53 protein-coding genes and 2 pseudogenes (1 of these 55 cut by a window edge) are annotated in these 57671 nt (G+C 70.6%); 20 read left to right on the forward strand and 35 right to left on the reverse strand.

Annotation, left to right across the window (positions count from 1 at the left end; genetic code table 11):
- The 3 genes in view from ON30_RS42300 to ON30_RS19515 are tightly spaced (at most 51 nt apart) and all read right to left on the reverse strand, a layout consistent with a single transcriptional unit that may run on beyond the window.
- On the reverse strand, positions 1-1381 hold the 5' portion of the coding sequence (locus tag ON30_RS42300) for a protein kinase domain-containing protein (RefSeq protein WP_051029544.1). 1148 nt of this gene lie to the left of the window's left edge; 1381 of the gene's 2529 nt are visible here — the first part of the coding sequence; the start codon lies at positions 1379-1381; the stop codon falls past the left edge of the window.
- 51 nt (positions 1382-1432) lie between these two features.
- Entirely contained in the window at positions 1433-2086 is a 654-nt protein-coding gene (locus tag ON30_RS19510) for a response regulator transcription factor (RefSeq protein ID WP_040709237.1), read from the reverse strand.
- Between the two features lie 29 nt (positions 2087-2115).
- Positions 2116-3444: a sensor histidine kinase gene (locus ON30_RS19515; protein ID WP_040708939.1), complete on the reverse strand. Its 1329-nt coding sequence runs from the start codon at positions 3442-3444 to the stop codon at positions 2116-2118.
- A 205-nt stretch (positions 3445-3649) separates the two neighbouring features.
- Between ON30_RS19515 and ON30_RS19520 the strand changes: the two genes are divergently transcribed.
- Genes ON30_RS19520 through ON30_RS19530 form a run of 3 tightly spaced genes read left to right on the forward strand, consistent with a single transcriptional unit; the run spans position 3650 to position 7211 of the window.
- Positions 3650-3967, forward strand: coding sequence for a hypothetical protein (locus ON30_RS19520; protein ID WP_040708940.1), 318 nt, complete (start codon positions 3650-3652; stop codon positions 3965-3967).
- A gap of 32 nt (positions 3968-3999) precedes the next feature.
- Positions 4000-4722, forward strand: coding sequence for an ABC transporter ATP-binding protein (locus ON30_RS19525; RefSeq protein WP_245554121.1), 723 nt, complete (start codon positions 4000-4002; stop codon positions 4720-4722).
- Positions 4719-7211 (forward strand): ABC transporter permease, encoded by a 2493-nt coding sequence (locus tag ON30_RS19530; protein ID WP_040708942.1) that lies wholly within the window; start codon positions 4719-4721, stop codon positions 7209-7211. The genes ON30_RS19525 and ON30_RS19530 overlap by 4 nt, the downstream gene beginning before the upstream one ends.
- A 10-nt stretch (positions 7212-7221) precedes the next feature.
- Here ON30_RS19530 and ON30_RS40145 read toward each other — a convergent pair whose 3' ends face one another.
- On the reverse strand, positions 7222-7911 hold the full coding sequence (locus ON30_RS40145; RefSeq protein WP_169334927.1) for a hypothetical protein: 690 nt from the start codon (positions 7909-7911) through the stop codon (positions 7222-7224).
- 2187 nt (positions 7912-10098) lie between these two features.
- Positions 10099-10647 (reverse strand): annotated as a pseudogene (locus ON30_RS37620) (serine/threonine-protein kinase); the annotation flags it as partial.
- Positions 10648-10918: 271 nt separating this feature from the next.
- On the opposite strand from ON30_RS37620, the gene ON30_RS19555 reads away from it, so the two are divergent.
- A complete protein-coding gene (locus ON30_RS19555) occupies positions 10919-11809 on the forward strand; it encodes a serine hydrolase (RefSeq protein WP_245554122.1) in 891 nt (296 codons plus the stop codon).
- Positions 11810-11822: 13 nt separating this feature from the next.
- Here the strand turns inward: ON30_RS19555 and ON30_RS19560 are convergent, their stop codons facing one another.
- The 4 genes from ON30_RS19560 to ON30_RS19570 form a co-directional block, all read right to left on the reverse strand.
- Complete coding sequence (locus tag ON30_RS19560; protein ID WP_040708948.1) at positions 11823-12488, reverse strand: response regulator; 666 nt, start codon at positions 12486-12488, stop codon at positions 11823-11825.
- A 181-nt stretch (positions 12489-12669) separates the two neighbouring features.
- Entirely contained in the window at positions 12670-13245 is a 576-nt protein-coding gene (locus tag ON30_RS19565; RefSeq protein WP_040708949.1) for a hypothetical protein, read from the reverse strand.
- Between the two features lie 22 nt (positions 13246-13267).
- Complete coding sequence (locus ON30_RS39265) at positions 13268-13672, reverse strand: hypothetical protein (protein WP_157183780.1); 405 nt, start codon at positions 13670-13672, stop codon at positions 13268-13270.
- 242 nt (positions 13673-13914) lie between these two features.
- Positions 13915-15183 (reverse strand): sensor histidine kinase, encoded by a 1269-nt coding sequence (locus tag ON30_RS19570; protein ID WP_063719911.1) that lies wholly within the window; start codon positions 15181-15183, stop codon positions 13915-13917.
- A gap of 168 nt (positions 15184-15351) precedes the next feature.
- On the opposite strand from ON30_RS19570, the gene ON30_RS41175 reads away from it, so the two are divergent.
- From ON30_RS41175 to ON30_RS41180, 5 genes are all read left to right on the forward strand, one after another.
- The gene (locus tag ON30_RS41175) at positions 15352-16308 is read left to right on the forward strand and encodes a hypothetical protein (protein WP_245554123.1); all 957 of its coding nucleotides are present in this window, start codon (positions 15352-15354) and stop codon (positions 16306-16308) included.
- A gap of 242 nt (positions 16309-16550) precedes the next feature.
- Positions 16551-17819 (forward strand): alpha/beta-hydrolase family protein, encoded by a 1269-nt coding sequence (locus tag ON30_RS19580; RefSeq protein WP_245554124.1) that lies wholly within the window; start codon positions 16551-16553, stop codon positions 17817-17819.
- 39 nt (positions 17820-17858) lie between these two features.
- The gene (locus tag ON30_RS19585; protein ID WP_040708950.1) at positions 17859-18305 is read left to right on the forward strand and encodes an SRPBCC domain-containing protein; all 447 of its coding nucleotides are present in this window, start codon (positions 17859-17861) and stop codon (positions 18303-18305) included.
- Positions 18306-18365: 60 nt separating this feature from the next.
- Positions 18366-19046, forward strand: a complete 681-nt coding sequence (locus ON30_RS19590; protein ID WP_174387531.1) for a chymotrypsin family serine protease — start codon at positions 18366-18368, stop codon at positions 19044-19046.
- A gap of 136 nt (positions 19047-19182) precedes the next feature.
- On the forward strand, positions 19183-20877 hold the full coding sequence (locus tag ON30_RS41180; RefSeq protein WP_245554125.1) for an anti-sigma factor RsbA family regulatory protein: 1695 nt from the start codon (positions 19183-19185) through the stop codon (positions 20875-20877).
- 4 nt (positions 20878-20881) lie between these two features.
- On the opposite strand, the gene ON30_RS19600 is transcribed toward ON30_RS41180, so the two are convergent.
- Complete coding sequence (locus ON30_RS19600; protein WP_040708951.1) at positions 20882-21697, reverse strand: RNA polymerase sigma factor SigF; 816 nt, start codon at positions 21695-21697, stop codon at positions 20882-20884.
- Entirely contained in the window at positions 21687-22112 is a 426-nt protein-coding gene (locus ON30_RS19605) for an ATP-binding protein (RefSeq protein ID WP_040708952.1), read from the reverse strand. The genes ON30_RS19600 and ON30_RS19605 overlap by 11 nt, the downstream gene beginning before the upstream one ends.
- A 252-nt stretch (positions 22113-22364) precedes the next feature.
- Between ON30_RS19605 and ON30_RS19610 the strand changes: the two genes are divergently transcribed.
- Positions 22365-22715, forward strand: coding sequence for an STAS domain-containing protein (locus ON30_RS19610; RefSeq protein WP_040708953.1), 351 nt, complete (start codon positions 22365-22367; stop codon positions 22713-22715).
- 26 nt (positions 22716-22741) lie between these two features.
- Here ON30_RS19610 and ON30_RS19615 read toward each other — a convergent pair whose 3' ends face one another.
- From ON30_RS19615 to ON30_RS41765, 4 genes are all read right to left on the reverse strand, one after another.
- Complete coding sequence (locus ON30_RS19615; RefSeq protein ID WP_040708954.1) at positions 22742-23182, reverse strand: response regulator; 441 nt, start codon at positions 23180-23182, stop codon at positions 22742-22744.
- Positions 23179-24741, reverse strand: coding sequence for a sensor histidine kinase (locus tag ON30_RS19620; RefSeq protein WP_083911554.1), 1563 nt, complete (start codon positions 24739-24741; stop codon positions 23179-23181). Before ON30_RS19620 ends, ON30_RS19615 begins: the two co-directional genes overlap by 4 nt.
- A gap of 104 nt (positions 24742-24845) precedes the next feature.
- Positions 24846-26060, reverse strand: a complete 1215-nt coding sequence (locus tag ON30_RS19625) for a PP2C family protein-serine/threonine phosphatase (protein WP_245554143.1) — start codon at positions 26058-26060, stop codon at positions 24846-24848.
- Between the two features lie 215 nt (positions 26061-26275).
- Complete coding sequence (locus tag ON30_RS41765; protein ID WP_281004735.1) at positions 26276-26404, reverse strand: hypothetical protein; 129 nt, start codon at positions 26402-26404, stop codon at positions 26276-26278.
- Between the two features lie 174 nt (positions 26405-26578).
- On the opposite strand from ON30_RS41765, the gene ON30_RS19630 reads away from it, so the two are divergent.
- Positions 26579-27268, forward strand: a complete 690-nt coding sequence (locus tag ON30_RS19630; protein WP_245554126.1) for a PAS and ANTAR domain-containing protein — start codon at positions 26579-26581, stop codon at positions 27266-27268.
- Between the two features lie 36 nt (positions 27269-27304).
- On the opposite strand, the gene gatA is transcribed toward ON30_RS19630, so the two are convergent.
- Together gatA and gatC are read right to left on the reverse strand one after the other, a co-directional pair.
- On the reverse strand, positions 27305-28777 hold the full coding sequence (gene gatA / locus ON30_RS19635) for an Asp-tRNA(Asn)/Glu-tRNA(Gln) amidotransferase subunit GatA (RefSeq protein WP_040708955.1): 1473 nt from the start codon (positions 28775-28777) through the stop codon (positions 27305-27307).
- Complete coding sequence (gene gatC, locus ON30_RS19640; RefSeq protein WP_040709247.1) at positions 28774-29073, reverse strand: Asp-tRNA(Asn)/Glu-tRNA(Gln) amidotransferase subunit GatC; 300 nt, start codon at positions 29071-29073, stop codon at positions 28774-28776. The genes gatA and gatC overlap by 4 nt, the downstream gene beginning before the upstream one ends.
- 270 nt (positions 29074-29343) lie before the next feature.
- Between gatC and ON30_RS19645 the strand changes: the two genes are divergently transcribed.
- Entirely contained in the window at positions 29344-29994 is a 651-nt protein-coding gene (locus tag ON30_RS19645) for an ACT domain-containing protein (protein ID WP_040708956.1), read from the forward strand.
- On the opposite strand, the gene ON30_RS19650 is transcribed toward ON30_RS19645, so the two are convergent.
- The 3 genes from ON30_RS19650 to ON30_RS19660 all read right to left on the reverse strand — a co-directional run bounded on the left by ON30_RS19650 (position 29991) and on the right by ON30_RS19660 (position 32205).
- Positions 29991-30512: a GNAT family N-acetyltransferase gene (locus tag ON30_RS19650; protein ID WP_040709249.1), complete on the reverse strand. Its 522-nt coding sequence runs from the start codon at positions 30510-30512 to the stop codon at positions 29991-29993. The two genes, ON30_RS19645 and ON30_RS19650, sit on opposite strands and share 4 nt — an antisense overlap.
- 74 nt (positions 30513-30586) lie before the next feature.
- Entirely contained in the window at positions 30587-30946 is a 360-nt protein-coding gene (locus ON30_RS19655; protein ID WP_051029632.1) for a hypothetical protein, read from the reverse strand.
- Between the two features lie 44 nt (positions 30947-30990).
- On the reverse strand, positions 30991-32205 hold the full coding sequence (locus ON30_RS19660; RefSeq protein WP_245554127.1) for an AAA family ATPase: 1215 nt from the start codon (positions 32203-32205) through the stop codon (positions 30991-30993).
- A 174-nt stretch (positions 32206-32379) separates the two neighbouring features.
- Here ON30_RS19660 and ON30_RS19665 point away from each other — a divergent pair, with 174 nt between their 5' ends.
- On the forward strand, positions 32380-32730 hold the full coding sequence (locus tag ON30_RS19665) for a hypothetical protein (RefSeq protein ID WP_040708958.1): 351 nt from the start codon (positions 32380-32382) through the stop codon (positions 32728-32730).
- Between the two features lie 88 nt (positions 32731-32818).
- Here ON30_RS19665 and ligA read toward each other — a convergent pair whose 3' ends face one another.
- The 4 genes from ligA to ON30_RS19685 form a co-directional block, all read right to left on the reverse strand.
- On the reverse strand, positions 32819-34924 hold the full coding sequence (gene ligA, locus ON30_RS19670) for an NAD-dependent DNA ligase LigA (RefSeq protein ID WP_040708959.1): 2106 nt from the start codon (positions 34922-34924) through the stop codon (positions 32819-32821).
- A 114-nt stretch (positions 34925-35038) separates the two neighbouring features.
- Entirely contained in the window at positions 35039-36091 is a 1053-nt protein-coding gene (locus tag ON30_RS19675) for a methionine synthase (protein WP_051029546.1), read from the reverse strand.
- A gap of 78 nt (positions 36092-36169) precedes the next feature.
- Complete coding sequence (mnmA, locus tag ON30_RS19680) at positions 36170-37285, reverse strand: tRNA 2-thiouridine(34) synthase MnmA (RefSeq protein ID WP_040708960.1); 1116 nt, start codon at positions 37283-37285, stop codon at positions 36170-36172.
- Entirely contained in the window at positions 37285-38508 is a 1224-nt protein-coding gene (locus ON30_RS19685) for a cysteine desulfurase family protein (RefSeq protein WP_040708961.1), read from the reverse strand. The genes mnmA and ON30_RS19685 overlap by 1 nt, the downstream gene beginning before the upstream one ends.
- A 201-nt stretch (positions 38509-38709) precedes the next feature.
- Here ON30_RS19685 and ON30_RS36240 point away from each other — a divergent pair, with 201 nt between their 5' ends.
- Positions 38710-39477 (forward strand): MspA family porin, encoded by a 768-nt coding sequence (locus ON30_RS36240; RefSeq protein ID WP_051029547.1) that lies wholly within the window; start codon positions 38710-38712, stop codon positions 39475-39477.
- A gap of 31 nt (positions 39478-39508) precedes the next feature.
- Here the strand turns inward: ON30_RS36240 and ON30_RS19700 are convergent, their stop codons facing one another.
- The 3 genes and pseudogenes from ON30_RS19700 to ON30_RS19710 form a co-directional block, all read right to left on the reverse strand.
- Entirely contained in the window at positions 39509-40567 is a 1059-nt protein-coding gene (locus ON30_RS19700; RefSeq protein ID WP_245554144.1) for a lysophospholipid acyltransferase family protein, read from the reverse strand.
- A gap of 5 nt (positions 40568-40572) precedes the next feature.
- Positions 40573-41400: a GNAT family N-acetyltransferase gene (locus ON30_RS19705; RefSeq protein WP_040709255.1), complete on the reverse strand. Its 828-nt coding sequence runs from the start codon at positions 41398-41400 to the stop codon at positions 40573-40575.
- Positions 41401-41565: 165 nt separating this feature from the next.
- Positions 41566-42839 (reverse strand): annotated as a pseudogene (locus ON30_RS19710) (NAD(P)/FAD-dependent oxidoreductase).
- Positions 42840-43015: 176 nt separating this feature from the next.
- On the opposite strand from ON30_RS19710, the gene ON30_RS19715 reads away from it, so the two are divergent.
- On the forward strand, positions 43016-43873 hold the full coding sequence (locus tag ON30_RS19715; RefSeq protein WP_040708963.1) for a LysR family transcriptional regulator: 858 nt from the start codon (positions 43016-43018) through the stop codon (positions 43871-43873).
- 58 nt (positions 43874-43931) lie between these two features.
- On the opposite strand, the gene ON30_RS19720 is transcribed toward ON30_RS19715, so the two are convergent.
- The gene (locus tag ON30_RS19720) at positions 43932-44888 is read right to left on the reverse strand and encodes an electron transfer flavoprotein subunit alpha/FixB family protein (protein WP_040708964.1); all 957 of its coding nucleotides are present in this window, start codon (positions 44886-44888) and stop codon (positions 43932-43934) included.
- Positions 44889-44923: 35 nt separating this feature from the next.
- Positions 44924-45709, reverse strand: a complete 786-nt coding sequence (locus tag ON30_RS19725; protein WP_040708965.1) for an electron transfer flavoprotein subunit beta/FixA family protein — start codon at positions 45707-45709, stop codon at positions 44924-44926.
- 236 nt (positions 45710-45945) lie between these two features.
- Between ON30_RS19725 and ON30_RS19730 the strand changes: the two genes are divergently transcribed.
- Genes ON30_RS19730 through ON30_RS19740 form a run of 3 tightly spaced genes read left to right on the forward strand, consistent with a single transcriptional unit; the run spans position 45946 to position 49573 of the window.
- Complete coding sequence (locus ON30_RS19730; protein WP_063719913.1) at positions 45946-46722, forward strand: class I SAM-dependent methyltransferase; 777 nt, start codon at positions 45946-45948, stop codon at positions 46720-46722.
- Positions 46719-48314, forward strand: a complete 1596-nt coding sequence (locus ON30_RS19735; protein WP_083911530.1) for a 1,4-alpha-glucan branching protein domain-containing protein — start codon at positions 46719-46721, stop codon at positions 48312-48314. The genes ON30_RS19730 and ON30_RS19735 overlap by 4 nt, the downstream gene beginning before the upstream one ends.
- Positions 48311-49573 carry a glycosyltransferase family 4 protein gene (locus tag ON30_RS19740; RefSeq protein WP_040708967.1) on the forward strand — a complete coding sequence of 421 codons (1263 nt, stop codon included), beginning with the start codon at positions 48311-48313 and terminating at the stop codon, positions 49571-49573. Before ON30_RS19735 ends, ON30_RS19740 begins: the two co-directional genes overlap by 4 nt.
- Positions 49574-49577: 4 nt before the next feature.
- Here ON30_RS19740 and ON30_RS19745 read toward each other — a convergent pair whose 3' ends face one another.
- Entirely contained in the window at positions 49578-50909 is a 1332-nt protein-coding gene (locus ON30_RS19745) for an outer membrane protein assembly factor BamB family protein (RefSeq protein ID WP_245554128.1), read from the reverse strand.
- 458 nt (positions 50910-51367) lie between these two features.
- On the opposite strand from ON30_RS19745, the gene ON30_RS19750 reads away from it, so the two are divergent.
- Both ON30_RS19750 and ON30_RS19755 read left to right on the forward strand, forming a co-directional pair.
- Positions 51368-52117 (forward strand): acyltransferase, encoded by a 750-nt coding sequence (locus ON30_RS19750; protein ID WP_040708968.1) that lies wholly within the window; start codon positions 51368-51370, stop codon positions 52115-52117.
- Positions 52118-52166: 49 nt separating this feature from the next.
- A complete protein-coding gene (locus ON30_RS19755) occupies positions 52167-52706 on the forward strand; it encodes a DUF1697 domain-containing protein (RefSeq protein WP_040708969.1) in 540 nt (179 codons plus the stop codon).
- A gap of 4 nt (positions 52707-52710) precedes the next feature.
- Here ON30_RS19755 and ON30_RS19760 read toward each other — a convergent pair whose 3' ends face one another.
- From ON30_RS19760 to ON30_RS19780, 5 genes are all read right to left on the reverse strand, one after another.
- The gene (locus tag ON30_RS19760) at positions 52711-53883 is read right to left on the reverse strand and encodes a THUMP-like domain-containing protein (protein WP_040708970.1); all 1173 of its coding nucleotides are present in this window, start codon (positions 53881-53883) and stop codon (positions 52711-52713) included.
- Complete coding sequence (locus ON30_RS19765) at positions 53884-54861, reverse strand: class I SAM-dependent methyltransferase (RefSeq protein WP_040708971.1); 978 nt, start codon at positions 54859-54861, stop codon at positions 53884-53886.
- Positions 54862-54993: 132 nt separating this feature from the next.
- Complete coding sequence (locus ON30_RS19770; protein WP_040708973.1) at positions 54994-55776, reverse strand: enoyl-CoA hydratase-related protein; 783 nt, start codon at positions 55774-55776, stop codon at positions 54994-54996.
- 57 nt (positions 55777-55833) lie between these two features.
- The gene (locus ON30_RS19775) at positions 55834-56604 is read right to left on the reverse strand and encodes an NUDIX hydrolase (protein ID WP_169334931.1); all 771 of its coding nucleotides are present in this window, start codon (positions 56602-56604) and stop codon (positions 55834-55836) included.
- A gap of 94 nt (positions 56605-56698) precedes the next feature.
- Positions 56699-57532: an ABC transporter ATP-binding protein gene (locus ON30_RS19780; protein WP_040709259.1), complete on the reverse strand. Its 834-nt coding sequence runs from the start codon at positions 57530-57532 to the stop codon at positions 56699-56701.
- Positions 57533-57671 lie beyond the last annotated feature (139 nt).

Genomic DNA, 57671 nt, shown 5'->3' on the forward strand with positions numbered 1-57671 from the left:
CGGCGTAGCCGGCCTCCGCGTAACCGGCGCTCTCGTCGCGACCAGCGCTCTCCGGATAACCGGCCGACTCGGCATAACCGGGACTCTCGGCACGGCCGGCGGCCTCGGCATACCCCGCATAGCCGGCCGACTCGGGTCGACCGGTCGCCTCGGAATACCCGCCTCGGTAGTCCGGGGTGGGCGGCGCGACCTCGGCGAACGGCGTACTCGACGGTGCGGGGTAGGGCCCCGACAGGCTCGGGGACGCCTCGTAGCGCTGTGTCGCGGGCGCGGGTTGGGCGGCGTCGGGCAGTCGCTGGTCCTCCGCGTAGAGGTGGGCGTCGGGGAAGGGACGCACCGGAACCGACGGGGCCACGGGGATCTTGGGCGCGGCGGTGGGCAGCGGACTGAACTGGATCTCGGTGGGGTGCACCGCGGTGGCCGCCGTGGGGCGGATGATCGAGATCTCGCCGGTCGACTCCGGTGGGATCAGCGAACTCGCCGGGGCCTGTTCGCCGCCGTGCCCGAAACGCGACGGGTCGGGGGTGCGCACGACGAAGGTCGGCGTGGCGGGCGCGGACAGCGCCGCGCGTGCGGCGCGGGCCAGTTCGGCGGCGCTGCCGTACCGCTCGGCGGGCGCCTTGGCCATGCCCTTGGCGATCACGGCGTCGAGCGCGGGCGGGATGCCCGGCCGCCGCTGACTCGGCCGCGGTGGCGGTTCGTTCAGGTGCGACTGGATCAGCACGTTCATGCTCGCCGCCGGGAACGGCGTGGTGCCCGTGAGGCATTCGTGCAGGACGCAGGTCAGCGAGTAGATGTCCGAGCGCGCGGTGGCCTGCCCGTCGAAGCGTTCGGGGGCCATGTAGATGTAGGAGCCGACCGCCATGCCGACCTGGGTGACCGCGCTGTCGCCCTCGGTGTGGGCGATGCCGAAATCGGCGAGGTAGGCGAAATCGGCGTCGGTGACCAGGACGTTGCCCGGCTTGACGTCGCGGTGCACCAGGCCGTCGGCGTGCGCGGCGTCCAGGGCGGCGGCGATCTGGTCGACGATGCCCATCGACCGGTCGGGGCTCAGCGGCCCCTGGGTGCGCAGGATGGTGCGCAGGTCGACGCCGGGCACCAATCGCATGTCGATGAACAGGACGCCCTCGATCACGCCCCAGTCGTGGATCGGGATGATGTGCGGTTCGGCCAATCGGGCCGCCGCCTGCGATTCCCGCCGGAAACGCACTTGGTACACCGGGTCCTTGGCGAACTGCTCGGGCAGCAGCTTGACCGCGACCACGCGGTCCTTGACGGTGTCGTAGGCCTCGTAGACCTCGCCCATGCCGCCCCTGCCCAGCAGCGAGCGCAGCTCGTAGGGCCCGAACCGGCTACCGACCCTCCATCCAGGTCCGTCCACCCCGTGAAACCTCCGTTTCCCGGGCGGCGGCATCGATCGCGTGCCTACCCGTCAACTGAGGGATTCTCCCGGTGCCACTACCCCGTGGTCAAACGCAAAGACGATCGCGGCCGCGCGGTCCCGCAGGTCCAACTTGCCGAAGATGTGCCCGACATGGCTTTTCACGGTCACCTCGGAGATGCCGAGGCGCGCGGCGATCTCGGTGTTGCTGCGTCCGCGCCCGATCAGTTCCAGGACCTCGTATTCGCGGGCGGTGAGTTCCGACAGTCGCGATCCGCTGTTCGCGGCGACGGGCCGGACGCTGCGGTAGGCGGTGAGCACCCGTCCGGTCACCGAGGGGTCCAGCCACGCACCGCCGTCGGCGACGGTGCGGACCGCGCGGATCAGGTCCTCGGCGGGCGAATCCTTGAGCAGGAAACCGGCCGCGCCCGCGCGCAACGCACCCGACAGCAGTTGGTCGTCGTCGAAAGTGGTGAGTACCAGCACCGGCGGCGCGCCGTCGCGGGAGCGCAGCGCGCGGGTGGCGTCGATGCCGCCGACGCGTTTCATCCGCAGGTCCATCAGGACCACGTCGGGCCGGTTCGCGGCGACGGCGGCGGCCACCTCGTCGCCGTCGGCGCATTCGCTGACCAGGAAACCGTCCCGGCGGCGCAGGATGCGTCGCAGACCACCGCGCACCAGTTCCTGATCATCGACCACGAGCACCGCGACCGCGGCCTCCCCGGACGAGGCCGTCACATACCCTCCCGTATCGGATCCACCATTCGGGTGGGGAACAACCCCACCGGACATCCCGTCCCGCGCGCGCCCGCGATCGGGAATTCCGCGCGCACCGACCACCCGTCGTCGTAGGGGCCCGCCGTGAGCGCACCACCGAGCAGTTCGGCCCGCGTGCGCATCCCGGACAACCCCATCCCCGCCCCGCGTTCCCGATACGGGCCGGACGGCAGGGTATTGCGCACCGTCAACCGCACGGCGTGCGCGTCGATCTCGAGGTGCACGCGCACCGTCGCGTGCGGCGCGTGCTTGACCACGTTCGCCAGCGATTCCTGCCCGATCCGGTACAGCGCGAGCCCGACCGCGGCCGACACCACCGCGGTCTCGCCCTGCTTGCTGCTGCGCACCTCCAAGCCCGCGCGGACGAAATCGGCGATCAGATCGTCCAGGTCGCCGAGGCCCGGTTCGGGGGCTGGGTTGGCGGGACCGCCCGCGTCGAGCAGGCCGATGGTGCGGCGGATGTCGGCCATGGCCTGCCTGCCCAGTCGCTCGGCGTCGACCAGGGCCTCCACCGCGTCGTCGACGTCGCGATCGGTTTGCAGCGCGTGTCTGGCCGCCGTCAGGTGCAGCAGAGTGATGCTCAGCGAGTGCGCGATGACGTCGTGCACCTCGCGCGCGATGCGGCGGCGCTCGTCGTCGGCGGCGCGCGTGGCGCGGATCGCCTGACTCTCGCGTTCCTGGTAGAGGAATCTGCGCTGGTAGCGCAGCATCACACCGACCAGCCAACCCAGCAGGATGCCGACGGTGTACATCGGAATGCCTTGCAGGCGTTCGCCGGACACGCTCCAGCTCAGCCGCCCGGCCACGTCGAAGGCGACCAGTTCGGTGACCGCGAGCGCGGCGAACAGCGCGCTCCAGCGTTTGGGGACGATCGCCGAGACCTCGCCGACGACCACCACCAGCACGAACGGCGCGAAATCGGCCTCGACCGGTTGCAGCAACAACAAGGCGGTCGCGGCGAGTCCGGTGCCGGCGAGCAGGGTCGGACGCGGGGTGATCCCGAGCAGGCAGAACGCGGGCACCGAGGCGAACAGCAGCGCGGTCGCCAGCAGCGGCAGCACGGTCGGGAAGTAGGCGTGCCGCTGCACCAGCGCGCCGCCCACGACCACGATCAACGCCAGGTCCGCGCTGATGATCAGCGAGGGCGGATAGTCGAAGGGCAGGTCGTCGAGGTAGCCGCGCATCACCGCGACCGGACTCCGGGTGAAGGCCACCAGCCGCTCACGCACGGTCCCACGCTGCCGTGGCGGCGTCGCGGCCGTGGGGATGGCGTGGGTCACATCCATGTCACCAGGCTAGACCGCCCGGTTCGGTGTCACATCGTGCCGGGAGCGGGGCCCGCCTCCGACCGGGGTAGGACACCGATTCGCGTCTTCGGCACGACGACAGCGCGGCGGCGCGACCGTAGCGTCGAGAGCGTTCCGCAAACACCGTCGCGACACCGCGGCGAGGGCGGACACACCGGCTGCGGACACACAGGAGGGCTGTCCTATGTCCTGGGAAGATCAGCACACCCGATCCGAGATCCTACGAACCGTACTCGCGCGGGCCGCGGTCGATCCCGCGCGTGCGGACCTGTTCACCGGCCTGCCCGAGCTCGACCGACTCTTCGGCGGCGTCACCGGCCTGTTGGCGGCGCTGCGGCACCGCTGGAACAACCATCTGGCCGCGAAACTGGACCAGGCCATGACCGCGGGCCAGACCAGTATCGACGCCTACCTCGAACTCTGCGCCGAACAGCCCGCCCTGCGCGCGCTGCTCGACGCCCATCGCGACCGTCCGGTCACCGCGCCCGCGACCGCGCGCTGACCGGACCCCGGAAAACTGAAGGGGGACACACGATGTCAGAAACGTCGGAACCCATGCTGGAACTGTCGGGCATCACCAGGCGCTACCGGATCGGCGAGCAGAGCGTACGCGCGCTCGACGGGATCGACCTGCGGATCGGCAGCGGTGAATTCACCGCCGTCATCGGGCCGTCCGGATCGGGCAAGAGCACACTGCTGCACCTGCTCGGCGCGCTCGACAGCCCCGACTCCGGCTCGATCCGGTTCCGCGGCACCGAGATCGGCGCGCTCGACGAACACCGCCAATCCGAATTCCGCAGACAGCACGTCGGATTCGTCTTCCAGTTCTTCAACCTGCTGCCGACCCTGACCGCCTGGGAGAACGTCGCGGTGCCGAAACTGCTGGACGGGACGGGATTGCGCAAGGCCGAACCCCGCGCGCGGGAACTGCTGGCCCGCGTCGGACTCGGCGACCGCGCCGAGCACCGACCGGCGGAACTGTCGGGCGGGCAGATGCAGCGCGTCGCGGTGGCGCGCGCCCTGGTGATGGCGCCGCCGCTGATCCTGGCCGACGAACCCACCGGCAACCTCGACACCGCCACCGGGGCCTCGATCCTCGCGCTGCTCGGCGAGATCGCGGGCGAAGGCAGTTCGGTGGTCATGGTCACCCACGACATGTCCGCCGTCGAATACTGCGACCGCGTGATCACCCTGCGCGACGGTCGCATCGGCTCCGACGACCGTGTCGCGCGCGCCGCCGCGGAGGTGCCCGCGTGATCCGCGCCGCCTGGGATCGGTTGCGGCTGTTCACCGTCGGCGAACTGTTGGCCCACCGGGGCCGGACGCTGCTGTCGCTGTGCGTGATGGCGGTGTCGGCGGCGCTGCTGGTCGCGGTGCTGAGCATCTCCGGATCGGTCACCGGTTCGGTGGACAAGCTCGCCCAGGGTCTGGGCGGCCGAGCGCAATTGGAGATCACCGGCGTCACCGACGCGGGCTTCGAGCAGACGCTGCTGCCGCGCGTGGCCGCGACGCCGGGCGTCGAGCGGGCGGTGCCGATGCTGCGCGCCCAGGTCGGCGCGCAGGACGAGCGCACCCTGTTGATCGGGGCGGACGCCAGTATGGCGGCGCTGGGCAGCGAACTGGCCGCGCCGATGTCCGCCGCGACCGCGAAACTGCTCGCCGTGCCCGGCGGCGTCCTGGTCGGCGCGGCGACCGGCCACGCCGAAGGCGAACGTTTCGCCCTCGGCTCCGGCACGGTCACCGTGGCGGCGGTCCTGGACGCCGACACCAGCGCGCGACTCAACGGCGGTCATCTGGTGGCCGCCCCGCTGCCGCTGGCGCAGGCGCTGACCGACCGGGTCGGCCGCCTCGACTCCATCCAGATCGTCCCGGCCGCGGGCGTCGACCTCGACACGCTGCGCGCGGACCTGACCGCCGCCGTCGACGGACGCGCGGTGGTCGCCGACCCGAGTCTGCGCACCGCCCAGGCCAGTGGCGCGATCCAGATCGTGCGGTACTCGACGCTGATGTCGGCGGCCGCGGCGCTGGTGGTGTCGGGCTTCCTGATCTACAACGCCATGAGCATGGCCGTGGCGCAACGCCGTCCGACGCTGTCGATGCTGCGCGCGATCGGCGGGCGACGCGGCCCCATGGTGCGCGACCTGCTCGCCGAGGCCGCGCTGCTCGGCCTGCTCGGCAGTGCGCTGGGCGCGGCGCTGGGCACCGTCATGGGCCGCTTCGCCATCGACACCCTGCCCGCCGCGATCATGCAGTCGGTCGAGGCGCGCACCGAATACCTGGTGCCCTGGTACGCGATTCCGGTCGCGGTCACCGCCTGCGTGACGGCCAGTGTGGCGGCCTCCGCCATCGCCGCGCGGCAGGTCTACAAGGTCGAACCGATCGAAGCGCTGGCCCCCGTCGGCGTCGGCGGCGGGGACACCGGCGGACCGCTGCTGCGCTGGGCTGCCGTCGCGCTCGGACTCGCCCTGCTCGGTGCGGCGATCGGCGTCGCCACCACCGACCTCGGACGGGTGTCGCTGGCCGCGATCTCGCTGTCGTTCACCGCCGCCGTGGTGCTGTGCTTCGCCGCCACCGGGCCGATCACCCGCGCCGCCGCCGTCGTCGCGCGCCTGTTCGGCCCGCCCGGCGCGCTCGGCGCGACCAGCCTGGAACGCGCGCCGCGCCGCGTCTGGGCGACCGCGATGACCGTCCTGATCGGCGTCGCCGCCACCGTCGCGGTGGGCGGGGCCTCGCGCAACATGGTCGACTCGGCCTCGGCGACCTTCGAAGGCTTGGCCAGGACCGACGTCTACGTCAGCCCGGCCGCCATGGACCAGTTCCCCACCGGGCCGCTGCTGCCCGCCGGACTCGCCGACCGCATCGCGGCGCTGCCCGGCGTCACGTCGGTGAACCCCGGACAGATGGCCTTCGCCACCCTTGGCACCGGCCGGGTCATGTTGCAAGGCTTCGTGGGCGGACGCGGGGACGCGATCACCGACGTCGTCGACCCCGCCGTCCTCCCCCGCCTGGTCGACGGAACCGGCGTCATCGTCTCCCGCGACATCGCCCGGGCGCTCGATCTGGACACCGGGTCGCGGGTCGCGCTGCCGACGCCCACCGGCGTGCGCGAAGTCGAAGTGGTGCAGGTGATCCCGTATTTCAGCGCGATCGCGGGCGTCGTCGTGATGGACCTCGACCACCTGCGCGACTGGTATCAGCGGCCCGGCGAGACCGTGCTCGGCATCGACCTCGCGCCCGAGGCGAACCCGGCCGCCGTCCTGCGCGAGATCGAAGCCGCCGTCCCCGCCGGAACACACGTCACCACCGGACGCGACGCGGTCACCGCCACCGGTTCCGGCATGCGGCAAGGCACGGCGCTGAGCACCTCGATCCTGTGGATCGTGGTCGTCGTCGCCACCGTCGCGCTGCTCAACACGCTCATGCTGTCGGTGCTCGAACGCCGCCGCGAACTCGGCGTGCTGCGGGCCATGGGCACCGACCGGCGCTTCCTGCTGCGCTCGGTACTCGCCGAAGCCGCGGGCATCGGCCTCGTCGGCGCCGCGCTCGGACTGGCCGTCGGCGCCGCCGTGCAATACCTGGCGACCCTCGCGATGAGCCACGCCATGACCATCGACATCGACTACCGCCCCGGCTGGTCGATCCTCGGCTATGGCGCCGCCGCCCTCACCCTGGCGCTGCTCGGCTCGATCCCGCCCGCCCTGCGCGCCGCCCGGCTGCCGATCATCGCCGCGCTCGCCGTCGACTGAGCCGGCCCGCTCAGACCGGAGCCCGCGTCCACCAGTCGAAGACCTCGACATCGGCCGCGGGCTTCCCGGCCTCCGGATCACGCGACCTGCCGTGATGACTCACCGTCACCAGATATTCGGCGTGGTCGGCGTCACCGAAGGACACCACCATGTGCGCGGTCGCGAACAACCGCCGCGACGGACCCGACGGGTCCTCCACCATCCACGCGTGCCGCGTATAGGCGATCCCGCTCTTCATCCCCACCCCGTCGACCTCCGAAGGCACCTCGGCCACCGCGGCCGCCGCCTCCAGCGGACTGGCGTAACCGAGCACGACATAGGACAGGTGATCGGCGTCCTCCGCCGCGCGCACGCACTCCCACGCGATCGTCCACTCGGTCGACCGCAGCGCCGCCGTCGGCCGGAACCCGTCGGCCGGACTGTGCGCGGTGCACGCGGCCTTCTGATACCCCACACCCCGCACCCCCGGCCCCTGCGGCAACAGCCACGGAAACGCGCTCTTGCTCGCGGCCAACGCATCCGGCGCGCCCGTCGGCGATACCGAACGCGGACCCGAAGTCCCCGCCTCCTCCTCGACCGGCCCCGCCGCCTCCGGCGTCGCCGCCGACCCGTCCGCGACGTCGTCCTCCCCCACCGCCACCACGAACACCCCCACCGCGGCCACCACCAACGCCACCAACCCCAAGGCGATCAACACCAACGAGCCACATCCCCTGTTGCGCCGCAACGGATTCGGCGCACCCTGCTGGTTCGGCCGGGCGTAGGCGGGGTCGTAGCCGGGCGGTGCCGGACGAGACCCCGGAGCCGCGCCGGGACCGGTCGATTCGGGCGACCCGCCGGCCGCTGCTCCTCCGGGCGACCCGCCACCCGACACATCTACGTACGGTCCGCCGGCCGAGGCCGCGACGAAACTTCCGCCACCCGATGTCTCGACGGATCGCTCACCACCGGATTTCGCTTCGGACGCCCTTTCCCTCGACGCCGAACCGGACTGCTCACCACCTGCCCCCTCCGCGGACTGCTCACCACCCGACGCCACAGCGCTTTTCTCACCCCCCGACGTCGCACCGGACTGCTCGCCACCCGACGCCCGAGCAGATCTATCGCTGCCCGCTGTCGTAGCAGACCTGTCAGCACCCGACGCCGCAGCAGATCTACTGCCATCCGAAGCCACAGCAGACCTTCCCCCATCGGACATCGCGGCAGGGCTGTCGCCACCTGACCTCGGGGCAGATCGATCAGCACTCGACGCCACGGGCGACCTGTCACCGCCCGACGTCACACCGGACTTGTCGCCACCTGCTGTCGCAGCAGACCCGTCAGCATCCGATTCCGAGGCAGACCACTCACCACCCGCTGTCGACGTGGCTCGCCCGCCCTCCGATTCCGCGCCGGGTCTCCTGCCAGCCGATATCCCGGCCGCGCGCGGGTCTCCGACGGTGTCACCGGATGCCCCATCGCTCGTGGCGGTTACGGCGTCGCCCTCGGTCCCGGTGCCTGCGCGGTCGCTTGTTGTCGACGACGCGGTGGCCGTTGCCGCCTCCGATTCCGCAGGCTCGCTCCCAGCGCGCGTGTTCCCCGCACGGACCTCACTCGGCGTGGTGTCGCCGGCGGCACCGTCCGCCGGGGCAGATCCCGACGCCGACCGCTCGGACCTGTCCGACACCGCCCCCGCCGCGGAATCCACTCGCTTCCCGGACCTCCGCGACCCGAACTCCCGCCCCTGCTCCCGCGCCGCCCACGCGGCGACCTGCAACCCCGGCCCCGCCTCCTCGAACCGATCGGTGACAGCGGCGCTCCCCTCGGTCCCGACGCTCCCCGACCGCTTCACCAGATCCACACCGCGTACCGGGGCATCGGACGAACCTTGATGCGACGCCGACGACGCGTGCTCTGCCCCCGACCGCCCTGAATCTCGCTCTTGTCCAGGCGATCCCGGCGAAGCTTGCTCTGTCCCCCGCCACACTGGCGGACCTTGCTCCTGCCGAGGCGAACCCTGCGCTACCGGGGGAGCGTACGGCGAACTCTGCGGTACTTGCTGCGGCGGCGGCGATCCCGGCACACCTTGCACTCCCGGGGGAGCATACGGCGGACCCTGCGCTGCTTGCTGCGGCGGAGCCTGCGGCCCCGGTGGAGCACCGTAGTGCGATGGGTGGCCGGCCTGCGGAACCCCGGAACTCGGATCGGGGAAGGGTTGCGGCTGAGGCACTCCCGGTGGCATCGCGGCTCCGGGAGGCAGAGCCGCCGGCGGTAGTCCGGCACCGGAATGCGGTACCGGCTGCGGGACCGGAACAGGCGGTGAACCTTGCTGTGGCCCTTGCGATCCCGGCGGGGCGGCATAGGACGGCGCGTATCCGGCGGGTGGCATTCCGGAGCCGGGTTCCGGACCGGGAGGCATCGCGGGAGGCGGAGCCGCCGGTGGCAACCCCGCGCCGGAATGGGGAACCGGTTGCGGGAGCGGACCGCCGTGCCTGCCGGGTTGCGGAACCGCTGGTCCGACTTGGCCCGGTTGCGGAACCGGCGATCCGTACGGCCCGACCAGGGCACCGGGTGGACCCGCCTGCGGCGGCATCGCGCCGGGCGGCGCCGACTGCGGTAGCACGCCCGGCGTGGATTGGGGCATGCCCTGGTAGGGCATCTGGGGCGGGGGAAGGCGGGGACCGGACGTCGTGGTGAGTGCGTGGCGGGCGGCGGCGGCGAAATCCGCGCAGGTGGCGTAGCGGTATTCCGGGAGTTTGGCCATGCCCGCCGCGAGGACCGCGTCCAGGGCGGGGTTCAGGCCGGGGCGACGAACGGCCAGCGGCGGAAGGGCCAGGTGCAGGTGGCCCTTGATGATGTCGGCGGGGTTGTCGGCGTCGAACGGGCCGACGCCCGCCAGCAGCCAGTACAGGGCGCAGGCCAGCGCGTATTGGTCGGTGCGCGGGTCGAGGCGGCCGCCGGTCATCTGTTCCGGGGAGGCGTAGGCGAGGGTGGCGGTGAACATGCCGGTCTGGGTGAGGTGGGTGGAGTCCTCGCGGAGCCGCGCGATCCCGAAATCGGTGAGGAACACCCGTTCCTTCTGACCGCCCGAAGCGCGGGCCAACATGATGTTGGCGGGCTTGACGTCGCGGTGCAGCACCCCCATGCCGTGCGCGTAGTCCAACGCGTCGGCGACACCCTCGATGATCTGCACGGCGCGTTCCGGGGGCAGGGTGAGCGGGTTGACCGCCGCCGCGTCGACGCCGTCGATGTACTGCATGGCGATCCACAACTGACCGTGTTCGGACCCGCGGTCGTAGACGGTGACGATGGCGGGATGGTCGAGTTGCGCGACCAGGTCGGCTTCGCGTTCGAACCGGGCGCGGACCTCGGCGTCGGTGAACAACTCCGGGTTGAGCAGTTTCAGCGCGGTCCTGCGGGCGAAACGCGGCTGCCTGGCCAGATAGACCGAGCCCATGCCGCCCTGTCCGAGCAGGCGCTCGACGGTGTATCCGGCGAACACGTCACCGCTGTTCAGCAACGCCGCCCCCTTCCGTGAACCAGCCTCAGCAACGAGCGTAGCGAGTGTGCGCGCAAACCGGCGTCGCCTTGCCCGGGTCGGGCGTGTGCGAGCCCGTGCGGCGAGCTTCTGGTGAGGGGATTTCGAATTCCTCGCGACGATCGGCGAAACTGAACGAGAAGGTTGTAGATGTTTCACCGCCCTCCGGTGGTGGGGGAAAGGCTCGGCGGTGAGATTGACCAGCTCGGTATCCGTTCGTTCGATGCTGCGCCTGGTCGCCGTCTCGACATTGTTCGCCGTGGGTTCGTGCGCGCTGTTGCCCGAACGCGAGGAGCCCGTCTCCGCGCCGACGATCACCATCGGCGTGCGCGACCGCGGCACCGCCACCCCGTCGTCGCTGGCCGCCGACTTCACCCAGTTGCAGCCGCGGCTGGCCGGGGAGGTCGGGATGGCGATCATGCCCGTCGGCGGTGACCGGATGACGGTGTTCGGCGATTGGACCACCGGCATCGCCTGGTCGACGATCAAGGTGCCGCTGGCGATCGCGGCGCTTCGCCACGACCCGGAGGGCGCGTTCGACGCCGCCGAGGCCGCCATCACGGTGTCGGACAACTACGCGGCCGAACTGCTGTGGGAATCGCTGGGCGACGGTCTGGAGGCGGCGCGCGCGGTGCAGGAAGTCCTGGACGAGGCGGGCGATTCCACGACCGGCGTGGCGGGCCCGCGCACCACCCTGGACTACAACTCCTTCGGCTCGACCGAATGGCCGCTGACCGATCAGGTGCGTTTCGCCTCGCGACTACCGTGCCTGCCGGAGACCGACACGGTGACCCGGCTGATGGGTGAGATCACCCCCGAGCAGGGGTGGGGGCTCGGCATCATCGACGGCGCGGAATTCAAGGGCGGCTGGGGGCCCGACGACGACACCGGCGTCTACCTGGTGCGTCAGTTCGGCATCGTGCCGACGGTGTCCGGGCTGGTCGCCGTGGCCTTTGCGGCGCAAGCGGATTCGGGAACCTACGAGGACGGCACCGCCCTGCTGGACCGGTTGGCCCGCCTGCTGGAACGCCACCTGGACGAACTGCGCGGCGGCAAATGCCCGCCGACCATTCCTTCGTGACGCCCCGCACCCGTCAGCCCGGCGTGACCAGCCCGGATTCGTAGGCCAACACCACCGCCTGCGCCCTGTCCCGCAATCCGAGTTTCGAGAACACCTTCGACACATGGGTTTTCACGGTCTGCTCCGCGACGAACAGCGATTCGGCGATCTCGGTGTTGGACATGCCCTTCGCGATGAGTTCGAGCACTTCGCGTTCACGCGGGGTCAGCGCGGCCAATTGCGGGGCGGGCCGGGCGCGGGTCGCGGTGCGGCGGCGGGTGACGTCGGCGATCAGGCGGCGGGTCACCGTCGGCGCGAGCAGCGCCTGACCGTCGGCCACCACCCGCACCGCGCGCACCAGTTCCTCGGCGGGCGCGTCCTTGAGCAGGAACCCGCTCGCGCCAAGACTCAGCGCCTCGTAGACGTAATCGTCGATGTCGAAGGTGGTGAGCATGAGCACCCGCACCGGCGGATCGAAACCGGCCGCGAGGATCTCGCGGGCGGCGTCGAGCCCGTTCATCTGCGGCATCCGCACATCCATCAACACCACGTCCGGCCGCAGCCGCTTGGCCTCGGCCACCGCGATCCTGCCGTCCGGCGCGTCACCCACGACACTGATATCGGATTGCGCGGCCAGCAGCGCGCCGAAGCCCTGCCGCACCATCGCCTGATCGTCGGCGATCAAAACCGTGATTGGCACCCGCTCAGCGTACGACCCCCACCCGACCACCGATATCTCTCACCCGTGCGGAGCAACGCGATGTTGAGATTCTCGCCGGACATCAGCACCCGGCGCTGGGTCGGTCCGGCCGAGTTTCGGGCGTACACCGGCCGCGGAGCCGAGCATGGGACAAGGTAGCTCCCGAAGGCAGTACTCGGCGTCAGTCAGCGACCCGAACCATGGTCGCTTTGCGGAGTTTCCCATGGAAGCTGTCGCCGACCTCGTAGTCGACTCGAACCCCGGGGCTGATCATCGACAGGTCACCGTCGACATCGTGTTCGGAGAACCACACATCGCCGGCCGGGTCCGCGACCGCTCCGATGAACCAGTAGCCCAACCACCACCGGACGACACCCGCGAGGGAGGTGTTCGGTCGATGTGCGGTGCCCGCATGCCCGTAGGGCACCACCACCCCGGGCTCGCTCTCCCGGTACCACCCAGCGTCGCCGGGAACCAGCGGCTGGTCCCCACGCCCACGATCCTCGGGCCAGATCATCCCGGTCCGCGACAGGATGTCGTCCTGGATATGGCTGGCCAGCTGACAGGCAACGGACTCCGGCGTGATTCCGGCGGCGGGGCGAAATCCCATCTCGACTCCCAATTCGGGAATCCGTATGCCGATGGAATCACCGAGCCGGTCGTCGGCCCCGGCGTCGATCAATACCCGGAAACCGAACGCATTCACCAGGTCGTCGGCCACCAGCTGCGCCCCGGCAACAGCGTTGGACTCGATCATTTCTGCGATTTTGCCACACCTGCTAGGGGATCCGGCACCGGTTGAGTGGGGTCACATACAGGTTTCTGCCGCCGGCATGAGCAGCTTCAACATGGAACACGTCACCGGACGCGTACCGATCGACTCCGTCGCGATAGCGGCGAAACGCCGAATGCAGGTTGTCGTCCTTGACATTCCACTGCGGGCCTTCCGGCGCCGCACCGTTGATGTAGACCGTCCAGTCATAGCGCCCTGGAACGTCGGCTCGAACCTCGATGAACCACGCCCAGCTGATGATCCCGATCGGGTCACCGTCGTTGGATGGTCTCGTGTCAACCGTCAACCTGCCCCAACTGGTGGCGACCACATAGTTCCGACAATCCGGAAGGCTCTGCGCCCGTACCGGTGCCGTCTCGAACAGACCTGCGGCAAGAACTCCCAGAACCAACGCACCAGACCGAACGACTCGACCAGCCCGAATCATGTTGTCCCCCTGTACTTCGCACGCATCACGGTTTCCGCGCGTCATAAGGTTCTGACGCGACAGTCCCGAAAATGGCTCCCCCCGAAATCGGTGGTGCCCATCACAGTGAGCTGCGGTTCCGCACAGCAGTCATTCGACCCCGCAGCGGTTCACCTCCGACGGTCGCTGCTCCCGGATTCGATTCTGCGACAGTGGAATCGGCCGGGTCAAGGGGTGGACGGGCGCGATTGGCCCGCCCCTGGAGCACCGCCGTATCCCAGCGGGACCGAAAGGTGTCGTGTACCGGTGTCGACACCCGACTCTCGACCGATGGCGCTCGAGAGGGGGAGGTGGGCTTGGACGGTGAAACCGCCGTCGGGCAGCGGAGTCGCTTCGACGCGGCCGCCGACGGCGAGGGCGCGGGCCTGCATGCCCGCGATGCCGTGGCCGCCGTTGCCGATCGCGCGGATCGGTTGGGCCGCCGCGCTGTTGGTGACGGCCATGTGCAGTTCGGCGCTGCGGGTGATCTCGACGCGCACCGGTGCGCCGGGGGCGTGGCGGGCGGCGTTGGACAGGGATTCCTGGGCGATGCGGTAGAGGGCGAGGCCGGTGGTCTCGGGGACGGCGTGCAGGTCGCCGTGGACGGTCCAGTCGATCGCGACGCCGGCGCGGCGCGCGCCCTCGAACAAGGCGAGGGTGTCGGCGGCGGCGGGTTGGGGCGCGTGTTCGGGCAGTTGGCCGTCACTGCGCAGGATGCCGAGCATGCCGCGGATCTCGTTGAGCGCCTCGCGGGCGGTCGCGCCGATGGAGTCGAACTCCGCGCGCGCCGCCGGGCTGACCTCGGCGACCCGGTAGGGCGCGGTCTGGGCCTGCACCACCACCAGCGACATGTGATGGGCGACGACGTCGTGCAGGTCGCGGGCGATGCGCGCCTTCTCCTCGAGGATCGCGCGGCGCGCGCGCTCGAGTTCGTTCTGCTCCTCCTGACGGTGTAACTGGGCGCGCGAGAACACCAGCCAGCGCACCAGCAGGGCCAGCAGCACCACGGCCGCCATCGCGATCGGCCATCCCCAGGCGGCGTTGATGCCTTGGTCGGCGGTGGTGGTGCCCATGAGCAGCGAGGTCGCGGCCCAGATGACCGCGACGCTGCGCATCGACGCCGTCATGGCCACCGCGAACAGCAGGGTGATCACCGTCAGCAGGTGCACCACCTGGAAGGGCATGTCACTGCCCGGTTGGTGCGGGATGGCCAGCGCGATGACCAGTGCGGCGCCCGCCGCGATCGCCCACCCCAGCGCCGGGTTGATGCGCACCAGCACCACCGGGAACGCGGCGAAGGCGGCGATGAACGGCTGTAGCGCGAGCGGCACCACGTGGGTGACGTGCAGCGTGGGCCACGCGATCGAGTAGAAGATCAGCGCGAGTGCCACCGCGCTCAGATCTGTCCACAGGTGCACGCGGTTGCGCGAGCGGGGTGTGACGGGACTGGGCTGCATGACTACGACACTAGGAACTCCCACCCCATCCGCGCCTCATACCGCCGGGTGAATCCGCGCCCCGTACCCCGGGGTGACACCGCACCCCCGCTCCCCCGACGGCGGGCGCGCGGAACCGGACCGCGGCGGGACGCGGCGGTCGATCTCCGATTCCTAGCGTCGATCGGCATGAGCATCCCGAGCACCGCCCGGTCCCGCGCCGCAGCCTCGGCCCTGGCGGCACGGCGTACCGGCAACCATGCGGACGCCGCCGACGACACCCCTGCGGCCCGACTCTGGAATACCGCACGCTCGGCCGGACTCCCGAAATCCACACACCCAACCGCGCCGCCGCACCCCACCGCCGGCCCTGGCACCGCACGCGCCGTCATCCCGCGCCACCGACGCGGCCTGTCGGTCGGCACGGGCGTGGAATCTGCTCGGCCCGTGCGTCTTTCCCCGATAAGGATTGCCTCCGTCCGGCGTCCGAGCGCGGTGCTGGCGGCCGCGGCGGTGGCGGCGTTCGCCCTGGGCGTGGCGGCCGGACCGGGCGCGGCGGCGGGGCGACCGGTCGCCGAGAACGTCTGGGCCGCACGGGCGGTCACCGAACTGACCGGCGAGCTCACCGGTCCGGTCACGGTGCCACCGGATTTCGAGACGAGTGCCGGGTATCGGCCGGTGACCGTCGACGGCACGGTGCTGAATCCCGACGGGGACTGCTCCTCGCCCGTACCGCTGCCCGCGGAGTTCGACACCGCGTGCAAGGCCCACGACCTGGGCTACGACCTGTTGCGCTACGCCGACCGCGCCGGGCAGCCACTGGGACCGTGGGCGCGCCAGGCGGTCGACGCCGCGTTCGACCGTCGTATGCGGCACGCGTGCGCCGCCCGCGTGGGCGCGGCGGGTCGGGCCGGATGCTTCGCGGCGGCGGAGATCGCGGACACCGTGGTCGACCTGAACTCCCGCCGCCAGGACTACGGAGCGCCGGTCGTGGAGACGCCGATCGCCGCCGGAGTGGTCGCGGCACTGCTGGGTGTCGCGGCGCTGGGCGGGGTGATCCTGCTGCTCACCCGCGCCGCACGCCCGATATCGCCCGTGTCCGCCGCGCGAACGGTGCTCGCCGAGCGAAACGGAGTCCCCGCGTGACGGTCCTCGACACCTCCCCAGCCCCCGCGGACGACACATCCCCCGACGGACGGCCCGAATCCCCACCGACAGCCACCGGTCACCCGACCTCCACACCGACGACTACAGCCCCGCGCGAGCACCCGGACTGCCCCGATCTACATCCCGCGATCCGGCAGCGAATACCACGCCCGAGTGCGTTCTTCCGGCGACCACCGCGCCCCGGCACCACGCTCGCGGTCGCGATCGGGACACTGATCTCCTTGGCCCCCAATCTCCTTCCGCGCACCCCCGGCGCGCAGGCGATCCTGACGGCGTTGCTGGTTCTCCTCGGCCTCGCGGTGGCGGGGGTCTGGCGGTGGGTGTTGGGTCGGCGGATCGACGTGGACGCGCGATTCGCGGCTTGGCGGGTTCCGCTCGCGGTGCTCTCCGTCGCGCTGATCGCGGTGGCGGCGGTGCGGGCGGGGCATTGGCAGAACGGGTTGCGCGAGGCGATGGGGACGCCGCCGATCGGTCCGGGGTACTGGGTGCGCTGGGCGGTGGGGGCGACCGTGGTCGTGGCGGCGTGTCTGGGGGCGGCGCGGGGCGTCGGGTGGGTGGTGCGGGCATTGGGGCGGGTCCGGGCCGGCGCGGTGGGGGTGGCGGCGGCGCTGGCGGTGCACCTGGTGATCGCGCCGGCCGTGGTGGACGGTCGGCGCGCCGCCTATGCCGCCGCGGACGCCGTGATCGATCCTGGGGTCGACGCGCCGTTGTCGTCGTCGCGGTCGGGCAGTGCCGAGTCGGCGGTGCCGTGGGCGACGTTGGGCGCGCAGGGCAGGCGGTTCGTCGCCCAGGCGCCCGCGGGCCCGACGACGGTGTACGTGGGTCTGGGTTCGGCGCCGGACCCGGCGGCGCGGGTGGCCTTGGCGGTGCGGGAACTGGAACGGTCCGGCGGGTTCGAGCGGGCGGCGCTGGTCCTGGCGATCCCGACGGGGTCGGGGTGGATCGACAGCGCGGCGAGCGAGGGGTTGGCGCGGCGGTTCGGGTCGGAGGTGGCGGTGGTGGGGGTGCAGTATTCGGCCGCGCCGAGTTGGGTGAGTTTCGTGTTCGGTCGGGCGGAGGCGATCCGGGTGACGCGCGCGCTGATGGCGGCGGTCGAGCGGGCGTTGGCGGACCGGCCGCACCGGCCGAAACTGTTCGTCTACGGGCAGAGTCTCGGCGCGACGGCGGGGAGCGCGGTCTTCGCCGACGACGCCGATCAGCGGCGGCGGACCTGCGCGGTGCTGTGGGCGGGTCCGCCGGGCGGGGCGGTGCATCGCGGGGGCGCGACGGTGTTGGCGAACAGTTCCGATCCGGTGGTGCGCTGGTCGGTGCCGCTGCTGTGGCGGTCGCCGGATCTGCGCGGGGTCCGTCGGGACGCGCCGGTCCCGGCCTGGCTGCCGGTGGTCGGGTTCGTGCAGACCACCGCCGACCTGGTGGGGGCGCTGGACGCGCCGCGCGGGCACGGTCACCGGTACGGCACGGATCAGGGCACGGCCCTCGGGGACTGCTGAACCTTGCGACAGACATAGAACTTGTTCTAGTTTTTCCGCATGGGATTCATCATCGACGAGACCGTCTACATCGACGCCCCCGCCGAGGTGGTGTGGCAGGTGCTCACCGACCTGCCCAGTTACGGCGAGTGGAATCCCTTCGTCTCGCGCTGCGAGAGCACCCTGGTCCCCGGCGACCCCATCGACATGCACGTCGCGCTGGTCGGCTCGACTCCGCGCAGGCAGCGCGAGTGGATGCGCAGCAACATCCCCGGCCGGGAACTGAGCTATTCGATGAAACCGGTCCCGCTCGGCGCGCTGCACAGCCTGCGCTCGCACACGCTCACCGCGGTGAGCGACACCCGCACCCGCTACGAATCGCATTTCCAGCTCGACGGCTGGCTGCACCCCGTCGTCGCGACCGCGCTCGGCCGACACCTGCGCCGCGGCTTCGACGGGATGACCGCGGGCGTGCAGCGACGGGCCGAGGCGCTGCGCACCGCCTGATCCCCAGGAGATCGCGGAGCCGACCGTTTCGCCGCGAGTCGCTCGGGCATCCGACGACACGTGCAAGCGATCACGAGATTCGAAGCCCTCGGCACTCTGACCTTCGCGGCCGCGCTCCTGGCGACCGGGACAGCCGCGGCGGACTCCGATCCGCCGCACATCGGCGGCGGGTCGGGCATCGTGATCGACGACCAGGTCGGCTGCACGCTCACCACGGTCGGCCACGACGCGGCCGATCGGTTGGTCGGGTTGACCGCGGGCCACTGCGGCGAACCCGGCGCGGCGGTCTCGACCGAGGCCGATCCGAGCCGCGGCACGGTCGGGCGCATCGTGTATTCCGATCACCGATTGGACTACGCCGTCATCGAATTCGCGCCCGGCGCGATCGCGCCCACCGACCGGGTGGGCACCGCCGCCATCGTGGAGATCGGCGCGCCCGTGAACTTCCCCACCGTGGTGTGCAAGAAAGGGAGGACCACCGGGACCACCTGCGGGGTCACCTGGGGTGATCTGGTCGGTCCCGCCTCCGACACCTGGAACCAACTGTGCGTGCTCGAGGGCGACTCGGGAGCGCCCGTGCTGGTGGGCGCGACACTGGTCGGGATGGTCAACGCCTACGCGGGCCCCGGCTGTCTGGGGCCGCAGATCGGCACCGACATCCAGGCGGTCGTCGCCGACCTCGACGCGCGCGCCGACATCGGCGCGGGCTTCCGCCCGATCCGACCCGACGCGGTCCGATGACCCCGGGCGCGAACCCCGTCTCGCGCCCCGGGGCGACAGGGTGCGGTGATTCATCGCGGCGATCCGGATTCGATCGAGAATCCCAGGGTAACCGATCCGACATCAATCCCCGCACAGTCAAGGTGGTGACCACGTAATGCGCTCGCTGTCCGGAACTCTCGCCGACACGACCACCGTGCACGTGCGGCTTCCCGCGCGGCGCGAACAACTCGGTCTGGTCCGCGCGGTCGCCGAAGCCGTCTCGGTCGACGCGGAGTACGCGCCCGAGGACATCGCCGACATCCGCCTGGCCCTCAACGAAGTAGCCACCGCGCTGATCGTCGAGGCGGTGCCGGGCTCGACCCTGGACTGCGCATTCGTCTACGACAGCGACCGGCTCACCGTGGAGGTCACCTCGTCCTCCTGGGCCGAGCACGGCATCGCCCACCGCGATATCGGCTGGCGCATCGTGCAGACGCTGACCACCGCCGCCAGCGCCACCCAGCAACCTTTCGACATCACCGTCTCCGGCTACCCGACCCACGTCGAGTTCGACTGGCGACGACATGCGCCGCGCCCCCACCACCCGGACTTCCCGGAGTTCGTCCCCGACGGGGACGCCCGGGTAGTGCACAGCGGGGCGTCCGACGACGGCGACCACGACGGCGAAACGTCGCGCGAGGCCGTCCGCGATATCCGAGGGGACCGGCTCGAGAGCCGGGACCGCGCACCGCGTACGCATCGCGGTGCGCCGCATCGTCGGCACCGGGGGAATCACGGTGTCGCGTATCGAGCAGAATCGCCCCTCGGGCGGCCCGGCGAGACCCGCCGCGCCCGCGGAGCGCGCCGCCACGGCGGCGCGGCGGCGACCTGCGCCACACCACCCCGAGACGAGGGCCACGGAAGCCGCATGACTGCACTGAGCACCGACACCCCCGGTGAACTGGTCCACCCGGCCCTGTTCTACGACGGTGACGACGAGTACGTGAAGGGTCTGCTCCCGTTCATCCTGGACGGACTCACGCTGGGCGAACCGGTCGCGGTCGCCGCCCCGGAACCGCGACTGCGGGTGCTGCGCGACGCGCTGGGCTCCTCGGCGGCCGACGTGCACATGGTCGACATGGCCCGCGAGGGCCGCAATCCGGGACGGATCATCCCGGCGGTGCTCGGCGCGTTCGTCGAAGCCCACCCCGGCAAGCGGGTGCGGATCGTCGCCGAACCGGTCCGTTCCGGGCGCGAGGATCCGGCCTATCCGGCCTGTGTGCAGCACGAGGCCCTGATCAACACCGTGTTCGCCGGACGGGAGGTGACCATCGTGTGCCCGTACGACGTGTCCGTGGTCGACGAACGATGCCTCGAGGAAGCGGCGGCGACGCATCCGCTGCTGTGGGAGGGCGAACATCGGCGCACCAGCACCGCCTACGACCCGAACAGCATGGTCGAGCGCTACAACCAGCCGATCCCCGAACCGGCCGACGCCGCCGAACTGGTGGTCGCCGAATCCGCCGACATGGCCACCGCGCGCCGCTGGGCCACCGAGCACGCGGGCGCGTGCGGGCTCGACGCGGGCCGGATCGCCGACCTGGAACTGGTCGTCACCGAACTGGCCACCAACGGCCTGTGCCACGGTGTCGGCCCCGCGCGCATCCGCATGTGGCACGACGACGAGCGTCTGTTCTGCGCGGTGCACGATTCAGGTCACATGGCCGATCCGCTGGCCGGACGCAGGCAGCCCGCCGACCCCCGGACACCGGGCGGCCGCGGACTGCTGCTGGTCCATCAACTCTGCGATCTGGTGCGCACGCACACCGGGCCCGAGGGCACTACCCAGTACACGATGATGGATCTGTGAGGCGCTAGTCGCGCATCGCCTGATCGCGCAGCGAGTTCAGCGTCTTGGTGAGGATGCGCGAGACCTGCATCTGCGAGCACCCGAGCCGTTCGGCGATCTCGCTCTGGGTCATCGAGTCGAAGAACCGCCAGATCAGCACTTGGCGCTGCCGCTCGGGCAGCGCCGCGATCAACGGACGCACCGCGAGGTAGTCCTCCACCGAGCGGTAGCTCTCGTCGGGCGCGCCCAGCGTGTCCAGCACCGAGGCGGGCGAGCCGTCCTGATCGTTGTCGGGGGCGGGATCGATCGGCGCGGCCTGGTAGGCGTTGCGGGCGATCAGCGCCTGGGTGACCTCGTTGAGTTCCGCGCCGATCTCCTCGGCGATCTCGCGCGCCCGGGGCATCCGGCCCAGTTCGTGGGTCAGCTTCTCGGTGGCGGGGCCGATGGTCTGCTGGATCTCCTTGAGTCGGCGCGGAACCCGCACCGCCCACGTGTGATCGCGGAAATGCCTGCGGACCTCGCCCATGATGGTGGGCACCGCGAAGGACAGGAACGACGCGCCGTAACTGGGATCGAACCGATCCACCGCCTGCACCATGCCCATGCGGGCGATCTGGAGCAGGTCGTCGAAGTTCTCCCCGCGCCCCGAGAACCGCCGCGCGATATTCGCCGCGAGCGGCAGACACCGCTGGATCAAATCCTGACGCAGCGTGGCACGAGCCGGATCGTCCGGATCGAGTTCGGCCAGCCTGGCGAACTCGGGTTCCAGGTTGTCGTAGGTCTCGTTGCCCGAGTGGCGGCGATTGCCCGATCCGGTGTGCTCGGTGGAGCTATCGGCCATCGGTGCCGCCCCGCACCCACTCGAAGTCGACGACGGTGGGATAGCCGTTGCGGGTGGCGTCGAACTCGGTCTGCGTCGCCGCCACCGAACGGGTCAGCGTCCGCACGATGTGCCAGCCGAAGCTGTCCTGACTCGGCGGGTTCTGCTGGGCCGAGACCGACCGCACGCGCACGTTCATGGACTCGGAGTCGCTGTAGGTGAACTCGCAGTCCAGGGTGGTGTGCTCGGCGGCGTCCAGGATCAGGCCGGTGGCCACCTCGTCGAGCGCCAGACGGATGTCGGTGACCTCGTCGACCGCGAAATCGGCCATGAAAGCGACCGTCTCGACCAGAGCGCGCAGCATGGCCAACTGCTCCAACTGCGCGGGCACCCTCACCTCGATCGTGGTCGGCGCGCCCGTGGTCCACTCTGCCATACCTACCGCCTCGTCGAGATGTAGAGCCCGTCCGGAGCGGCCAGAATAACCCGACCGGTCACAGGGGTGAACCAGGGGCATGTCGGAATGCGAAGTCGGGTAGGTTGACCTCGAAGGCTCATCCTCTGCGCCGCTACCGGATTCGGCAGAGGTTCGACACGCAGCGGAGGTAAAGCACGTGATGGCGACCCCGAGCGCACCGGAAGTGCGCACAGTCACCGACCGCACGGCCCGCGCCGGGGTGGCGGTCCGATGAGCACGGAAGGCAAGAATTTGCTGCTCGATGTCCAGAGCTCCACGGTCGGCTCGACCGCCGTGCTCACCGTCAACGGCGAAGTCGACGTCGCCTCGGCCCCGCAGTTGCAGTCCGCGATCGAGGAGGCGCTGAAAGCGCAGCCGCCGGTGCTGGTGGTGGATCTGTCGGGCGTGGGGTTCTTCGGCTCCGCGGGCCTGAGCGTGCTGCTGGTGGCCAGTGAGGCCGCCCCGGCGGGCGGCCTGCGCGTGGTCGCCTCCGACCAGGTGCGCCGCCCGATCGAGGTGACGGGGCTGGACAAGCTCCTGGCGCTGTTCGACGACGTGGATCGGGCCGTCGAGGCCGAGTGACCGCGGTCGCGGCTGTCGCGGCGGGGTCACCGCTGCGGCAGCCGGACCACCTGGACGAAGAAGTCGTCGATCTGCTTGATGGCCGCGATGAACTGGTCGAGGTCGACCGGTTTGGTCACATACGCGTTGGCGTGCAGTTTGTAGCTGCGCAGGATGTCCTCCTCGGCCGAGGACGTGGTGAGCACCACCACCGGGATGTGGGCCAGATCCGGATCGGATTTGATCTTCTCCAGCACCTGCCTGCCGTCGTATTTGGGCAGGTTCAGGTCGAGCAGGATGAGATCGGGCCTGGGCACGTCGGCGTACCGCCCCTGGCGGTACAGGAATTCCAGGGCCTCCTCGCCGTCGTGGGCGACGTGCAGGGTGTTGCCGATCCGATTGTCCTCGAACGCCTCCCTGGTCATCAGTTCGTCGCCCGGATCGTCCTCGACGAGCAGGATGTCGATGGGTCTGCCGGATACCGTCACGCGGTGAGCTCCTTGTCGGATGGTCGGTCCGAGACGGCGACGGCCGGGTCGGAGGGTTCGGGGTCGAACAGGGTGAAGACGAAACGGGTGCCGCCCGAACCGCCGCCGTCGTAGTCCGCGTCGAGCCGGATACGGCCGCCGTGGTATTCGACGATCTTCTTGCACAGGGCCAACCCGATACCTGTCCCACTGTATTCGTCGCGGCTGTGCAGCCGTTGGAAGATCACGAAGACCTTGTCGGCGAATTCGGGAGCGATGCCGATGCCGTTGTCGCACACCGCGAATCGCCATCCCGGGGTGGGGGCCGGCTCCGGTTCGCATTCGACGCGCACCACCGGCGCGCGATCCGGGTGCCGGAATTTGACGGCGTTGCCGATCAGGTTCTGCCACAGCATGGTCAGCAGGGTCGGGTCGCCGGTGAGTTCGGGCAGGCTCTCGGGACGCTCGATGACCGCGCCGGTCTCCTCGATGCTCGAGGCGAGGTTCTGCACCGCCTTGTCCAGGGTGGCCTCCAGCGCCACCGCCTCGGTGCGGTCGGCCACCCGCCCCACGCGCGAGAAGGTGAGCAGGTCGTTGATCAGCACCTGCATCCGCTTCGCCCCGTCGACGGCGTAGCCGATGTACTGGGAGGCGCGGTCGTCGAGCTGATCGCCGTAGCGCTTCTCCAGCAACTGACAGAACGAGGCCACCTTGCGCAGCGGCTCTTGCAGATCGTGGGAGGCCACGTAGGCGAACTGCTCGAGTTCGGCGTTGGAGCGGCGCAGTTCGATGGTCTGGGCGTCCAGGTTGGCGGCCTGTTTCTCCAAGGTGGCCTCCTGCACGCGCGAGGAGGCCAACTCGGCGACGATCCTGCGTCGCATCCCCTCCACCGCCTCGGCGACGGTGGCCAGATCGGAAGGACCGTGCGCGGTGATCTCGTGCTCGAAATCACCGCCCGCCACCTTCAGCGAGGAATCCTCGAGGTAGGCCAGCGGCCGGGCCACCAGCCGCCGGACCAGCAATGTCAGCACGACGCTGGTGATCAGGAAGGCCACGATCATGCCGGTGAGCACCACGTCGCGGACCAGGCGCACGTGACGCAGTTGGGCGCGATCCTCGGCGGCGGTCGCGGCGAGTTGGTCGTTCTGTTCGACGGAGCGCGCCCGGATCTGGTCGAAGAGCGTCTTGCCGCGCGCCGCGGCGAAATCGTCGGTGGCCGGGATGCCGGGCACGACGTTGCGGGCCAGCGGTTCGGCGTAACCCTCGCGCCAGTTCGCCGCCGCGGTCTCGACCGCTTCCAGGTCCTCGAGCAGCACCGACCGATCGGCGAGCAGACTCCGCAGCCGCGTCACCGCCGCGGCCTCGTCCTGTTTGCCTTGCAGGTAGGGCTCGAGGAACTGCTGATCGGCGGTGATCGCGTAGCCGCGGATGCCGGTCTCCTGGTTGATCAGCGCGGCCTGGAGCCGATACGCCTCGGCGGTGGCGGGCTGCACGTCGTCGATCAAGCGGTCGGCCACCCGATTGCCCTGGGTGATGAGGGTGGCGCCCGCGATCGCGAACACCAGCAGCAGCAGAGCCATGACGCCCAGCACGATCTGGAACCACGCCTGCACGGTGAAGCGGCCCGCGAAATCCGCGCGCCGGTCCGAGATCCGTCGCGAGGACGACGGCTGTTGGGTCGATGTCACCGAAAGCCGCCCCGCTCCGCATCGTTCGTACTCCACCGCAGGTACAGCACCGCGACGTCGTCGGCGAGCCCGCCGTGGTCGGCGGCCAGGGTCTCGGCCCGACCGATCAGTTCGTCGACGAACTCCTCGGGCGCGCGCTCGCACAGCCCGCGGGCCAACCGCAGCAGCCCCGCCTCACCCAACCGCTCGTGCCCCGCGCCGATGTGCCCTTCGAACAGGCCGTCGGTGAACAGCAGCAGGCCCGCGCCCGGCGGCACGGCTAACTCGTGGGCGGGCCAATCGGCCTGTCCGGGAACGAACCCCAGCGCCGGTCCGCCCGGCACCTCGATCATCTCCACTCCGCGCGCGTCGCAGACGAACAAGCCGTGGTGCCCCGCGCGGCGGACCGCGGCGGTGCGGCGCAGCGGGTCCAGGACCAGCGTCGTCACCGTGGCGAAGGTGCGCCGACCGGTCCGTTCGACCCGCAGCACCTCCTCGAGCAGCCGCAACTGCCGCGAATCGGTGATCCCGCTGAGAACCAGTGTGCGCCAGGCCAATCGCAGCGCGACCCCGATCGCGGCCTCGTCCGGACCGTGGCCGGAGATATCGCCGATCAACGCGTGCACGGTGCCGTCGGCGTCCTGCACCACATCGTAGAAATCGCCGCCGAGCAGCGCCTTGACCCGGCCGGGCCGATACCGCGCGACCACATCGATGACGCGTTCCCCGCGCAGCAACGGTGTCGGCAGCAGTCCGCGCTCGAGGCGGGCGTTCTCCTCCGCGCGCATCTGACTGAGCCGCAGCGCCGCCGAGGCCAATTCGGTGTGCTTTCGCTGGATGGCGTAACGGATTGCGCGACCGAACAATTCGGGTTCGACACGCCCCTTCACCAGGTAGTCCTGCGCGCCTGCGGCCACCGCCGCCAAACCCGTCCGCTCCTGGTCCAAGCCCGTCAGCACGACTACCGGAACGTCCTCGGCGAAGGCGTGCACCTGGGCCAACGCGTCCAGACCGTGCGCGTCGGGCAGGTTCAGGTCCAGCAGCACGCAGTCGGGCAACGCCTCGGACATGCGCGCGTAGGCTTCGGCGATCGAACTGGCCAGGATCAACCGGATGCCGGGTGCGCCGTCGGCGATGAGTTCCTCGACGAGCACCGCGTCGGCCTCGTCGTCCTCCACGAGCAGCACGATCGGCTCGGGCCGCGGCCACACTCCGGAACCCACGTGCTCCAGTGTCGCCTCCGTCCCGGCCAGACCGGACAGTTCGGACGACAAACGGCCGATACCGTCACCTCGTCCGGACAGTCTCACACCGATCTCCTTCTCGTCCAGCGATGGGATACTCACCGTCGTGGTACGCGGCAGAGCTCGAGGCGTCGCGAATTCCGTCACCCGACGGATTCACGCACCACGGCCACCCTAGACGACCGCCGACGGAGGCTGTTCGATCACGCACGCGAGCGCGGCGCGGCGGCGACCTCGCGCACACCGAGGGCGAGCGGACACCGCGCGGCGACCGGCGCGAGCACGCTGCCCGGTCCGACCGCCTTCGAAACCGAATCGCTGGTTTCGTTCACCAACACCTGGAGTACCCGGCCTTTCCGGATCAGCGGGGCCCCTCGGAGCTTAGCTCCCGTGAAGGGCTGACGTAGCCTAGCCTGTCCGCGGCACCACCCGCACCACGTACCCCGCGCATCACGAAGCGACCGGACCCACGAACGCGCGTTCGAGGAATTAGGCATACTCGTCCGGTGACCGAAATCAAGGAAGTCGACGACGCCGACGCCACCGAAGCCGCGGACCAGGTGCTCGGCGGCGGTCTGGCGCTGACGGCGGGCCGGTTCGGCTTCCGCTTCGCCGACCAGCGGTGGGAGTGGTCCGACGAGGTGGCGGCCATGCACGGCTACGGGGTCGGCGAAGCCGTTCCCACCACCGAGATGCTGCTCTCGCACAAGCACCCCGACGACCGGGAATGGGTCGCCTCGGTGATCTCCGACTCGGTCGCCAAGTCGCAGCCCTTCTGCAGCAGGCACCGGATCATCGACACCAAGGGCGAGCTCCACGAGGTCATCGTGCTCGCCGACGCCCTGATCGAGGACGACGTGGTGGTCGGCACCACGGGCTACTACATCGACCTGACGGCCGCCTTGGACCAGGAGCGCCGCGACGTCGTCGCCGAGACGCTGCCCGAACTCCAGGAGTCGCGCGCGGCCATCGAACAGGCCAAGGGCGTGCTGCGCTACGTCTACCGCATCAGCCCGGAGCAGGCGTTCGACGTGCTGCGCTGGCGCTCCCAGGAGACCAATACCAAACTGCGCGACCTCGCCGCGCAGATCATCCGCGACCTGGACACCCTGCCCGGTCCGGCCGCGCACACCCAGACCCAGTTCGACCACCTGCTGCTCACCGCGCACCTGCGGCTCACCGCCGAGCAGAACTGACCTTCGCCCCGCCGCTCGCGGGGCGAAGGCACGGGTTCAGGCGATCGGACCGCGCGCGGCCTCGTAGGCCGCGCCCACCCGATACAGACGGTCGTCGGCCAGGGCCGGGGCCATGATCTGCAAGCCGACCGGCAGGTTGTCGTCGCGGCTGAGCCCCGACGGCACCGACATCGCCGGGTGACCGGCCAGGTTGGTGGGCAGAGTGCACAGGTCCGACAGGTACATCGCCAGCGGATCGTCGACCTTCTCGCCCAGCTTCCACGGCGTGAACGGACTGGTCGGCGAGACCAGCACGTCGACCTGTTCGTAGGCGCGGTCGAAATCGCGGGTGATCAGCGTGCGCACCTTGAGCGCCTGACCGTAGTAGGCGTCGTAGTAGCCGGCCGAGAGCGCGTAGGTGCCGATCATGATGCGGCGTTTGACCTCGGGACCGAAACCGGCCGCGCGGGTGGCGGCCATCACCTGTTCGGCGCTGTGGTTGCCGTCGTCGTCCACGCGCAGGCCGTAGCGCATCGCGTCGAAACGGGCCAGGTTGGACGACACCTCACTGGGCATGACCAGGTAGTAGGCCGACAGCGCGTACTCGAAGTTCGGGCAGGACACCTCGACGACCTCGGCGCCGAGTTCCCGCAGCACCGCCACGGCGGCGTCGAAGGATTCGATGACCCCGGGTTGGTAACTGTCGGAATGCAATTCCTTGACCACGCCGACCTTCACACCGCGCAGGTCGCCCGCCGCGCCTTCGCGCGCCGCGGCCACCACCGGTGCGACCGGCACGTCGCGGGAGGTGGAATCGCGCGGGTCGTAGCCGGCGATCACCTCGTGCAGCAGCGCGGTGTCGAGCACGGTGCGACCGCACGGCCCGCCCTGGTCCAGCGAGGACGCGCACGCGACCAGGCCGTAGCGCGACACGGTGCCGTAGGTGGGTTTCGTGCCGACGGTGGCCGTCACCGCGGCGGGCTGCCGGATGGAGCCGCCGGTGTCGGTGCCGATGGCCAGCGGGGCCTGGTAGGAGGCCAGCGCCGCGGCCGAACCGCCGCCGGACCCGCCCGGGATCCGGGAGGTGTCCCACGGGTTGCGGGTGGGGCCGTAGGCCGAGTTCTCGGTGGACGAACCCATCGCGAATTCGTCCATGTTGGTCTTGCCGAGGATCGGGATGCCCGCGGCGCGCAACCGCGCGGTGACCGTCGCGTCGTAGGGCGAGACCCAGCCCTCGAGGATCTTCGACGCGCACGTGGTGGGCGCGTCGACGGTGGTGAACACGTCCTTGAGCGCCAACGGGACGCCGGCCAGCGGCGAAGCGGGCGCGGCCCCCGACCCCAGCGTGGCGTCCACGGCGGCCGCGGCGGCCAGCGCCTGCTCGGCGCCGACGTGCAGGAACGCGTGAATCTCCCCGTCCGCCTGCGCGATCCGGTCCAGATGGGCCTGGGTGACCTCGACGGAGCTGATCTCGCGCGCGTGGATGCGCGCGGCGAGTTCGGCCGCGGTGCTGGTGGTCACATCGCTCATTCGCCTTCTCCCAGGATCTGCGGGACCACGAAACGCTGCTCCTCCACCGCGGGCGCGCCGGACAGCGCCTCGCCGGGGGTCAGACTCGGCCGGACCTCGTCGGGCCTGGTCACGTTCGTCGCCGGATTCGGCGAGGAGGTGGGCGGCACGTCGGCGGCGGCGACCTCGGAGATGGTGCGCACGTGGCTCAGGATCGAGTCGAGCTGACCGGCGAACTGGTCCAGTTCGGCGTCGGACAGCGCGAGCCGGGACAGCCGGGCGAGGTGTGCGACCTCGTCGCGGGAGATGGCGGGCACCGCGGGGACCCCTTTCGGCATGGTCGAGCGTGGTGAGGAATCGGAGAACCCAGCCAGCCTAGCCCCATGGACGACGGCCCCCTCGCGCGCGCCCGGAATGCGACGACACACCCACGGAACTAGTGAGACACGCCGGTCTGGCACGAAATTGCCGCGTGGCGTTGCTCACCCGCGCCTATTCGAGTCGATAACAGACGGTCCGGGGTGTAAGGATTGCCCCACCGGGGTATCCGACGACCACGCTCGGCCGGCAAGAGGAAAGGATCGCGCGTGTCATATCTGCTCCGCGTGCAACTTCCGGATCGCCCGGGAAGCCTCGGCGCACTCGCGCTCGCACTGGGCTCCGTCGGCGCGGACATCCTCTCGCTGGACGTGGTCGAGCGAGGCGCGGGTTTCGCGGTGGACGATCTGGTCGTGGAGGTTCCGCCCAACGCGCTCCCGGACACGCTCATCACCGCCGCGGAATCCATCGGCGACGTCCACGTGGACTCGATCCGCCCCTATTCCGGCGTCCTGGACACCCACCGCGAACTCGAACTCATCGACCAGGTCGCCGGCGCGCGCGACGATCGCATGCAGGTCCTGGTCGACGGCGTGCCCCGGGTGCTGCGGGTCGGCTGGTGCACGATCATCGACGTCGGCCCGCAAGGGGCCTATCGCGTCGTCGGCAGCCAGAGCGCACCCGAGACCCAGGCGGGCTCCGCCCCGTGGATGCCGTTGGACAAGCCCACCGTCCTGGATCCCGACGCCGAATGGGTGCCCGAGATCTGGCAGGACATGGACACCAAACTCGCCGCCGCCCCGCTCGGCGCGAGCGGCCGGGTCCTCATGCTCGGTCGCCCCGGCGGCCCCGACTTCCGCCCCTCCGAGGTCGCGCGCCTGGGCTACCTCGCGGGCATCGTCGCGGGCGTGCTGGGTTAGTTCCCCCGACTCGCGGCCAACTCCAGGCGCAGGACGGTCAGGGGGTCGCCCGCGTCGGTCTGCCAGTCGCGTTCCGGGACGGCCGCGAACCCGAGGCGGTCGTAGATGCGGCGCGCGTCGAGCATCGCGGGCATGGTCGTGAGCACCACCGCGTCGAAATCCTCGGCGCGCGCGATCTCGATCACCTTGTCCACCAAGGCCGTTCCCACGCCGAGCCCGCGCGCCGCCTTCGACACCGCCAGCATCCGGAACTCCAGTTCTCCCGGGCGCGCGATATCGGCGTACGGGCTCGCCGGACGCGCCACCGTCAGCGAACCGAGCACCCGGCCCTCGTGCTCGGCGACCAGGATCTGCGCGTGTTCGGCCCGGTGCGGCGTATCGGCCAACTCCCGCACATACGGGCTGTGGCGGCGGACGTAGCCCTCCCCCACGTACACCTCGAGGGTCAGCTCGCCGACGGCCTCGAAATCCCGCGGACCAGCCGTGCGGATCTCCGGTGCGGTCGCGCTGTCACCCATGTGCGGCATCCTGCCGGCCCCACCGCCCGCCGCGGACCGGCCCGCCCGCGACTGAGAACCACGTCACAGGGCGCTCACTTCCCGAGATCGACACCGCCCTGCCCGTCCGGACGCAGGATCTGCCACCGATCCGGCTTGCCCGAGGGATACACCACCGGGAAATGGTCGCCGATCGACGGCCAGCGGTGCACCTCCCACACGAATCGCCCGTAGACCACCCGCTCGGGCACCGTCGGCCCGCTCAACGTCCCGGTGATCGTCACGAACTGCTCGCCGAGCGCGTCCGGCACGGGACTAACGCCCGTCACGTACAGCGACCCCTGTTCCGGCTGCGCCCCGCCCGCGAACCCGCCGCCGCCCCGCCCCCGCCGGTACAGCACGATCATGGCGACCAACGTCGTGACCATGATGATCAGCATCGCGATTTCCAGCATGAACCCCACTGTATGAGGTGTCGACGAGGGCGCGGGACGGCCCGCTACACGGCGCTCAGCTCGGAGGTGCCCTGCTCGGTGCGCCGCACCCGCCACGCGGCGGCGCCCGCTCCCGGCCGGCGACCGAGGATCTCGGGGTCGGCGGTGGTGAAGATCAGTTGCGCGCCGCGGACATTGGCGTCGGGGCTGCGGAACAGGTCGAGCAAGCGGGTGAGCTGCGCGGCGGACAGGCGGGCGTCGATATCGTCCACGGCCAGCACCCGGCCTTCGTCCAAGGCGTCGTAGACGGTGGGCAGCAGGCGCAGCAGCGCCAGCGCGGAGGCGGATTCGTCGGTGAGATCGAACGGCGCGTCGACACCGGCGTGCACGGTGCGCAGCCCCGCCCCGCGCCGGGCCGTCATCCGCGCGTACATCGCCTCGCGGGCCGCGCGCAACGTCGTGAGCTCGCGTTCGAGCATGAGCGCGGTGACGCCGTGTTCGGCCGCCAGCGCCTCGGCGTGACCGGGTGAACTCGCGCACCGGTCCACCTGCGCGGCGGTGCCCGCGATATCGGCGTCGAGTTCGCGCAGATAGTCGGCGTAGAGCGGATCCGGTTCGGCGAGCAGCACATCGGTGATGCCGAGCCCCGCCTCGCGCACCGCCAGCAGCAGTCGGGCCGCGTTGCGCGAGGAGACCGACAGGTGCGCGCCCAACCGGTGCGCCACGGCCGCGGGCTCCGGCGCGCCCGTGTGCACGTCCAGCAACGCCGAGAACCACCGGTAGGCGGGCACCAGCGCCTCGGCGTACATCTGGCCCGCCAGACTCAGCAGCAGCGCGTTCGGGCGCACCAGCGGCACCAACGCCGCGATCCCGAAACGCGCCGCCTCGAACTGCGGACCGATCCGGATGCCGGACTCGGTGCGCTCGAAGACGATCCGACGCCGCGAACGCGGATGGGTGTGCAGCCATTCGGCGGTCACGTCGGCGTTGTCGAGACGGAAACCATAGGTGTAGGGCACACCTTCGGCGACGAAGCCCGCCTCGAACTCCGTGGGCCGATCCGGGAATCCGAGATGCGGGGTGCGCACCGGACCCGCGTAGGGGTCCCAGCCGGTCACCGAATGCAGGACCGCGTCGCGCATCCGCGCCAGCGCGTCGATCACACTCGTCTTCCCGGCGGCCGTCGCCCCGTGGATCGCGGTCACCGGCACCGCCAGCGGGCCGCTCCCCCGCGAGAGCCGCAACTCCTGGGGTTCGGCCAGCGATCGGTGGTTGGTCACCTGAAAACTCCGCAGCATGGGCGACATACTTCCGGTCCGCCCCCGCGGCACCCCACAGCGGCCCGTCCTCCGCGCGCCGCCGGCGCGGCCCACGGATGCGACGCACGCTGCGACAACGCCCGTGATCGGCGTTAGCATGCAGGGGAATTGTCTTCGACGGATGAGGGTTGCGCGATGGGAAACACGGTGCGTCGTCTGCTGGTTCGCGGGGGCCTCGCCGCGGCGCTCGGCCTCGGTTCGCTGATCGCGCTCGGTCCGCAGGCGGTCGCCGAAGGCTGCCCCGCGGGCACCGCGCGCGTGTTCTTCAGCAACTCCACCAACACCTGCCAGCCCGCGGGCAGCGCCACCTACGCCAACCCGTGGGCCAGTCGCGTGTGCACCACCTCGGGCACCCGGGTCGTCATCGACACCACCGGCAAGCGCAAGGCCGACAAGCGCCACATCGAACTCGAACCGGCCGGCTTCTGCGCCCAACTCGACCTCAACGGCCAGCAGAGCGCCACCATCCAGGTCCTCCCCGAATAGTCGGACGGCGCGGGGCCTGCGCCCTGCCGCGCCTCCGCCGGGCGCACGCGCGCGGCCATTCGGCCCACCGGGTGCGGACGGCCGAGAACTACACCGCCGGATCTTCTTCGGTGTCCTGCCGCACCGCGTCGGGTCCGCCGTCGAGCAGCGCGCGGAACCCGTCCTCGTCCAGGACGCGCACCCCGAGTTCCTCGGCTCTGGCGGCCTTGGCGCCGGGTGAATCCCCGATGACCACGAAGGCCGTCTTCTTCGAGACCGACCCGGAGGCTTTGCCACCGCGGAGCAGGATCGCCTCTTTCGCGCCGTCGCGGGTGAACCCTTCCAGCGACCCGGTGACCACGATGGACAGCCCCTCGAGGGTGCGTTCGACGGATTCGTCGCGTTCGTCGGCCATCCGGACGCCCGCCGCCCGCCACTTGTCGACCACGGCGCGATGCCAGTCGACGGTGAACCATTCGGCGACGGCCGCGGCGATGGTCGGCCCCACGCCGTCGGTGGCCGCCAACTCCTCCACCGTGGCCGCGGCGATGCGCGACATCTCGCCGAATTCGGCGGCCAGCGCCCGCGCCGCCGTCGGCCCGACATGCCGGATCGACAGGCCGACCAGCACCCGCCACAGCGGCCGGTCCTTCGCGGCGTGCAGATTGTCCAGCAGCCGTCGGCCGTTCGCGGACAGCTCGCCTTTCTTGGTCGTGTAGAGCGAGGTGGCCAGCAGACCCGTCTCGTCGAGGTCGAACAGGTCGCCCTCGTCGGCGATCGCGCCCGCCTTCAACAACTCGATCGCGCCCTCGTAGCCGAGCGCCTCGATGTCGAACGCGCCGCGCCCCGCGACGTGGAACACCCGCTCGCGCAACTGCGCCCGGCAGTAGCGCTGGTTCGGGCAGCGGATGTCGGCGTCGCCCTCCTTCGCCGGGGCCAGTTTCGTGCCGCACTCCGGACAGTGCGTGGGCATCACGAAGGGTTTGGCATTGGCGAGCCGCGCGTCGACCACCGGGCCGAGCACCTCCGGGATGACGTCGCCCGCCTTGCGAATGGTCACGGTGTCACCGATCAGCACGCCCTTGCGCACCACCTCGGCGGCGTTGTGCAGCGTCGCCATCGACACCGTCGACCCCGCGATCGTCACCGGTTCCATCACCGCGAACGGCGTGACCCGCCCGGTGCGCCCCACGTTGACCTGGATGTTCAGCAGCGTGGTCGTGGCCTCCTCCGGCGGATACTTGAACGCGATCGCCCAGCGCGGCGCGCGCGAGGTGGCACCGAGCCGCCGTTGCAGCGACGTCTCGTCGATCTTGATCACCTGGCCGTCGATCTCGTGCTCGATGTCGTGCCGGTGCGCGCCCCACCAGGCGACCCGCTCGATCACCGCGTCGATCCCCCGCACCAACCGCGTGTGCTCGGAAACCGGCAACCCCCACGCCGTCAACGCCCGATACGCCTCGTGCTGCGAAGCCGGCGCGTACCCCTCGATGCGGCCGAAGCCGTGGCAGATCATCCGCAGCCTGCGCCGGGCGGTGACCGCCGGATCCTTCTGCCGCAGCGAACCCGCGGCGGTGTTGCGCGGATTCGCGTACGGCGGTTTGCCCTCGGCGACGATGGCGGCGTTGAGCGTCTGGAAGTCCTCGAGCCGGAAATACACCTCGCCGCGCACCTCGAGCAGGGCGGGCACCGGGAATTCGGCGGTGGGGGTGAGTTCGCCGGGGATGTCCTCGATGGTGCGCGCGTTGAGGGTGACGTCCTCGCCGGTGCGGCCGTCGCCGCGGGTTGCCCCGCGCACCAGTCTCCCGTTCTCGTAGACCAGGTTCAGCGCGACGCCGTCGATCTTCACCTCGCACAGATAGTGCGGGTCCGTTCCCGCCTCGGCCTCGACCCGGCTCGCCCACGTGCGCAGACCGTCGTAGTCGAAGACGTTGTCCAGTGACAGCATGCGCTCGAGGTGGTCGACCGGGGTGAAGTCGGTGGCGAATCCGCCACCGACGAGTTGGGTCGGCGAATCCGGGGTGAGCAGATCGGGAAAGCGCTCCTCCATCTCCTGCAACCGGCGCAGCAACGCGTCGAACTCGCCGTCGGAGATGATCGGGGCGTCGCGCACGTAGTAGCGGAACTGGTGTTCACGGACCTCGTCCGCGAGTTGCCGCCACGCCACGCGCTGTTCGGCCGTGGCCGGGTCCGCCGCACTCTCGGTCTCACTCACCCTTGGCACACTAATGCAGGGCGCCGACAACATCACCGCACGTCGAGGCCCGATTCCGGGCCGCTCGGCCCGCGCGTCGACCGCCACCGGCGGATGCCGTGCGGCGGGTCCGACTCAGTCGAAGGTCAGCGCCTGCGGTTCGTCGGCGTAGACCCGGGCGACCTCCCCCGCCAAGGCCAGCGCCCGCCGCGCCCACGACAGCGACGCGTTGCCCAGCCCGCACGCGGGAGACACCGTCACCGACCGCCCCAGCACAGCCCGATCGAAGCCCAGCCGATCCATGAGACGAACACCCGGTTCGGCGATCGTGCGCCAGTCGACGGGGCCCGCGGGTTCGCTCGTGGGCACCAGACCCAGCACCAGATGTTTCCCGGCGTCGAGCAGTTCCCCGACCGAGTCGAGGTCCTTCGTGCCGATCGCGGCGATGTCGAAGCCGATCCCCGCCGCCGCCGTGCCGCGCAGGAAATCCAAGGCGGGCGGTTCCGCGCAACAGTGCACCAGCACGGGAACGGACTGCGCGGTGATCACCGTGTCCAGCACCGCCTCGGCCTCGGGGGCCGGCAGCGATCGCACCGTGTTCAGCACGCTCACCCCGCGCAGCGCGCCCTCGAGCACCTCGTTCACCGACGGTTCGTCCAGTTGCAGAACCACCCGCGCGCCCAGACGCGCGCGGATCTCGGCGACGTGCCGGTCCAAGCCCTCGGCCAGCGACTCCGACAGGTCGCGCACCGCGCCCCGGTCGGTGAGCGCGCGGTGTCCGCCGGGCAATTCGACCTGCGCCGCCAAGGTCAGCGGCCCGCAGGACTGCACCTTGATCACCCGGTCGGCGCCCGCCGAACCCGACGTCTCCCACACTTCCTCGAGGGCGTCCAGGTCGGCGCGCAGCAGATCGCGGGCTCGCCGCGACAGCGCGCCCGGACGGGCGGCCAACCGGTAGCCGCGCGGCGTCGTGTCGAAACGCATGTCGACCAGCAGCGCCGAGGCGCGCCCCACGGTGTCCGCGCCCGCGCCCCGGGCGGGCAGTTCGACCAGATGCGCCAACTCGGTCAGTTCACCGAGGATCGTCGCGGCGGCCTCGCGCGGATCGACACCGGGCCAGGAGCCCACCCCGGTCGCGACGCCGCCGCGCAACACCGTCTCGCGTTCCTCGGTTCGACTGTCGCTCACCGCGATTCGCCCCTCTCGATCGGACCGCCGCCCCGACGCGACGGCGTCGGACCGGGCCACCGCAGCGGCGCACGCATCCTATTCCGCGACGGCGGCGGCGCTGTCGGTGACCGTGCGCTCGGCATCGGCCGCGCCGATGGTCCCGCTGCCGATCACCTCGTCGCCGACCTCGTCCGGCCGATACAGCACCACGGCCTGACCGCGCGCGACACCCGTCAACGGCTCGCGCAACCGCACCACGAGCCCGGCGCCGACGGCTTCGGCCACCGCGGACGCGGTGCCGCCGTGCGCGCGCACCTGCGCCACACACTCCACCGGCCCCTCGGGCGCGCTGCCCGACGTCCACACCGCGCGGTCGGCCTCGATCGTCCAGACCTGCAGATCCTCCGCCGACCCCACCCGCACCGTGCCCGTCTCCGGGTCGATCGCGGTGACGTAACGCGGCCTGCCGTCCGCGGCGGGACCGGGCAGCCCCAGCCCCTTGCGCTGACCGACCGTGAACCCGTGCACGCCGTCGTGGCGGGCCAGTTCGCGACCGTCGGAATCGACCACCGCACCCGGCCGGACACCGATCTTCGCGCCCAGGAAAGCGCGGGTGTCGCCGGACGGGATGAAGCAGATGTCGTGGGAGTCGGGCTTGTTCGCCACCGCGAGCCCGCGCTCGGCGGCCTCCGCGCGGATCGCAGGCTTCGGGGTGTCCCCGACCGGGAACATCGCGCGGGACAACTGCTGGGCGGTCAGCACCGCCAGCACGTAGGACTGATCCTTGTCGGCGTCGACCGCGCGGCGCAGCACCCCGTCCTCGAGGCGCGCGTAATGGCCGGTGACCACGGCGTCGAAACCGAGCGCCACCGCCCGATCGGCCAGCGCCGAGAACTTGATCTTCTCGTTGCAGCGCAGACACGGATTCGGCGTCTCCCCCGCCGCGTAGGAGGCGACGAAATCGTCGATCACGTCCTCCTTGAAGCGGTCCGCGAAATCCCAGACGTAGAAAGGGATTCCGAGCACGTCGGCGGCGCGCCGGGCGTCACCGGCGTCCTCCTTGGAACAGCAACCGCGCGAACCGGTGCGCAACGTGCCCGGGGTGGCCGAGAGCGCCAGATGCACGCCCACCACCTCGTGACCGGCGTCGACGGCGCGCGCCGCCGCAACGGCCGAATCCACACCACCGCTCATCGCCGCGAGAACCCGCATCACACACCACCTTTCGCACCGGCGAGACCAGCTGCCCTGGCCCGCTCCACCACCTGCGGGAGCACATCGAGCAGGGCGTCCACGTCGGCAGGGGTCGACGTGTGCCCCAGGGAGAAGCGCAGCGAACCCCGCGCTTGCCAGGGCTGCACGCCCATGGCGATCAGAACATGACTGGGCGAGGCCACGCCTGCCGTGCAGGCCGACCCCGTCGAACATTCGATCCCGGCCGCGTCCAGCAGCATCAGCAACGAGTCGCCCTCGCAGCCGGGGAAGGTGAAATGCAGGTTGCCCGGCAGTCGCCGGTCGCCGCGCGCGCCGTTGAGCACCGCCTCGGGCACCGCGTCGAGAATCCGCGCGATCATCTGCTCGCGCAGCGCGCGCAGGTCCGCCGAACGCTCGGGCAGTTCGGCCACCCCCTGACGCAACGCCGCCGCCAGACCGACCGCGCCCGGAATATCCGAGGTGCCCGAGCGCAGGTCACGCTCGTGCCCGCCGCCGTGCAACAGCGGCATGCACGGCACCTGCCTGCCCAGCAGCAGCACGCCGATCCCGTGCGGACCACCCAGCTTGTGCCCGGTCAGACTCGCCGCGGCCAGACCACTCGACCCGAAATCGACCGGGATCTGCGTGACCGCCTGCACCGCGTCGCTGTGCAACGGCACACCGAACTCCTGCGCGATCGCCGCCAACTCCTCGATCGGCTCGATCGTGCCGACCTCGTTGTTCGCCCACATGACCGTGACCAGCGCCACCTCGTCGGCGTGCTCGGCCAACTCCGCGCGCAGCACTCGCGGCGAGACCACCCCTTCGGCGTCGACCGGCAGCCACGTCACCCGGGCGCCGTCGTACTTCTCCAGCCACTCGACCGCGTCGATCACCGCGTGGTGCTCGACCGAACTCGCCAGAATCCTGACCCGCCGCGGGTCGGCGTCACGCCGCGCCCAGAAGATCCCCTTGACCGCCAGGTTGTCGCTCTCGGTACCGCCCGAGGTGAACACGACCTCCGAGGGACGCGCCCCCAGATCCGCCGCTATCGACTCCCGCGCCTCCTCCAACGACCGCCGCGCCGCCCGCCCCGACCCGTGCAGCGACGACGCGTTACCCGACCGCGAGAACGCGGCCGTCATCGCCTCGACCGCGGCGGACACCATCGGAGTGGTGGCCGCGTGATCGAGGTAGACCGTCTGGGGCGCACCACCGGAGCCCGAAAATGCCGACTTCATGACCAGTAAAGTCTAGCCGCCCCCTGCCGCCGATTATTCCCCCCTGCTCACAGCCCGCGGACAAGGGCTTTTTCACCTCGCGCCCGCTCCTCTTCGATTCCGGACCCGCTCGTGAACGTCGGGACAACAAGGCGCATCGGTCGCATCACACGCGGGCACGATGCGGGGAATTCGGCAACGAATTGGCTAACCTGCGGGATCATGATGCGGATTCTCCCGATCGCGAGTCTCACCGCCTCGGCGCTGGTCCTGACGCCCGCGCCGACCGCGCATGCCGACATCATCCTGCTGCCGCCCCACGAGAAGACCTTCGCCTCGGAAGGAGGCAGTTTCACCGTCGGCACCCACGACGAGGCGATCAATCGCATCGTCCCGCTCAACGGCGCGCCCACCAGCTACGAGGCGTTGGTCTCGAGTGTCGCCTACGGGCGTCTGGACGCGCCCGCCGAAGGCGTGCTCAAGACCGGGTACTCCGTCGGGTGCGCGGCCAAACTCGACATCGTGGTGCCCGGCATCGATCCGACCACCGAGTTCGGGCTGGAAGGCCCGCAGCAGAACTACGCGACCGAGCAGGTGGAGCGGCAAGGGTCCGAGCAGGCGCGGTCGCGCACCGTCGAGCGTTCGAGCACCGGGGAGTCGGCGGAGTCGCGGACCCAGGAGTTCGGGCGCTGGCGGGAATTCGAATCGGGGCAGGTGCAGGAGTTCAACGGCGTCACCCCCTCGATCGCGGTGGACCCCGGCCCGTTCGCCGAACTGGAACTCGCGCCGGGCGACATCACCAATATCGATCTCACCGAGGGCAAAGCCCTGATCCCCGGCAAAACCGTCCAGATCATCATCCGCGACTTCCACATCAAGGTGGACAGCTGCGCGGGCCCGGTCACCATCCGCCAGTACACGTCCATCCAGACCCGCACCCCCGAACTCGACGACAGCGGCGCGGTCTTCGGCGAACCCCTCAAACTCTGACCGACGCGGTTCTCTCCTGAATCGACTCGGGTCAGTCGGCGGGGATGTGGGGGGTGGCGTCTCGGCTGCGGCCGCGGAAGAGGGGGATGGTGCGGCGGCGGGGGCGGGGGGTGGGGTCTTCGACTCGGGTGGTGGTGGCTTCGATCCAGGTGGAGTCGGTGCTGTGCAGGGACTGGCCGGTGACGCGGACGGTGCGTTCGCAGCGGGCGGCGAGGTCGCGGCGGTCCAGGCCGGGGTGTTCGAGGGGTTCGAGGGTGATCTCGGCGACGATGCCGCGCGAGCGCAGGATGCGCAGGGCGGAGGTGGCGAAGGTGTCGTCGCCGACGAAGCCGGGCACCGAGCAGGGGGCGCCGTGGCGGTCGAGGTAGCGCAGGCGGACGGGCTGGACGTAGGCGCCCGCGTCGATGGCGGCCTGGAACAGGGCGGGGCGCATGCGGCCGTAGGCGCGGCCGCACCAGGTGGTGCCTTCGGGGAAGGCGGCCACGCGTTCGCCCGCGCTCAGGCGGGCGGCGATGGTGGCGACGACGCCGGGCAGGGCGCGCAGGCGTTCGCGTTCGATCGGGATGACGCGCACGCGTTCGGCCAGTTTGCCCAGCAGCGGCCATTCGATGAGGTCGGCGCGGGCGACGAAGCCGAGGGGCTGCACGGCGGCGAGGGCGACCACGTCGGTCCAGCCGATGTGGCCGGTGACGACGAGGACGCCGGTGTCGGCGGGGGCGAACACGACCGGTTCGCCGTCCTGCGCGCCGCGGTCGTCGCGGCGCAGGGCGGCGCCGATGTGGGTGACCAGGTCGGGCTGCGCGGGTTCGGTGACGGTCCGCGCCGCGACGCGGTTGTCGATCACGCGCACCTTGATGCCGAGGGTGCCGAGCAGGGCGCGGGAGAACTCGCGCTGCACGGCTTCGCGGCGGCCGCGCGGGGTGAGCGCGTTGACGATCGGGAAGCCGATCATCAGCCCGGCGATCTGGGTGACGCGGGCGGCCAGGCGGGCGGCGCCGACCCGGTCGGTGGTCTCGATGCAGCCGGAACCGCAGGAGCTGGACGGCATCCAGGCGTGTACGGGCTGTGCGGGTGGCGCGTCGAACACCATCGGGCTCACCGTCCTCCGTCGAAGCTCGCGGCCGATTCCTGGAGGCGATTCAGGTACCGCGTGTTGATGGTGTCCAGGCCGAGCAGGACGACGAAGTCGGCGACTTCGAAGTCGGGGTCGTGGGCGGGTTCGCCGCAGATCTCCGCGCCCAGACGCAGGTAGCCGCGCAGCAGCGGGGGCAGTTTGGGGCGCGAGGGGGCGGGCAGTTCGTCGAGGGTCTTGCCGTCGACGACGACCGGATTGTGCGGGTGCACGCGACGTTCCGGGTCGCTGCCGTGACTGCCGAGCAGCAGGTCGCGCACGCCGCGCACGTTCACGCCGACCGGGTCGGCGGCGTTCTCGCGCATCGGGACCGACGCGCAGCCCATCACCCAGTCGTATCCGGTGAGCTGGATGTAGTGCAGGATGCCCGCCCACATCAGCGTGACGACCGACCCGTTGCGGTGGTCGGGGACGACGCAGGCGCGGCCCATCTCGACGATGCGGCGACCGACGGGGTCCATGCGCTCGAGGTCGAATTCGGTGGCGGTGTAGTAGCCGCCCGCCGCGGTGACCTTGTCCGGGGGGAGCATCCGGTAGCAGCCGACGAAGGTGTCGGTGGCGTCGTCACGGACCAGCAGGTGGTCGCAGTGCGCGTCGAAGCGGTCGGCGTCGAGCCCGGTGCCGTTGTCGGGCATGTTGAAGCCCGGTTCGGCGGCGAACACGTCGTAGCGCAACCGCTGGGCGGCTTCGCGGTGCTCGGCGTCGGAGGACACGACCAGCGAGTACCGAGACCGTTCCACCCCTGAATCCGTCGACCTGGCCGGGGCTGTCAACACGGACGAAATAGTCATATCCGTGATGAAGCCAGCCCGAGACAGCGGTGGGGCGACCTCGAAGTAACCCCGCGATGCCGGTTCGGTGAACGAGACGATGGTCACACCGCCCGTTCACCGACCTGTGGTTTCGCGTTCGCGCCGAGGCGAAGTGGTGGCCGCTTTCGGCCTGATCCGGGCGGTTCAGGCGGCCAATCGCTCCGCGACGGGCCTGGATTCCTCGGTGGCGGGGTCGACCTCGTCGAAGCCCGGTCGGCCCGTGCCGATGAAGGCGACCAGCCAGGACGCGACCGCGGCGAAGCGGTTGCGGAACCCGACCAGATAGAACAGGTGCACCGCCAGCCAGGCGACCCAGGCGAGCACGCCGCGGAAGCTGATGCGCTCGTTGAGTTTCGCGACGGCGCTGAAGCGGCTGATGACCGCCATGCTGCCCTTGTCCCAGTAGACGAAGGGGGTACCGGGCTGTTTCACGCGCCGGACGATGTCGGCGGCGTGCCTGCCCTCCTGCATGGCCACCGGGGACTGGCCGGGGTAGCCGTTGAGCGAGGTCATGTCGCCGATGGCGTAGATGTCGGCGTGACCGCCCACGGTCAGGTCGGGGTTGATCAACAGCCTTCCCGCGCGGTCGGTTTCGCAGCCGGTGGCCTCGGCGAGGATCTTCGCGAAGCCGCCCGCCTGCACGCCCGCCGACCAGACCACCGTCTCGGCGGCGATGCCGCGCTCCACGCCCGCCTTGTCCTTGACGGTCACCTTGCCCGCGTCGATATCGGTGACGAAGGTGTCGACCAGGACCTCGACGCCGCCGTCGGTGAGCGATTTCTTCGCGTATTCCGACAGTCCGCCGCCGAACGGGGGCAGCACCGTGCCCGCGCCCTCGACCAGCGTGACCGAAACCTCTTGGTGGTAGTAGCGTTTCGACAGCTCTTTGAGCTGGCCCGCGACCTCGACGCCCGTCGCGCCCGCGCCGACGACCACGAAGCTGAGCAGTCGCCGCTTGCTCTGCTCGTCGGCTCCGGCGGCCTCGGCGAAGACCCGTTGGATCTGCGCGCGCAGGGTGCGAGCATCCTCGACGGTCTTGAGCGAGAACGTCTTGTCCGCGAAATCGTCACGCCCGAAATAGGATTGCGACGCGCCGGTGGCGGCGATCAGCGATCCGTAGCGGATCCGCTCGCGCCCGCCCGCGTGTTCGTAGGTGAGTTCGCCGCGGTCGGCGTCGACGGCCACGACGGTGCCGAGGCGGACCCGCGCGCCGCGATGCTTGCGCAGGATGGTCGCGATCGGCGGGGCGATCTCCTCCGCGCCGAGGACACCGGTGGCGACCTGGTAGAGCAACGGCTGGAACAGATGCTCGGGCGTGCTGGAGATCAGCACGTAGTCGACTCCGGATTTCGACAGTTGCTTGGCCGCGGCCAACCCCCCGAACCCGATCCGACGATGACGACGTCCGCGTGGTCCATCTGTGTTCCTCCCCCGGCCGCGCTCTGCGCGACGGCCCCTTGCTCCAGTACCGGTCGTTCCATGACAGCCTCCTAACTCTTATTGACAACCGTCATTCGGAACGCAGATATTTCATGTGTTCAGGCGCATAATAGAGATCACTCTTATCTCGATCATTCATGAATGGGAGCTTGTCGTGGAGCTTCGCCAGCTGACATACTTCGTCGCCGTCTGCGAGGAACTGAGCTTCAGCCGGGCGGCGAACCGGTGCTACATCTCGCAGTCGGCGATCAGTCACCAGATCGCCCGGCTCGAACGCGACCTCGGGGTCTCGCTGTTCGAGCGCTCCACCAGGGCCGTCGTGCCCACCGACGCGACCACCCGCCTGCTACCGCTGGCCAAACAGATGCTGAGTCTGGAATCGGCGATCCGCGCGGCCGTGCGCAGCACCGGACACCGTATCCGATTGGCCGCCAACATGTCCTTCGCGTCCCGGTCGCTGTCGGCCATCGCCGCCGCGCGCGCGGCGCACCCCGACGCGGAGATCGAATTCGTGATCAAGCCGTTCCGGCAACGCATCACCGCCGTCGCCGACGGGGACTGCGATCTGGCCCTGATCCGCGGCAGCGTCGCCCAACCGGGGCTCACGGTGGAACAGCTGTGGGTCGAGGACCTGGTCATCGCCACCACCGACGGCCATCCGCTGGCCGAACGCGACACCGTCACCCTCGCCGAACTCAGCCCCTACCCGCTGCTGCTGCCCCCGGAACAGGAACAGGTGCTGCTGCACACCGTGATCCGCACCGCGTTCGCCGACCTGCCCGTCGGCCCCACTTTCGGCCCGCCGATCCCGCCCGACCACACGGCCACGATGGAACTGATCAACCGCCCCGACGCGTGGACGGTCCTCTACGCCGACAGTCCCACCGAGGGCCTGGTGGTCCTGCGCCTGACCGAACACCGGTTGCGCATCCCCGTCTCGGCCATCGTCCGCGACGACGCCCGCCCCTCCCCCATCCTGAGCACGCTGCTGCGCACCCTGCACCGCGCGTAACACGAGTACGGCCCCGGACCTACTGGTCCGGGGCCGTACTCGTGGGTGATGACCGGGGTCAGCCCTTGTGGTTCTTCACCGCTTCGGTCAGCTGCGGGGCGACGTTGAACAGGTCGCCGACGATGCCGTAGTCCGCGATCTCGAAGATCGGGGCTTCCTCGTCCTTGTTGACCGCGACGATGGTCTTCGAGGTCTGCATGCCCGCGCGGTGCTGGATCGCGCCGGAGATGCCCAGGGCGACGTAGAGCTGCGGGGAGACCGTCTTACCGGTCTGACCGACCTGGAACTGGCCCGGGTAGTAGCCCGAGTCGACGGCCGCGCGGGACGCGCCCACGGCCGCGCCGAGGGAGTCGGCCAGCGCCTCGACCACCGAGAAGTTGTCGGCGGAACCGACACCGCGGCCACCGGAGACGACGATGCCCGCCTCGGTGAGCTCCGGACGGTCACCGGCCACGACCGGTTCGCGCGAGGTCACCTTGACCACGCCGTCTTCCTGGGCGGGCACCTCGACGGTGACCTTCTCGCCCGCGCCCGCCGAGGCGTTGGCCTCGATCGCGCCGGGGCGCACCGAGATCACCGGCACGTCGCCGGTGGCCTTGGCGTCGACGGTGAACGCGCCGCCGAAGATGGAGTGCACGGCGGTGCCGTCCTCCTTGACGTCGATGACGTCGACGAGCAGGCCGGAACCGATGCGCGCGGCGAGGCGGCCCGACACCTCCTTGCCCTCGGCGGTGGCGGCGACGATGACCGCGGCGGGGGCCGCGGACTCGACCAGGCCGGCGAGCACGTCGACGGTCGGGGTCACCAGGTAGTTCTCCACATCGTCGGATTCGGCGATGTAGATCTTCTCGGCGCCCGCGGCGGCCAGCGCGTCGGCCAGCTTCTCACCGGTGCCGGCCGTGCCGAGCACGACGGCGGCCGGGGAGCCGAGAGCCTTGGCGGCGGTGAGCAGTTCGGCGCTGACCTTCTTGATCGCACCTTCGGCGTGCTCGACGAGCACGAGTACTTCTGCCATGTGTGTTCTCTCCTGAGCAGTGGCGGTCGTGGGGGTCAGATGATCTTCTGGCCGATGAGGTACTGGGCGATCTTGGTGCCGCCGTCCCCTTCGTCCGCGATCTTCTCGCCCGCGGTGCGCGGCGGCTTCGGGGTGGAGGCGGTGACCGCGGTGCCCGCGTTGCCCACGCCCACGGTGGACGGGTCCACGCCCAGGTCGGCCAGGGTGAAGGTCTGCACTTCCTTCTTCTTGGCGGCCATGATGCCCTTGAAGGACGGGAAGCGCGGCTCGTTGATCTTCTCGGTGACCGAGACGATCGCGGGCAGGGTGGCCTCCAGCTTGAACACGCCCTCGTCGGTCTCGCGCTCGCCGGTGATCTTCTCGCCGTCGACGGTGAGCTTGCGCAGGTGGGTCAGCTGGGGCAGGCCCAGGTACTCGGCGATGATCGCCGGGACCGCGCCCGCGCGGCCGTCGGTGGCCTCGTTGCCCGCGATGACCAGTTCCACGCCCTCGACCTGGCCGAGCGCCGAGGCCAGCACCCACGCGGTCTGCACCGCGTCGGAGCCGTGGATGGCCGGGTCGTTGATGTGGATGGCCTTGTCCGCGCCCATGGACAGGGCCTTGCGGATGGCCTCGGTGGCGCGATCGGGGCCCGCGGCCAGCACGGTGACCTCGCCGCCCTGGGCTTCCTTGATCAGCAGCGCTTCTTCGACGGCGCGCTCGTTGATCTCGTCGAGGACGGCGTCGGCGGCTTCGCGATCGAGGGTGTAGTCCCCGTCTGTCAGCTTGCGCTCGGACCAGGTATCGGGAACCTGCTTGATGAGTACGACGATGTTCGGCATCGGTCTTCGTCGACCTCCTGTTCTGGGGGCGTGTATCCGGTGGTCGCACGAGCTGTGCCGTACGTCCGTGTGAGTAGCTCGGGCGTGACACTACCCTACGTTAAGTTACTCGTGGGTAACTTACCCGCTTCTCTCTCACAACACCGGTCCGGCCGATATCGTGCGCGGGCCCTACCAGTAACGTCGGAACGATGAGCGAGGCTGTGATCCCTGCCGCACTTGGCGACCCGACGGTCATGACCGCACCGGCGGACGCGAGCGGAACGCCGTCGATCGACCCGCTGCCGCTGACCGGCGAGCGGACCGTCCCCGGCATCGCCGAGGAGAACTACTGGTTCCGCAGGCACGAGATCGTCTACGCCCGACTGCTCGACCGCTGCGCCGGAAAGACCGTGCTGGAAGCGGGTTCCGGCGAAGGGTACGGCGCGGACATGATCGCGGGCGTCGCGCACCGCGTCACCGGCGTCGACTACGACGCGAGCGCGGTCGCCCACGTGCGCGCCCGCTACCCGCGCGTGGAGATGATCCAGGGCAACCTGGCCGAACTCCCGATCGAGGACGCCTCGGTCGACGTCGTGGTGAATTTCCAGGTCATCGAACACCTCTGGGATCAGGGCCAGTTCCTGCGCGAATGCCTGCGCGTGCTGCGCCCCGGCGGCGAACTGCTGATCAGCACGCCCAACCGGATCACCTTCTCCCCCGGCCGCGACACCCCGCTCAACCCCTTCCACACCCGTGAACTCAACGCGGCCGAACTCACCGAACTGCTGGTCGAGGCCGGTTTCACGGTGTCGCTGATGACCGGCGTGCACCACGGGCCGACCCTGAAAGCGTTGGACGCCAAGCACGGCGGCTCGTTCATCGACGCGCAGATCGAGCGCGCGCTCGCGGGCGAGGCGTGGCCCGCCGAACTCACCGCCGACGTCGCGGCCGTCGGCATCGACGATTTCGCCCTGCGTCCGGAGGACATCGACGCCAGCCTCGATCTCGTCGCCATCGCGGTGAAACCTTGACCGAGTCCGTCCCCGGCCAGTTCACCCTGGTCCTGCACTCCCATCTCCCCTGGCTGGCCCACCACGGGCGCTGGCCGGTCGGCGAGGAATGGCTCTACCAGTCCTGGGCCGCCTCCTACCTGCCGGTGGTCGAGGTGCTGCGAACCCTTGCCGCCGAAGGGCGTTCGCATCTGCTCAGCCTGGGCATCACCCCCGTGCTGGCGGCCCAGTTGGACGATCCGCACTGCCTGGCGGGCATGCACCACTGGCTGGGCAACTGGCAGTTGCGCGCCGACGAGGCCGCGATGGCGGGCAATCGCGCGCTGGGCGGCCACGAACACCGCTCGGCCGCCGCCGCGCTGGCCGATTTCGAGCGCACCTGGCGGCACGGCGCCTCCCCGGTCTGGCGGCAACTCATCGATGCCGGGACCATCGAATTGCTCGGCGGCCCACTGGCGCACCCGTTCCAACCGCTGCTCGATCGTCGCCTGCGCCGGTTCCAGTTGGCCGAAGGGTTGGCCGACGCGCGACTGCGCTGGGGTCACACGCCCGCGGGCATCTGGGCGCCGGAATGCGGCTACACCCCCGGCATGGAGGTCGACTACGCCGACGCGGGCGTGACGCATTTCATGGTCGACGGCCCCGCCCTGCGCGGGGACAGCAGTCTCGGCCGACCCGTGCGCGACTCCGACGTGGTCGCCTTCGGACGGGATCTGCATGTCAGCTACCGGGTCTGGTCACCCAAATCCGGGTACCCCGGACAGGCCGCCTACCGTGATTTTCATCACTACGATCACGCGACCGGTCTCAAACCGTCACGGGTGACCGGCAAATCCGTGGCCGGACCCGACAAGGCCCCCTACGACCCCGACCTCGCCGCGACGGCCGTCACCCGCGACGTCGAGGATTTCGTGCGCACCGTGCGCGAGCGACTGCGCGACGAATCCGCCCGCATCGGCCGCCCGGCCCTGGTCGTGGCCGCTTTCGACACCGAACTGTTCGGCCACTGGTGGCACGAAGGGCCGCAGTGGCTGGCCCAGGTGCTGCGCGCGCTGCCCGAAGCGGGCGTCACCGTCGGCACCCTGACCGACGCCAGGGCCAACGGCTACGTGGGCGAACCCGTCCCGCTGGCCGACTCGTCCTGGGGTTCGGGCAAGGACTGGCGGGTCTGGGCGGGAGAACAGGTCCGCGACCTGGTCGAACTCAACGACGACGTCGTTCGGCTCGCCTTGGACACCCTCGACAAATCCCGCGAGAGCGCGGGCGGAGGCCCCGCCCTGCGCGACCCCGTCGCCGATCAACTCCTGCGCGAAGCCATCCTGACCGTCTCCAGCGACTGGGCCTTCATGGTCAGCAAGGACTCCGCGGCCGGGTACGCCCGCGAACGCGCGCACGGACACGCCCACGCCGTGCGGGAGATCGCCGCCGCCGTCGGCACCGGCCAAGTCGCCAAAACCCGGCAGCTGGCGGCAGGATGGAACGCGGCCGACGGACTGTTCCCGGCACTGGACGCCCGACGGCTCGGGCAACGGTACGCCGCGCCGCACGGAACGGACGCCCCCGCGGACCCCGAGTCCGCCCACGACGGCCCGGTTGGAGAAGGACGCGTATGAAGATACTGATGGTGTCGTGGGAATACCCGCCGGTCGTCGTCGGTGGACTCGGACGCCACGTCCACCACCTCGCCACCGAACTCGCCGCCGCGGGCCACGAAGTCGTCGTCCTCGCGCGCAGGCCCTCGGGCACCGACTCCACCACCCACCCCACCCACTCGTTCATCAGCGAAGGCGTGCTCGTCGTCGCCGTGGCCGAGGACCCGCCCTGCTTCGACTTCGGCGAGGACATGCTCGCCTGGACCCTGGCCATGGGCCACGCCATGGTGCGCGCCGGCGTCGGCCTCAACAAGCCCGGCATCGGCGAGGGCTGGACCCCGGACGTCGTGCACGCCCACGACTGGCTCGTCGCCCACCCCGCCATCACCCTCGCCGAGTACTTCGACGTTCCCCTGGTCTCCACCATCCACGCCACCGAAGCGGGCAGGCACAGCGGCTGGGTCGCGGGCAAGGTCAACAAGCAGGTCCACTCCGTGGAGTGGTGGCTGGCCAACGAATCCGACGCGCTCATCACCTGTTCGGCCTCCATGCGCGACGAAGTCGAACGCCTCTACGGCCCCGAACGCATCCCGATGACGGTGATCCGCAACGGAATCGACGTCGGCGCGTGGACCTTCCGCCCCCGCGCCCCGCGCTCGGGCCCGCCGCGCCTGCTCTATGTCGGCCGCCTGGAATACGAGAAGGGCGTCCAGGACGCCATCGCCGCGCTGCCGCGCATCCGGCGCGCCCACCCCGGCACCACACTCACCGTCGCGGGCATCGGCACCCAATTCGAATGGCTGCGCGAACGCGCCCGCGTGCACCGCGTCGCCCGCGCCGTCACCTTCGCGGGCCAACTCGACCACGCCGGACTGCTCGGCTGGCTGCACGGGGCCGACGCCATCCTGCTGCCCAGCCGCTACGAACCCTTCGGCATCGTCGCCCTGGAGGCCGCCGCCGCGGGCACCCCGCTCATCACCTCCACGGCGGGCGGACTCGGCGAAGCGGTCATCGACGGCGTCACCGGCGCGTCCTTCGAACCCGCCGACGTCGACGGACTCGTCGAGGCCGTGCGCGCCACCCTGGACGACCCGGCCGCCACCCAGGAACGGGCCTACGCGGCTCGCGAACGGCTCACCGCCGACTTCGCCTGGGACGTCGTCGCCGCCGAGACCGCGCTGGTCTACTCGGCCGCCAAACGGCGCGTCCGCAACCCGCTCGGGCGACCCTCGATCGTGGAACGCCCACTGCCCGAACGCGACCCGGCCAAACCGGTCTGAGCGCTCAGCGTTCCGGCTCGAACGCGAACACCTCGCCGATCCTGGTCGCGACCACCACGTCGCCCTCGGCGCTCACCGACGTCCCCGTCGTCACGCCCTGCGCGTTCGGCAGCACATCGGAATCGATCGTCCCGCCGGTCTCGGTGTCGAAGGTGATCAGGCTCAGGCCCGCGCCGATCGCGGCCACCGTGTAGCCGACGCCGCCCGCCGCCTGCACCGGAGCGCCACGCAACATCAGATCCTTGCGCTCCCAGACGATCTCGGAGGTGTCACCGTTGTCGCGCACCGCCAGCAGATAGCCCTGCTCACCCGCCGGGAGGATCAACCCGTCGGCCGACACCGACAGCACCCCGCGCGGGGTGAACCCCAACTGCCGCACCCACTTCGGGCGACCGTCCGCGGCGTCCAGCGCGATCAGCCGGTCGGTGTTGTCCCCCACGTAGATCGTGCCGCCGTCCGCCGACACCGTCGGACTCGTGCCGCTGCCCTGCGCCAACACCTCGGCGCTCCACAGCCGCTTCACCTCGCCGTCCCCGTAGCTCAACGCCACCAACGACGCCGCGGGCCGCCCCGGCTCCCACACCGTCACGAAGAAACGGCCCGAATCCGCGTCCACCGCCGAGATGTTCGCCACCGCGCAGCGCGGGCCGCCCGACAGGCAATCGTCGAGCCCCTGCCCCGAAGCGGGCCGCGTCAACCCCGGATAAGCCAGGAAGTCCGCGTCGCCCAACAGTTGCAGCGTCGGCACTTCACGCGCGCCCGTCTGCCTGCTCAGGATGTCGATCTGACCCGACTGCGTCACCGACAGCACCCGACCGTCGCCGGTGAACTGCACCGACACCGGCACACCCGCCACCGGCGTGCGCCACCGCGGCTGCCCCAGATAGTTGAACGAATTCACCGCACCGTCGTCGCCGACATAGGAATTCGACATGCCGTCCACCACCGTGGGCGAGGACACCGCGTTCGGCCCCAACTGATTACAGAACCGCTTGCGCCCCGTCGGCATCTGCAACGACAGGATCGCGCACCCGCTCTGCGTGCGCGTCGTCAGGAACATCTGCCCGTCACGGCCGATCGCCACCGGCATCTCCACCGGACCGCCCACCGGCCGCGACCAGTTCAACGTCATCCGCCGCGCCCCCTCCACCGGGGTCACCGCGCTGTTGCGCAGATCGTGATACGCCGCGGGCCATCCCGCGCCGGGACCGACGGTGATGTCATCGACCGCGGTGCCGCACCCCGTCACCATCACCCCCGCCACCGACGCGACCAGCACGACCAGCGCCGCGCGCCGCGCACGCCCGGATCCAGCCCGCACGCTGCCGGTTCGCACCTGAGTTCTCCTCTGCGTCCGATTTGCCGCGACTCCGTCGCGGCGGGTTCGCGGCCCCTTGTGTCTCGCGGCTCAGCGGTCGAGACTCGCGCCTGCGGCGCATGCGCTTCGACCGCTGAGCCGCGAGACGGCCGCGAACCGGTCGCTCGTAAGACTCGCTCCGTCGTGGTTCAGTGCGCTGGGATAGTAACGGGGGTGGGGTACCCGCGGGGACTTCGGGGGGATGTTTGCGGGAGGTCGGGTGTGGTGAACACCAGTGGGGCCGCGCGTCGGAATCGGCGCGATCCGCCGCTCGCGATCACGGACAGCGGGTTCGCGCCGCGGCTCGGGGAGGCGAATCCCGGCGGCGGCTCCTCTCGCGAATGTGGTCCCGTTCTCACCGCGGGGGTACGCGGAAGTACTCTTGTCTGCTGAACAGGCAGTGGCCCCGAGGGCGGGGTTTACGACGGGAGACGATCGTGACGAGCATGTGGGGCGCGCCGTTGCGCTCGCGGTGGCGGGGTTCGCGTCGCCGGGATCCGCAGCAGGCCCGGTTCCTGACGACCGCGTCCTTGCGCTGGGTGCTCGCCAATCGGGCCTACACGCCCTGGTACCTGGTCCGTTACTACCGCCTGTTCAAATTCAAGGCCGCCAATCCGCACATCGTGCTGCGGGGAATGGTCTTTCTCGGCAAGAACGTCGAGATCCACGCGACGCCGGAACTGAGCCGCATGGAGATCGGCCGCTGGGTGCACATCGGCGACGGCAACGCCATCCGGTGTCACGAGGGGTCGCTGCGGATCGGCGACAAGGTCGTCTTCGGCAAGGACAACGTGGTCAACACCTATCTCGACATCGAGATCGGCGAATCCACCCTGGTCGCGGACTGGTGCTACATCTGCGATTTCGACCACCGCATGGACGACATCACCATGCCGATCAAGGATCAGGGCATCGTGAAGAGCCCGGTGCGGATCGGACCCGACACCTGGATCGCGGCCAAAGTGACGGTGCTGCGGGAGACGCGGGTCGGTCGTGGGTGCGTGCTCGGCGCGCACGCGGTGGTCAAGGGCGAGATCCCGGATTACGGCATCGCGGTCGGCGCGCCCGCGAAAGTGGTCAAGAACCGCAAGGCGGCTTGGGAGGCGGGCGCGGCGGCGCGCGCCGAATACGTCGCCGCGCTCGAGGACATCGAACGCAAGAAGAACGGCGTCGCGCAGCAAGCCTGAGGTGGCAGCCAAGCCCGAGGTGTCAGGGGCATCGGCTACGGTTCGCGCTATGAACAGCTACGCGGCGCTGCTGCGCGGGATCATGCCGAGCAACCCGAACATGCGCAATGAGAAGTTGCGCGCGGTCTTCGAGGGTCTCGGATACGAGCGCGTGGCGACGATCCTGTCCAGCGGCAATGTGGTCTTCTCCTGCGCCGAGACCGACGAGGCCGCGCTCGAGGACGCCATCCAGTGCGCGCTGAACAGTGAACTCGGCATCCCGGGCGGCACCATCGTGCGCAGCCACGAGACCTTGCGCGACCTGCTCGACCGCGACCCGTTCGAGGGCTTGGCCCACACCCGCGAGAACTACCTGACCGTCACCTTCTTCAAGGCGCAGACCCCCGAGGTGGGCGACCCGGTGAACACCGACGACCTCACCCGCATCGTCGGCTACGACGAGCCCTCGCGCGCCTTCCTCAGCGTCATCGACAACCGCGTGCCCGGGACCAGCGATTTCATGTCCTGGCTCGACCGCAGCTACGGCAAGGACATCACCACGCGCACCTGGCTGACGGTGCAGAAGGTGGTCGCCAAGATCGAGCGTTGACGCCTCAGCCCGCCGGGCGGTGGGCGACGCAGACGAAGACCGTCGCCGTGCGCTCGATGCGAGTGATCACCAGGGAGTAGGGCGTGCCGCCGCGAGATTTCAAACGGGCGCGCAGCGCGTCCGGGTCGACGTCCACGCCGCGCACGAGGATTTCCAGCGCGCCCGCGTCCAGGCGGGCCAGTTCGCGACGCAAGGTCTTCTCGCGCAGGTCGGTGCGCGCGACTACCCGGAAACCGCGCAGACCGGGCGGCACCGCGTCGCCGGTGAGGTAGGCGATGCGCGGATCGAGTTGCCAGAGACCGTGGGCGGCGGCGTAGTGGCGCACCAGACCGGCGCGCACGATCGCGCCGTCCGGGTCGATGATCCACTCGCCGGGCGGGCGGTCCGGGATGTCGTCGGGGTCCGCGTCGGTCACCTCGACCGGGTCACCGGTGCTGGAGAGCACGCTCGCGCGGCGCGTCACCCCGGGCGCGGCGAATCCGGGTGACCACAGGCAGGCTTCGCGGACCGCGCCGTCCAGGGAGACCACCTCGATCTCGCCCGGCCAGTCGAGTCGGTCGAAGTCCAGCCCGGGGGCGCATTTCACGGCCAAGTCCCGGCCCGCGTAGGACTCCAGCAGATCCGGGAGCGGGGGTTGCAGGCGGGCGGGGTCGTGGGTGCGGCGTCCGTCGGCGCGCCGGGCGGGATCGGCGATGACAGCCGTTCCCGTCGAGACCGGGCGCAGCGCGTCGGCCCGCGCCAGCAGGACCGGAGCCGCGGCCAGGTTGTGCGCGGCGATGTCCAGGCGGACCGGGTCCAGGTCGCTGCCGAGGACCGCCGGGCACACCCGGGCCAGTTCGGCCAGTTCCGCGCCGATCGAGCAGGTGACGTCGTGCACCGCCCGCCCCGCCAACCGCGTGGCCCGATGCCGGGCGACCAGGGTGGGGGTGGCCTGTTGCAGGGCGTCGTCGGTGAACAGCCAGCCGTCGGCGTCGCGCAACTTCGCGCCCGCCTTGCGACGCAACCGCGTCGTCTCCACGACGGCGGGGGCGTGCTCGCCGAACGCCCGCCGCGCCCGCTCCAGGTCACGCAGGTGGGTGGCGGCGGTCAGCTCCAGCCCGTCCGCCTCGGCGAGCGCGGCACGGCCGTCCGCGCCGCCGAGGAACGCGACGTCCGCCCGGCTGAAGCCGTAGCCCACCTACTTCGCGGCCGCGCCCGGCTTCACGCCGGTGATCATGGCGTTGTAGAAGAACTGACGCGGCACCACGCGGCGCATGACATTCTCGTCGAGCCAGCTCAGCCGCAACCACGCCTTGTACATCGCCAGGCGGTAGCCCATGGTCAGCTTCTCCGCGGGCACGGCGGCCTCGAAGGTGCGCACCGGCCAACCCCACAGGGCGGCGGCGAACTCCTCGGTGGTCGCCTTGACCTCGACGGCACCGGCCGACCGCGACATCGCCTCGAGGTCGCGCGGGTCGAAGGTGTGCAGGTCGACGACCGCTTCCAGGGCCGCGGCGCGCGAGGACTCGTCCAACTCCTCCTGCGGGCGACGCCAGCCCGCCAGCGGCGCGAGCTTGGTGACCGTCGTGGTGGCCTTCCAGGTGATGCGTCCCAGCCAGCGCGCGTAGAAATTGCCGACGGTGGTGGGCTCGCCCGCGAAGACGAAACGACCGCCCGGCTTGAGCACCCGCAGGCACTCCTTCAGGGCGAGTTCCACATCGGGGATGTGGTGCAGCACGGCGTGGCCGACGACCAGATCGAAGGTGTCGTCGTCGTAGGGGATGGTCTCGGCGTCGGCGACCCGGCCGTCGACGTCCAGGCCCAGGTGTTCGGCGTTGCGCAGCGCGACCTTCACCATGCCGGGCGACAGGTCGGTGACCGACCCCGATTTCGCGATGCCGCCCTGCATGAGGTTCAGCAGGAAGAACCCGGTTCCACAGCCCAGTTCCAGCGCGCGCCCGTAGGGCAGCGGCGCGGGGCCGACGGCGGCATCGAAGCGGCCGCGGGCGTAGTCGATACAGCGCTCGTCGTAGGAGATCGACCACTTGTCGTCGTAGGTCTCGGCTTCCCAGTCGTGGTAGAGGACCTGGGCGAGCTTCGTATCCTTGAGCGCGGCTTCGACCTCGGCCTCGGTGGCGTGCGGGTTCGGCGCGGGGTCGTCGGGGTGGACCGTCATGGATGCGTAGCCTATCTTCCCTTCCGGCCCCCTCGTGAATGGGACCGGTCCCAACCGGACATCCGTCCCGTTCGGCGACCGGACGCCGGTACGGTTCGGTCCCGCCCGGTAGACGTACCAGGCGTCGCGGGCTCAGCGCCCGACGAAGACCGCCGACCCGGGACCGTCGGCCAGTACCGACTCGGTCCCCGTACGCCGGTCCTCGGTGTCGAACAGCGCGGCCCACCGCGCGCGCGCCGACGCACCGGCCTCCGCGGTATCGGCCGCCTCGAAGACCGCCTTCGCCGCCGCCAGGGCGCGCGCGGGACCGTCGACGAACTGCCGCGCCCAGCGCAGCGCCGCCGCGAACACCTCGTCGGGCGCGACCACCTCGTCCACCAACCCGAGCGACAGCGCCTCGGCATGTTCGACGAACCGGCCCGTGTAGACCAGGTCACGGGCCGCGCCGGCCCCGATCAGCCGCGTCAACCGCGCCAGGCCCGCGAGCGGGATCAGCCCGGCCTTGATCTGCGGGAGGCCGAGTTTGACGTTGTCGCCGATGATCCGCCGGTCCGCCCCCAACGCCAGTTCCAGTCCGCCGCCGAGCGCGTACCCGGTGATCGCGGCGACCGTGGGCTGCGGAACCCGCGCCAACGCGCCCAACGCGGCCTGGATGTCGGCGGCCATCGCCTCGGCCCCCGCGCGATCGAGCGCGGCCAGTTCAGCGAGGTCGTCCCCCGCGCTGAAGACGCGCTCGTCGCCGTAGACCACCAAGGCGGCGATCCGCTCGTCGGCCGCCGCCCGTTCGGCCGCCGCGCGGATCTCGCGCAGGACATCCGTGCTCAGCAGATTCAGGGGCGCGCGGTCGATCCGCAGCACCGCGACATCGCGGGCGGCGTCGCCCTCCACCACATCCAAGGTCACGAATTCGGCCATGCGGGCACGCTACCGCGCGGACGCGCGCTCTCCGTCCCCGAGTGTGCTCCCCCGGCCTCAGTTCCGGGCGGTCCCCTTCAACTGCCCCCGATCGGGCAGGTCGGCGAAATAGCGGTCCGCGGCGGGGAAGGCGAGGCGGTAGGGGTCCTCGTCGCCGCCGAGACCGGGCATGATCGGGTCGATGACCGGGTCGGCGGCCAGGATCAGCGCGGTGGAGTCGAAGCCGGCGAGCGCGTCCAGTTGCGACCACGTCGGCGGCAACAGGATGTCGGTGCCCGCGCGCCAGCGCTTCAGCGCCTCGGCGGGGGTGCGCCACTGCACGTCGTCGGCTTCGGAGGTCGCGCCGTCGGCCAGTTGCCCGGACGGCAGCACCGCGACGAAGAAGCGCGTGTCGTAGCGGCGCGGTTCGATGGTGGGGGTGATCCAGTTCGCCCAGGGCCGCAGCAGATCCGCGCGCAACACCAACTTCTCGCGGGCCAGGAAGTCGGCCAGCGACAGTTCCCGGCGCTCGAGGCGACCGCGCGCCTCGCGGTATCCGGTGGTGTCGGAGACCACGCTGTCGGCGGTCGGTCCCGCGAGCAGCACGCCGCACTCCTCGAAGGTCTCCCGGACGGCCGCGCACACCAGTGCTTTCGCGCGTTCCTCGGTGGTGGCGAACTTCTGCGCCCACCACGCGGGCGCGGGGCCCGCCCAGTCGATCTCGGCGGTGCCGTCGGAGGGGTCGACGCCGCCGCCGGGGAACACCGTCATCCCGGCGGCGAAGGCCATCGCCCCGACCCGGCGCTGCAAGAAGACCTCGGGACCGGTGGCGCCGTCGCGCACCAGCATGACCGTGGAGGCGTCGCGGATCGGCGGTTCCGGCGCGACGGCCGGGGAATCAGTCTCACTCACCCCTGCACCATAACGCTGTAAGAATCCGCGCCTACCGGGAGCGGTGCTTCCCCGCGCGACGACTGCGCCGGGCGAAGTAACGACCGTCCACCCGGTCCAGCCGGATCGACTGGCGGAACGCGTCGCTGAGATTCTCGGAGGTGAGCACATCCGAGAGCAGCCCCTGCGCGACCACCTGGCCCTCGTTGAGCAGCAGACCGTGGGTGAACCCCGGCGGGATCTCCTCCACGTGATGGGTCACCAGCACCATCGCGGGCGCGTCCGGATCGGCCGCCAGATCGCCGAGACGCTCGACCAGTTCCTCCCGGCCGCCCAGATCGAGACCGGCCGCGGGCTCGTCGAGCAGCAACAGTTCCGGATCGGTCATCAGCGCGCGGGCGATCAGCACCCGCTTGCGTTCCCCCTCCGAGAGCGTGCCGTAGGTGCGGTCGGACAGGTGTTCGGCGCCCAGGCTCTCCAACATGTCGATGGCGCGGTCGGTGTCCATGTCGTCGTAGCGTTCGCGCCACCGGCCCAGCACCGCATATCCCGCCGACACCACCAGATCCCCGACCTTCTCGTCGCGGGGCACCCGATTGGCCACCGCGGCCGAGGACAAGCCGATGCGCGGACGCAGTTCGGTGACATCGGTCTTGCCGAGTGTCTCCCCGAGTAGGTGCGCCACGCCCGAGGTCGGATGCACCTCGGCGGCGGCCATGCGGAGCAGGGAGGTCTTGCCCGCGCCGTTGGGTCCGAGAACGACCCAACGTTCGTCGAGCTCGACCTGCCAGGTGACCGGGCCGACCAGGGTATGCCCGGAACGTCGGACGGTCACATCGGTGAAATCAATGAGCAGATCGGGATCCGGTTGCGGCACGCGCTCCATCTTGGCCCACATGGGCCGTGGATGCCCGACCGACCCACGAGGCTCGCGACAATCGGCCACGCGAGTGCCGACGGGCGCGCGGCGTGCGGAGGAGGGCCCGTTCGGCGGGCGGATCGTCCGGCTTTCGGAACATCCGGGC

Origin of the sequence: Nocardia takedensis NBRC 100417 (assembly GCF_000308695.1) — a bacterium.
GTDB lineage: Bacteria > Actinomycetota > Actinomycetes > Mycobacteriales > Mycobacteriaceae > Nocardia > Nocardia takedensis.

Excerpts from the sequence above, each read along its gene's own strand:
- ON30_RS19515 (WP_040708939.1), bottom strand. The coding sequence starts at position 3,444 with ATGGATGTGACCCACGCCATCCCCACGGCCGCGACGCCGCCACGGCAG.
- ON30_RS19520 (WP_040708940.1), top strand. The coding sequence starts at position 3,650 with ATGTCCTGGGAAGATCAGCACACCCGATCCGAGATCCTACGAACCGTA.
- ON30_RS19525 (WP_245554121.1), top strand. The coding sequence starts at position 4,000 with ATGTCAGAAACGTCGGAACCCATGCTGGAACTGTCGGGCATCACCAGG.
- ON30_RS19565 (WP_040708949.1), bottom strand. The coding sequence starts at position 13,245 with ATGATCGAGTCCAACGCTGTTGCCGGGGCGCAGCTGGTGGCCGACGAC.
- ON30_RS19570 (WP_063719911.1), bottom strand. The coding sequence starts at position 15,183 with ATGCAGCCCAGTCCCGTCACACCCCGCTCGCGCAACCGCGTGCACCTG.
- ON30_RS41175 (WP_245554123.1), top strand. The coding sequence starts at position 15,352 with ATGAGCATCCCGAGCACCGCCCGGTCCCGCGCCGCAGCCTCGGCCCTG.
- ON30_RS19585 (WP_040708950.1), top strand. The coding sequence starts at position 17,859 with ATGGGATTCATCATCGACGAGACCGTCTACATCGACGCCCCCGCCGAG.
- ON30_RS41180 (WP_245554125.1), top strand. The coding sequence starts at position 19,183 with ATGCGCTCGCTGTCCGGAACTCTCGCCGACACGACCACCGTGCACGTG.
- ON30_RS19600 (WP_040708951.1), bottom strand. The coding sequence starts at position 21,697 with ATGGCCGATAGCTCCACCGAGCACACCGGATCGGGCAATCGCCGCCAC.
- ON30_RS19605 (WP_040708952.1), bottom strand. The coding sequence starts at position 22,112 with ATGGCAGAGTGGACCACGGGCGCGCCGACCACGATCGAGGTGAGGGTG.
- ON30_RS19610 (WP_040708953.1), top strand. The coding sequence starts at position 22,365 with ATGAGCACGGAAGGCAAGAATTTGCTGCTCGATGTCCAGAGCTCCACG.
- ON30_RS19620 (WP_083911554.1), bottom strand. The coding sequence starts at position 24,741 with ATGGCTCTGCTGCTGCTGGTGTTCGCGATCGCGGGCGCCACCCTCATC.
- gatA (WP_040708955.1), bottom strand. The coding sequence starts at position 28,777 with ATGAGCGATGTGACCACCAGCACCGCGGCCGAACTCGCCGCGCGCATC.
- ON30_RS19650 (WP_040709249.1), bottom strand. The coding sequence starts at position 30,512 with ATGGGTGACAGCGCGACCGCACCGGAGATCCGCACGGCTGGTCCGCGG.
- ON30_RS19655 (WP_051029632.1), bottom strand. The coding sequence starts at position 30,946 with ATGCTGGAAATCGCGATGCTGATCATCATGGTCACGACGTTGGTCGCC.
- ON30_RS19665 (WP_040708958.1), top strand. The coding sequence starts at position 32,380 with ATGGGAAACACGGTGCGTCGTCTGCTGGTTCGCGGGGGCCTCGCCGCG.
- mnmA (WP_040708960.1), bottom strand. The coding sequence starts at position 37,285 with ATGCGGGTTCTCGCGGCGATGAGCGGTGGTGTGGATTCGGCCGTTGCG.
- ON30_RS19685 (WP_040708961.1), bottom strand. The coding sequence starts at position 38,508 with ATGAAGTCGGCATTTTCGGGCTCCGGTGGTGCGCCCCAGACGGTCTAC.
- ON30_RS36240 (WP_051029547.1), top strand. The coding sequence starts at position 38,710 with ATGATGCGGATTCTCCCGATCGCGAGTCTCACCGCCTCGGCGCTGGTC.
- ON30_RS19700 (WP_245554144.1), bottom strand. The coding sequence starts at position 40,567 with ATGGTGTTCGACGCGCCACCCGCACAGCCCGTACACGCCTGGATGCCG.
- ON30_RS19705 (WP_040709255.1), bottom strand. The coding sequence starts at position 41,400 with ATGACTATTTCGTCCGTGTTGACAGCCCCGGCCAGGTCGACGGATTCA.
- ON30_RS19720 (WP_040708964.1), bottom strand. The coding sequence starts at position 44,888 with ATGGCAGAAGTACTCGTGCTCGTCGAGCACGCCGAAGGTGCGATCAAG.
- ON30_RS19725 (WP_040708965.1), bottom strand. The coding sequence starts at position 45,709 with ATGCCGAACATCGTCGTACTCATCAAGCAGGTTCCCGATACCTGGTCC.
- ON30_RS19730 (WP_063719913.1), top strand. The coding sequence starts at position 45,946 with ATGACCGCACCGGCGGACGCGAGCGGAACGCCGTCGATCGACCCGCTG.
- ON30_RS19740 (WP_040708967.1), top strand. The coding sequence starts at position 48,311 with ATGAAGATACTGATGGTGTCGTGGGAATACCCGCCGGTCGTCGTCGGT.
- ON30_RS19755 (WP_040708969.1), top strand. The coding sequence starts at position 52,167 with ATGAACAGCTACGCGGCGCTGCTGCGCGGGATCATGCCGAGCAACCCG.
- ON30_RS19765 (WP_040708971.1), bottom strand. The coding sequence starts at position 54,861 with ATGACGGTCCACCCCGACGACCCCGCGCCGAACCCGCACGCCACCGAG.
- ON30_RS19770 (WP_040708973.1), bottom strand. The coding sequence starts at position 55,776 with ATGGCCGAATTCGTGACCTTGGATGTGGTGGAGGGCGACGCCGCCCGC.
- ON30_RS19775 (WP_169334931.1), bottom strand. The coding sequence starts at position 56,604 with ATGCTGGTGCGCGACGGCGCCACCGGTCCCGAGGTCTTCTTGCAGCGC.
- ON30_RS19780 (WP_040709259.1), bottom strand. The coding sequence starts at position 57,532 with ATGGAGCGCGTGCCGCAACCGGATCCCGATCTGCTCATTGATTTCACC.